Source organism: Mesobacillus subterraneus (assembly GCF_003937825.1).
In the GTDB taxonomy this organism is placed as follows: domain Bacteria; phylum Bacillota; class Bacilli; order Bacillales; family Cytobacillaceae; genus Mesobacillus; species Mesobacillus subterraneus.
Genome location: NZ_RSFW01000037.1, coordinates 1 through 56,166, shown reverse-complemented (window position 1 = coordinate 56,166; position 56,166 = coordinate 1). Strand labels below are relative to the sequence as shown.

General features: G+C 42.0%; 73 protein-coding genes. 7 read left to right on the top strand and 66 right to left on the bottom strand.

From position 1 onward, the window contains the following. Positions 1–23: 23 nt before the first annotated feature. Entirely contained in the window at positions 24–971 is a 948-nt protein-coding gene (locus EJA10_RS22705) for an NAD(P)H-dependent flavin oxidoreductase (protein ID WP_125482287.1), read from the bottom strand. A gap of 73 nt (positions 972–1,044) precedes the next feature. Here EJA10_RS22705 and EJA10_RS22700 point away from each other — a divergent pair, with 73 nt between their 5' ends. Continuing rightward, positions 1,045–1,566 carry a gamma carbonic anhydrase family protein gene (locus tag EJA10_RS22700; RefSeq protein ID WP_125482286.1) on the top strand — a complete coding sequence of 174 codons (522 nt, stop codon included), beginning with the start codon at positions 1,045–1,047 and terminating at the stop codon, positions 1,564–1,566. Between the two features lie 35 nt (positions 1,567–1,601). On the opposite strand, the gene EJA10_RS22695 is transcribed toward EJA10_RS22700, so the two are convergent. The 21 genes from EJA10_RS22695 to EJA10_RS22595 form a co-directional block, all read right to left on the bottom strand. After that, positions 1,602–1,934, bottom strand: coding sequence for a hypothetical protein (locus EJA10_RS22695; protein WP_246017929.1), 333 nt, complete (start codon positions 1,932–1,934; stop codon positions 1,602–1,604). Between the two features lie 84 nt (positions 1,935–2,018). Then, positions 2,019–2,693 carry an NAD(P)H-dependent oxidoreductase gene (locus EJA10_RS22690; RefSeq protein WP_125482285.1) on the bottom strand — a complete coding sequence of 225 codons (675 nt, stop codon included), beginning with the start codon at positions 2,691–2,693 and terminating at the stop codon, positions 2,019–2,021. Positions 2,694–2,739: 46 nt separating this feature from the next. Next, the gene (locus EJA10_RS22685; RefSeq protein ID WP_125482284.1) at positions 2,740–3,789 is read right to left on the bottom strand and encodes a DmpA family aminopeptidase; all 1,050 of its coding nucleotides are present in this window, start codon (positions 3,787–3,789) and stop codon (positions 2,740–2,742) included. A gap of 284 nt (positions 3,790–4,073) precedes the next feature. After that, entirely contained in the window at positions 4,074–4,949 is an 876-nt protein-coding gene (gene paaX, locus EJA10_RS22680; RefSeq protein WP_125482283.1) for a phenylacetic acid degradation operon negative regulatory protein PaaX, read from the bottom strand. Positions 4,950–5,082: 133 nt separating this feature from the next. After that, the gene (locus EJA10_RS22675; protein ID WP_125482282.1) at positions 5,083–5,859 is read right to left on the bottom strand and encodes an enoyl-CoA hydratase-related protein; all 777 of its coding nucleotides are present in this window, start codon (positions 5,857–5,859) and stop codon (positions 5,083–5,085) included. Continuing rightward, entirely contained in the window at positions 5,860–7,068 is a 1,209-nt protein-coding gene (gene pcaF, locus EJA10_RS22670; protein WP_125482281.1) for a 3-oxoadipyl-CoA thiolase, read from the bottom strand. A 12-nt stretch (positions 7,069–7,080) separates the two neighbouring features. Next, positions 7,081–7,944, bottom strand: a complete 864-nt coding sequence (locus EJA10_RS22665; protein ID WP_125482280.1) for a 3-hydroxyacyl-CoA dehydrogenase — start codon at positions 7,942–7,944, stop codon at positions 7,081–7,083. Positions 7,945–8,012: 68 nt separating this feature from the next. Then, a complete protein-coding gene (locus EJA10_RS22660; protein WP_125482279.1) occupies positions 8,013–9,530 on the bottom strand; it encodes an aldehyde dehydrogenase family protein in 1,518 nt (505 codons plus the stop codon). A gap of 36 nt (positions 9,531–9,566) precedes the next feature. Further along, on the bottom strand, positions 9,567–10,340 hold the full coding sequence (locus EJA10_RS22655; RefSeq protein WP_125482278.1) for an enoyl-CoA hydratase-related protein: 774 nt from the start codon (positions 10,338–10,340) through the stop codon (positions 9,567–9,569). A 14-nt stretch (positions 10,341–10,354) separates the two neighbouring features. Next, entirely contained in the window at positions 10,355–11,134 is a 780-nt protein-coding gene (locus tag EJA10_RS22650) for an enoyl-CoA hydratase-related protein (protein ID WP_125482277.1), read from the bottom strand. After that, on the bottom strand, positions 11,127–11,435 hold the full coding sequence (locus EJA10_RS22645) for an EthD family reductase (RefSeq protein ID WP_125482276.1): 309 nt from the start codon (positions 11,433–11,435) through the stop codon (positions 11,127–11,129). The genes EJA10_RS22650 and EJA10_RS22645 overlap by 8 nt, the downstream gene beginning before the upstream one ends. 104 nt (positions 11,436–11,539) lie before the next feature. Then, positions 11,540–12,022, bottom strand: a complete 483-nt coding sequence (gene paaD, locus EJA10_RS22640; protein WP_125482275.1) for a 1,2-phenylacetyl-CoA epoxidase subunit PaaD — start codon at positions 12,020–12,022, stop codon at positions 11,540–11,542. Positions 12,023–12,026: 4 nt separating this feature from the next. Further along, positions 12,027–12,845 carry a 1,2-phenylacetyl-CoA epoxidase subunit PaaC gene (gene paaC, locus EJA10_RS22635; protein WP_125482298.1) on the bottom strand — a complete coding sequence of 273 codons (819 nt, stop codon included), beginning with the start codon at positions 12,843–12,845 and terminating at the stop codon, positions 12,027–12,029. Continuing rightward, positions 12,842–13,189 carry a 1,2-phenylacetyl-CoA epoxidase subunit PaaB gene (gene paaB / locus EJA10_RS22630; protein WP_125482274.1) on the bottom strand — a complete coding sequence of 116 codons (348 nt, stop codon included), beginning with the start codon at positions 13,187–13,189 and terminating at the stop codon, positions 12,842–12,844. The genes paaC and paaB overlap by 4 nt, the downstream gene beginning before the upstream one ends. 52 nt (positions 13,190–13,241) lie before the next feature. Continuing rightward, the gene (paaA, locus tag EJA10_RS22625; RefSeq protein WP_125482273.1) at positions 13,242–14,201 is read right to left on the bottom strand and encodes a 1,2-phenylacetyl-CoA epoxidase subunit PaaA; all 960 of its coding nucleotides are present in this window, start codon (positions 14,199–14,201) and stop codon (positions 13,242–13,244) included. Positions 14,202–14,220: 19 nt separating this feature from the next. After that, a complete protein-coding gene (locus EJA10_RS22620) occupies positions 14,221–15,546 on the bottom strand; it encodes a phenylacetate--CoA ligase family protein (protein ID WP_125482272.1) in 1,326 nt (441 codons plus the stop codon). Positions 15,547–16,512: 966 nt separating this feature from the next. Continuing rightward, entirely contained in the window at positions 16,513–17,943 is a 1,431-nt protein-coding gene (locus tag EJA10_RS22615; protein ID WP_125482271.1) for a fibronectin type III domain-containing protein, read from the bottom strand. Between the two features lie 194 nt (positions 17,944–18,137). After that, entirely contained in the window at positions 18,138–18,335 is a 198-nt protein-coding gene (locus tag EJA10_RS22610) for a hypothetical protein (RefSeq protein WP_125482270.1), read from the bottom strand. A 155-nt stretch (positions 18,336–18,490) separates the two neighbouring features. Continuing rightward, the gene (locus EJA10_RS22605; protein ID WP_125482269.1) at positions 18,491–18,772 is read right to left on the bottom strand and encodes a hypothetical protein; all 282 of its coding nucleotides are present in this window, start codon (positions 18,770–18,772) and stop codon (positions 18,491–18,493) included. A 174-nt stretch (positions 18,773–18,946) separates the two neighbouring features. After that, positions 18,947–19,651 (bottom strand): hypothetical protein, encoded by a 705-nt coding sequence (locus EJA10_RS22600; RefSeq protein WP_125482268.1) that lies wholly within the window; start codon positions 19,649–19,651, stop codon positions 18,947–18,949. A 16-nt stretch (positions 19,652–19,667) separates the two neighbouring features. Next, entirely contained in the window at positions 19,668–20,249 is a 582-nt protein-coding gene (locus EJA10_RS22595; protein ID WP_125482267.1) for a hypothetical protein, read from the bottom strand. Between the two features lie 451 nt (positions 20,250–20,700). On the opposite strand from EJA10_RS22595, the gene EJA10_RS22590 reads away from it, so the two are divergent. After that, complete coding sequence (locus tag EJA10_RS22590; protein WP_125482266.1) at positions 20,701–21,468, top strand: SH3 domain-containing protein; 768 nt, start codon at positions 20,701–20,703, stop codon at positions 21,466–21,468. Between the two features lie 45 nt (positions 21,469–21,513). Here EJA10_RS22590 and EJA10_RS22585 read toward each other — a convergent pair whose 3' ends face one another. The 31 genes from EJA10_RS22585 to EJA10_RS22440 all read right to left on the bottom strand — a co-directional run bounded on the left by EJA10_RS22585 (position 21,514) and on the right by EJA10_RS22440 (position 42,861). Beyond that, a complete protein-coding gene (locus EJA10_RS22585) occupies positions 21,514–22,203 on the bottom strand; it encodes an N-acetylmuramoyl-L-alanine amidase (protein WP_125482265.1) in 690 nt (229 codons plus the stop codon). 126 nt (positions 22,204–22,329) lie between these two features. Beyond that, positions 22,330–22,581: a phage holin gene (locus EJA10_RS22580; RefSeq protein WP_125482264.1), complete on the bottom strand. Its 252-nt coding sequence runs from the start codon at positions 22,579–22,581 to the stop codon at positions 22,330–22,332. Position 22,582: 1 nt separating this feature from the next. Beyond that, on the bottom strand, positions 22,583–22,846 hold the full coding sequence (locus EJA10_RS22575; protein WP_125482263.1) for a hemolysin XhlA family protein: 264 nt from the start codon (positions 22,844–22,846) through the stop codon (positions 22,583–22,585). A gap of 60 nt (positions 22,847–22,906) precedes the next feature. Continuing rightward, entirely contained in the window at positions 22,907–23,053 is a 147-nt protein-coding gene (locus EJA10_RS23615) for a hypothetical protein (protein WP_170169224.1), read from the bottom strand. Positions 23,054–23,066: 13 nt separating this feature from the next. Further along, complete coding sequence (locus EJA10_RS22570; protein ID WP_170169227.1) at positions 23,067–23,333, bottom strand: XkdW family protein; 267 nt, start codon at positions 23,331–23,333, stop codon at positions 23,067–23,069. Positions 23,334–23,350: 17 nt separating this feature from the next. After that, positions 23,351–24,502: a pyocin knob domain-containing protein gene (locus tag EJA10_RS22565; RefSeq protein WP_125482261.1), complete on the bottom strand. Its 1,152-nt coding sequence runs from the start codon at positions 24,500–24,502 to the stop codon at positions 23,351–23,353. Continuing rightward, positions 24,503–25,636, bottom strand: coding sequence for a hypothetical protein (locus tag EJA10_RS22560; protein WP_125482260.1), 1,134 nt, complete (start codon positions 25,634–25,636; stop codon positions 24,503–24,505). 10 nt (positions 25,637–25,646) lie between these two features. Further along, entirely contained in the window at positions 25,647–25,997 is a 351-nt protein-coding gene (locus tag EJA10_RS22555) for a DUF6711 family protein (RefSeq protein WP_125482259.1), read from the bottom strand. Positions 25,998–26,009: 12 nt separating this feature from the next. Then, a complete protein-coding gene (locus tag EJA10_RS22550) occupies positions 26,010–28,028 on the bottom strand; it encodes a phage tail protein (protein ID WP_125482258.1) in 2,019 nt (672 codons plus the stop codon). Positions 28,029–28,265: 237 nt separating this feature from the next. Next, the gene (locus tag EJA10_RS22545) at positions 28,266–29,000 is read right to left on the bottom strand and encodes a GIY-YIG nuclease family protein (RefSeq protein ID WP_125482257.1); all 735 of its coding nucleotides are present in this window, start codon (positions 28,998–29,000) and stop codon (positions 28,266–28,268) included. Positions 29,001–29,103: 103 nt separating this feature from the next. Next, a complete protein-coding gene (locus EJA10_RS22540) occupies positions 29,104–29,610 on the bottom strand; it encodes a hypothetical protein (protein ID WP_125482256.1) in 507 nt (168 codons plus the stop codon). 1 nt (position 29,611) lies between these two features. Beyond that, entirely contained in the window at positions 29,612–29,929 is a 318-nt protein-coding gene (locus tag EJA10_RS22535; protein ID WP_125482255.1) for a hypothetical protein, read from the bottom strand. Between the two features lie 23 nt (positions 29,930–29,952). After that, positions 29,953–30,279, bottom strand: a complete 327-nt coding sequence (locus tag EJA10_RS22530; protein ID WP_125482254.1) for a hypothetical protein — start codon at positions 30,277–30,279, stop codon at positions 29,953–29,955. Positions 30,280–30,333: 54 nt separating this feature from the next. Next, the gene (locus tag EJA10_RS22525) at positions 30,334–30,732 is read right to left on the bottom strand and encodes a phage tail tube protein (RefSeq protein ID WP_125482253.1); all 399 of its coding nucleotides are present in this window, start codon (positions 30,730–30,732) and stop codon (positions 30,334–30,336) included. 12 nt (positions 30,733–30,744) lie between these two features. After that, positions 30,745–31,125, bottom strand: coding sequence for a DUF3168 domain-containing protein (locus EJA10_RS22520; RefSeq protein ID WP_125482252.1), 381 nt, complete (start codon positions 31,123–31,125; stop codon positions 30,745–30,747). Between the two features lie 11 nt (positions 31,126–31,136). Then, a complete protein-coding gene (locus tag EJA10_RS22515) occupies positions 31,137–31,577 on the bottom strand; it encodes an HK97-gp10 family putative phage morphogenesis protein (RefSeq protein ID WP_246017926.1) in 441 nt (146 codons plus the stop codon). Further along, positions 31,577–31,870 (bottom strand): phage head closure protein, encoded by a 294-nt coding sequence (locus EJA10_RS22510; protein ID WP_170169226.1) that lies wholly within the window; start codon positions 31,868–31,870, stop codon positions 31,577–31,579. The genes EJA10_RS22515 and EJA10_RS22510 overlap by 1 nt, the downstream gene beginning before the upstream one ends. Positions 31,871–31,886: 16 nt before the next feature. Then, on the bottom strand, positions 31,887–32,207 hold the full coding sequence (locus tag EJA10_RS22505) for a hypothetical protein (RefSeq protein ID WP_125482250.1): 321 nt from the start codon (positions 32,205–32,207) through the stop codon (positions 31,887–31,889). A gap of 13 nt (positions 32,208–32,220) precedes the next feature. Beyond that, positions 32,221–32,487 carry a head-tail connector protein gene (locus tag EJA10_RS22500; protein WP_125482249.1) on the bottom strand — a complete coding sequence of 89 codons (267 nt, stop codon included), beginning with the start codon at positions 32,485–32,487 and terminating at the stop codon, positions 32,221–32,223. Positions 32,488–32,506: 19 nt separating this feature from the next. Continuing rightward, complete coding sequence (locus EJA10_RS22495) at positions 32,507–33,652, bottom strand: phage major capsid protein (RefSeq protein ID WP_125482248.1); 1,146 nt, start codon at positions 33,650–33,652, stop codon at positions 32,507–32,509. 12 nt (positions 33,653–33,664) lie between these two features. Beyond that, the gene (locus EJA10_RS22490) at positions 33,665–34,390 is read right to left on the bottom strand and encodes an HK97 family phage prohead protease (protein WP_125482247.1); all 726 of its coding nucleotides are present in this window, start codon (positions 34,388–34,390) and stop codon (positions 33,665–33,667) included. Further along, positions 34,365–35,585, bottom strand: coding sequence for a phage portal protein (locus tag EJA10_RS22485; RefSeq protein WP_246017931.1), 1,221 nt, complete (start codon positions 35,583–35,585; stop codon positions 34,365–34,367). The genes EJA10_RS22490 and EJA10_RS22485 overlap by 26 nt, the downstream gene beginning before the upstream one ends. A gap of 2 nt (positions 35,586–35,587) precedes the next feature. Continuing rightward, complete coding sequence (locus EJA10_RS22480; protein WP_125482246.1) at positions 35,588–37,339, bottom strand: terminase large subunit; 1,752 nt, start codon at positions 37,337–37,339, stop codon at positions 35,588–35,590. Next, on the bottom strand, positions 37,314–37,637 hold the full coding sequence (locus tag EJA10_RS22475; protein WP_125482245.1) for a P27 family phage terminase small subunit: 324 nt from the start codon (positions 37,635–37,637) through the stop codon (positions 37,314–37,316). Before EJA10_RS22475 ends, EJA10_RS22480 begins: the two co-directional genes overlap by 26 nt. Before the next feature lie 98 nt (positions 37,638–37,735). Next, positions 37,736–38,077: an HNH endonuclease gene (locus tag EJA10_RS22470; protein WP_125482244.1), complete on the bottom strand. Its 342-nt coding sequence runs from the start codon at positions 38,075–38,077 to the stop codon at positions 37,736–37,738. Between the two features lie 47 nt (positions 38,078–38,124). After that, the gene (locus EJA10_RS22465; protein ID WP_125482243.1) at positions 38,125–38,811 is read right to left on the bottom strand and encodes a hypothetical protein; all 687 of its coding nucleotides are present in this window, start codon (positions 38,809–38,811) and stop codon (positions 38,125–38,127) included. Between the two features lie 63 nt (positions 38,812–38,874). Beyond that, a complete protein-coding gene (locus tag EJA10_RS22460; RefSeq protein WP_125482242.1) occupies positions 38,875–39,285 on the bottom strand; it encodes a hypothetical protein in 411 nt (136 codons plus the stop codon). A 236-nt stretch (positions 39,286–39,521) separates the two neighbouring features. Continuing rightward, complete coding sequence (locus EJA10_RS22455; protein ID WP_125482241.1) at positions 39,522–40,688, bottom strand: DUF3800 domain-containing protein; 1,167 nt, start codon at positions 40,686–40,688, stop codon at positions 39,522–39,524. Between the two features lie 222 nt (positions 40,689–40,910). Beyond that, positions 40,911–41,453, bottom strand: a complete 543-nt coding sequence (locus tag EJA10_RS22450; protein WP_125482240.1) for a site-specific integrase — start codon at positions 41,451–41,453, stop codon at positions 40,911–40,913. Then, positions 41,450–41,902 (bottom strand): ArpU family phage packaging/lysis transcriptional regulator, encoded by a 453-nt coding sequence (locus tag EJA10_RS22445; protein ID WP_125482239.1) that lies wholly within the window; start codon positions 41,900–41,902, stop codon positions 41,450–41,452. The genes EJA10_RS22450 and EJA10_RS22445 overlap by 4 nt, the downstream gene beginning before the upstream one ends. Positions 41,903–42,138: 236 nt before the next feature. Next, positions 42,139–42,861 carry a BRO family protein gene (locus EJA10_RS22440; RefSeq protein WP_125482238.1) on the bottom strand — a complete coding sequence of 241 codons (723 nt, stop codon included), beginning with the start codon at positions 42,859–42,861 and terminating at the stop codon, positions 42,139–42,141. A 568-nt stretch (positions 42,862–43,429) separates the two neighbouring features. Between EJA10_RS22440 and EJA10_RS22435 the strand changes: the two genes are divergently transcribed. After that, positions 43,430–43,597, top strand: coding sequence for a Spo0E family sporulation regulatory protein-aspartic acid phosphatase (locus EJA10_RS22435; protein WP_342773949.1), 168 nt, complete (start codon positions 43,430–43,432; stop codon positions 43,595–43,597). A gap of 192 nt (positions 43,598–43,789) precedes the next feature. Here EJA10_RS22435 and EJA10_RS22430 read toward each other — a convergent pair whose 3' ends face one another. The 8 genes from EJA10_RS22430 to EJA10_RS22400 form a co-directional block, all read right to left on the bottom strand. Then, entirely contained in the window at positions 43,790–43,999 is a 210-nt protein-coding gene (locus EJA10_RS22430) for an XtrA/YqaO family protein (protein WP_125482237.1), read from the bottom strand. Positions 44,000–44,663: 664 nt separating this feature from the next. Continuing rightward, positions 44,664–45,662, bottom strand: a complete 999-nt coding sequence (locus EJA10_RS22425; protein ID WP_125482236.1) for a DnaD domain-containing protein — start codon at positions 45,660–45,662, stop codon at positions 44,664–44,666. 199 nt (positions 45,663–45,861) lie between these two features. Beyond that, positions 45,862–46,032, bottom strand: coding sequence for a hypothetical protein (locus EJA10_RS23610; protein ID WP_170169225.1), 171 nt, complete (start codon positions 46,030–46,032; stop codon positions 45,862–45,864). 25 nt (positions 46,033–46,057) lie between these two features. After that, positions 46,058–46,435, bottom strand: coding sequence for a zinc-finger domain-containing protein (locus EJA10_RS22420; protein WP_125482235.1), 378 nt, complete (start codon positions 46,433–46,435; stop codon positions 46,058–46,060). A gap of 170 nt (positions 46,436–46,605) precedes the next feature. Beyond that, on the bottom strand, positions 46,606–46,830 hold the full coding sequence (locus EJA10_RS23160) for a hypothetical protein (protein WP_142999697.1): 225 nt from the start codon (positions 46,828–46,830) through the stop codon (positions 46,606–46,608). A 241-nt stretch (positions 46,831–47,071) separates the two neighbouring features. Next, a complete protein-coding gene (locus tag EJA10_RS22410; RefSeq protein WP_125482233.1) occupies positions 47,072–47,584 on the bottom strand; it encodes a helix-turn-helix domain-containing protein in 513 nt (170 codons plus the stop codon). A 76-nt stretch (positions 47,585–47,660) separates the two neighbouring features. Continuing rightward, positions 47,661–47,927 carry a group-specific protein gene (locus EJA10_RS22405; protein ID WP_125482232.1) on the bottom strand — a complete coding sequence of 89 codons (267 nt, stop codon included), beginning with the start codon at positions 47,925–47,927 and terminating at the stop codon, positions 47,661–47,663. Between the two features lie 27 nt (positions 47,928–47,954). Further along, entirely contained in the window at positions 47,955–48,197 is a 243-nt protein-coding gene (locus tag EJA10_RS22400) for a helix-turn-helix transcriptional regulator (protein WP_125482231.1), read from the bottom strand. A gap of 163 nt (positions 48,198–48,360) precedes the next feature. On the opposite strand from EJA10_RS22400, the gene EJA10_RS22395 reads away from it, so the two are divergent. From EJA10_RS22395 to EJA10_RS22385, 3 genes are all read left to right on the top strand, one after another. Then, a complete protein-coding gene (locus EJA10_RS22395; RefSeq protein ID WP_125482230.1) occupies positions 48,361–48,762 on the top strand; it encodes a helix-turn-helix domain-containing protein in 402 nt (133 codons plus the stop codon). A 77-nt stretch (positions 48,763–48,839) separates the two neighbouring features. Beyond that, positions 48,840–49,427, top strand: coding sequence for an ImmA/IrrE family metallo-endopeptidase (locus EJA10_RS22390; RefSeq protein WP_125482229.1), 588 nt, complete (start codon positions 48,840–48,842; stop codon positions 49,425–49,427). Continuing rightward, positions 49,428–50,579, top strand: a complete 1,152-nt coding sequence (locus EJA10_RS22385; RefSeq protein WP_125482228.1) for a tyrosine-type recombinase/integrase — start codon at positions 49,428–49,430, stop codon at positions 50,577–50,579. 94 nt (positions 50,580–50,673) lie between these two features. On the opposite strand, the gene glnA is transcribed toward EJA10_RS22385, so the two are convergent. From glnA to hflX, 4 genes are all read right to left on the bottom strand, one after another. Then, the gene (gene glnA / locus EJA10_RS22380) at positions 50,674–52,014 is read right to left on the bottom strand and encodes a type I glutamate--ammonia ligase (protein ID WP_125482227.1); all 1,341 of its coding nucleotides are present in this window, start codon (positions 52,012–52,014) and stop codon (positions 50,674–50,676) included. A gap of 35 nt (positions 52,015–52,049) precedes the next feature. After that, a complete protein-coding gene (locus tag EJA10_RS22375) occupies positions 52,050–52,454 on the bottom strand; it encodes a MerR family transcriptional regulator (RefSeq protein WP_125482226.1) in 405 nt (134 codons plus the stop codon). 143 nt (positions 52,455–52,597) lie between these two features. After that, on the bottom strand, positions 52,598–53,869 hold the full coding sequence (locus EJA10_RS22370) for a methionine gamma-lyase family protein (protein ID WP_125482225.1): 1,272 nt from the start codon (positions 53,867–53,869) through the stop codon (positions 52,598–52,600). Positions 53,870–53,890: 21 nt separating this feature from the next. Continuing rightward, positions 53,891–55,150 (bottom strand): GTPase HflX, encoded by a 1,260-nt coding sequence (gene hflX / locus EJA10_RS22365; protein ID WP_125482224.1) that lies wholly within the window; start codon positions 55,148–55,150, stop codon positions 53,891–53,893. Between the two features lie 181 nt (positions 55,151–55,331). Between hflX and EJA10_RS22360 the strand changes: the two genes are divergently transcribed. Beyond that, complete coding sequence (locus EJA10_RS22360) at positions 55,332–55,937, top strand: trimeric intracellular cation channel family protein (protein ID WP_125482223.1); 606 nt, start codon at positions 55,332–55,334, stop codon at positions 55,935–55,937. Positions 55,938–56,003: 66 nt separating this feature from the next. Here EJA10_RS22360 and EJA10_RS22355 read toward each other — a convergent pair. After that, a partial coding sequence (locus EJA10_RS22355) for an IS3 family transposase (protein ID WP_142999696.1) occupies positions 56,004–56,166 on the bottom strand: 163 nt, incomplete at its 5' end.

The window sequence follows — 56,166 nt, the reverse complement described above, 5'->3', positions numbered from 1 at the left end:
TATTGGAACATGCTCTATCAGAATTATAATAAGGCTGCAGCAGCCTTTAAACGTTCGTTGGCCTCTTTTACCATCCGATCAAGTAATTCCTTTACGGTCGGGATATCTGTAATCAGTCCTGAAACCTGGCCGCCATTCATGAAGCCGTATTCTTCGTTCCCTTCCAGTGCGCCTTTTTTATGTAGATCTTCAGTTGTCAGTTCGGCAAACTCCTCTCTGGTTATGCCCTGTTTTTCCGCCTCCAGCAGCTTGCCGGCATATGGAGTCTTCAGCAGTCTGCGGATTCTGCCGACCGACCTTCCGACAATGACGGTTTCATGATCATTCGCCTGCAGTAATTTTTGCTTATAAACATCATGGAACGGAGCTTCCTTCGTAGCGATAAAGCGTGTCCCCATCTGGACACCGCTCGCGCCAAGTGCCAGCATCGCTGCCAGTCCCTTGCCGTCACCTATTCCTCCTGCTGCGACGACAGGAATTCCGACTTGCGCAACGATTTGCGGAATCAGCGCCAATGTTGTTGTTTCCAAGCTCGAGTTTATACCCGCGGCTTCGTATCCCTCTGCCACTAGAATATCTGCACCGGCTGCTTCAGCTTTCTTCGCCTGTTTTACAGAGGCAACGACCGTAATGACTTTGATCCCGGCTTCTTTTAATTTCGGGATAAAAGGAGCAGGATTGCCCGCCGACAGTGTTACCACTTGAACCTGATGCTTAACCGCGAGACGCAGGATTTCAACTGCATCGGGAGAAACACTCAAAGCAACGTTCACAGAAAAAGGCCTGGTAGTCCTGCCTTTTGTCTCGATGATGATTTGTTCCACTTCTTCCGCTGACATCGTGCCAGCGCCAATCGTCCCGAGACCGCCAGCCTCCGAAACAGCAGCCGTCAATACCGCATTACTGATATTTCCCATTCCACCCTGGATGATAGGATATTGTATGCCCAGAACAGAAGTGATTGCATTCACAAAAATTCCCCCTTCGTTAAATTAATGTTATACTAGTTCTAAAATTATGACAATTAGTAAGGGGGATTTTCTTTTGCTTCTAAGCTATTCTGATAAAAAACCTGTTGTGGATGAAACTGTTTTCCAGGCACCAGGCAGCTATATCATTGGAGATGTGAAAATCGGCAAAAACTCAAGCGTTTGGTTCAATGCCGTGCTTCGCGGTGATGAGGACACTATTACCATCGGAGAAAGCTGCAGCATTCAGGATAATGTCACTTGCCATCTGTTCGAAGGCTCCCCGCTAATGATCGAGGATGAAGTGACTGTTGGCCACAATGCCATCCTTCATGGCTGCACCATCCGTAAACGAACCATTATCGGGATGGGCTCCACTATCCTTGATGGAGCTGAAATCGGAGAAGAATGCATCATTGGTGCGAATACATTGATACCCGCCGGAAAAAAGATTCCGCCACGCTCCCTTGTCGTCGGAGCCCCCGGTAAAGTCATCAGGGAAATCGGCGAAAAAGATCTGGAACTGATCCAGCTTTCAGTTGATACATACGTGCAAAAAGGGAAAGAATACCTAGAGTCCATGCAGGAGATTAAATAGGAGAAAGAGCCTGGCAATTGCCAGGCTCTTTCTTCTTATCCCTCTACTAGTTTTATATAGGGTATTTCATGACCATTTACAATCGCAATATAAAATGGTGCGTTCGTCGCGTAAATCCTTGTTCCGACCGGAAGACTGCTGGCGGTCCAATCCTCGAACTCCCAATGGGTATCAGCCTGTTTGGTAATTTCCCCAACTTGTTCCCCCAGTTCATACTCATATTCATTAACCCAATCCACGTGCGATGCGTTAGAGAATACATACCCTTCGGCCACGAAGAGGTCAGCATCTGCATTAAGGGAAAGCATTTCTTTTACAGTCGGATTGTCAGTCCGGGGAGCATTTATCGAATCTGAGCAGCCTGACAATAGGAATAATAAACTAATGAATATATATTTCAGCGCTATCCCTCCCACTATACAAAAAAAGAGTGGAGAACCCACTCTTTTCAATCAGACCCATTTTACGATGTCATCCAGCGGTCTTCTCGTCTTAGGATTTGGATCCTTTACGCGATAGCCAAAGGCACACATGACTGAAATGCCGAAGTGTCCGTCTTCTAGCAGCCCTTCTTCCTCGAGGAGCTTATTCATTTTTTCAAAATTGAACCCTTCGATCGGACAGGAGTCAATTCCGATTTGCCCAGCAGCGGTCATCATATTGGCAAGGACTATGTATGTTTGCTTGCATGCCCAATCAAATAACGGCCGGTCGCCCTCCAGCAATTTAAAATCTGATTTCTGGAATTCTTCAATTCTTTGAAGGTATTTAGACATGAATTCTTCAGGCATTTTCTTTTTGTTTTTAAAATGGTCCTGAAGGTATTCAGAATCATATTTCGTATCCTTTTTGGTTCTTGCGAGGATCACCACAAAATGGCTCGCTTCAGGCAGCTTCCCAAAAGCCCCCCAAGCCGTGTTCTTGATTTTTTCACGGAGGTCATCACTTTGGACTACCAGGAAGCGCCATGGTTCAAAACCAAATGAGCTTGGCGACAGCTGGCCGGTTTCCAGGATAAAACGGAAGTCCTCATCCGGGATTTTTTTATTCGGATCAAACTCTTTTGTTGCATGCCTAAATTGGAAAGCATCAAGTATTTCCTGCTTTAAGGTTTCTTTGTCTCGCAAGTGAATCTCCCCTTCCAGATTTGTTTTTTTAAACTTATCACATTTTTTAAAAATTTGCCTGCAAAAAGGGATAAGCACCCACCATTCTATTTTTTCTCCCTTTTGTGGTTTCAGCCTGTGATAAGGAATTCAGGATTGCTTCCTCGGCTGCTTCTGCTGATGCAGTGAAGAGCTCGTTCATCAAAGGGTGGTCATCCCTAATGTGGATGGATGACTGAATGATGTCATCAGAATAATGAGTTGTTTGATTGGCAGTCGAAAAAGAAATGACAATATCGCCGCTTCCATGGCTGAAGTGGCTGCCGGTCCTGCCAAGGCCAATTCCGCATCTTTTAGCCAGGCGCAGCAGCTGTCGATCACTTAAAGGTGCATTTGTTGCCAGGATGATGATGATCGAACCGTCTGCCGTCTCGGTTATTCCTGTTTTTATTGATTCAATCCCATATTTCCCTGGCATGAATTCTTCTTTTTTGCCAAAATTGCTTAGGACCAGACAGCCAATCGTATAAGAATCTTCAGTATTCACGATTCTTGATGCTGTGCCTATGCCGCCTTTATGACCGAAACAGACCATACCTTTTCCCGCTCCCACTGCCCCTTCTTCTGCCGGTCGGTCGGAAGCCTTTTGAATTGCTTGTTTAGCATGTTCAGGTTTTACAGGAAAAAGGCGAATCGAGTTCAAAAAGCTGTCATTGCATTCACCGACAACAATATTAATCGTACCCGTCGTCTCGCCGATCTCTTCGTTTTCAGCCAGCATATACTCCAGCGTTCCCTGAGTGACAGCAGGTACACCAAATGTATTGGTCAGCATAATTGGAGCTTCGATCGTTCCGAGTTCATTCACCTGGACGAGGCCAGTCGTTTTTCCAAAACCGTTCAGGACGTAGCTCGCCGCTGTAACTTTCTCTTTAAATACATTCCCGCTATGCGGCAGGATAGCTGTCACTCCCGTACAGGCATACTCATTGCCATCCCTATCAAGTGGAAAATCCAACGTTACATGGCCGACTTTTACACCCGGGACATCGGTTATACAATTATGAGTCCCAGGGAGCAGCCTGCCAACCACAATCCCCATATCGCGTACTTTCATCTTCTCCCTCCCCGTTTTATAACTCGATCAAATCGAACAAGTCATGAATAGATACATAATTTAACTTAACCCGGAGTTGCTTCGGACATTTTCTGCTTCCCTCTCGGCTATTTTGTCCGAACGTGCACCTGCTTCGGACATTTTCAGCACTCGTTACGGCTATTTTGTCCGAACCTGACTCCTGTATAAATTCTCCACCTCCCCTTTGTCCAGCCCCCCTGAGAGTCATAACTTCCCCCGCACGCCGCGATGTAAGAAAGCCATCCCGGGTGGATGGCTTTCTACTATTCCAATATATACGGGTGGTCCATCACGTCGTAGTCAAGGTCTTTGTGCTTGAGTTCATTGCCTTCCTTAAAGACGGACTCGAAGAAGCGGGATGCCGGCTCTGCAAGTTCCTTGTAGTATTCGCTGAACAGGGCAGCTGCGTGGCTGCCGAGCCATTTTTCAGGCAGCAACTCTTCTGGCAGGCCTGGATCATAGAACAGGAACTTCCGGTATTCGTGGACGAGCTTGGTCCGTTCAACGAAGCACTCGGCGTCGGACATGCTTCCTTTTTGGATTTTGTTTTTGTCGATGATGTATTTTTGGCTGTACTCGCTGATGAAGTCCTGGTACTTCGAATTGATTTCCACAAGGTCCCAGCTTTTCTCCACCAGTCGCTGGTTTTCATGCGGACCCTTGTACTCAGCTACAAAGAAATCGACATACTGCTCGATTTCATATTTTTCAATCAGATCCCTGACCTGTCTTTCAAGATTATTGGCGGAGACCCAAAAACTGTTGGACATCGAGCCGAACCCGCTCCAAATCAGTTCCTTGCGCAGTTCGTCACGAACATTGCGAATCTCCTCCGGAATCGTGTACATGAGGATTCTCCATTTGCCGTCCCATTCTTCGGGCTTTAGTTTGAAAATACGCTTCCCTGCTTCGTCAATCCTTTTCTGTCCCCTTGGAGTGAGCGAATAGTAACTCTTATTGCCGATTTTCTCGGCCTGGACCCATCCCTGCTTATTCATCCTCGAAATCGCCGCTCTTACAGACTGGTCATTATGGCCGAATTCATTCAGCAGGCGTATCAGGCTGCCAATCCAAATTTTGCTCCCGTAATGGGAGATATAATCGCCGTATAAGGTAAAAATCATTGATCTTGTATTCAAGCTTCTGTCATCCTCATTCGTTTTTGTCGTTCGTGATAATTTCGTTATAAAACATTTTACAGTATTATCATTATTTTGCAAAAACAATTTGCTCAAAAGGGCAAAAAACCATAGGGATTTCTCCCTATGGAAATTATTGTGCTGTAAATACAGGCTTGCGTTTTTCACTGAAAGCATTCAGTGCTTCCACACGATCCTTTGTTGGAATCGTTACCTCATAAGCTTTAGACTCGATCGCCAATCCTGTCTGGAGGTCGGTGCTGCTGCCATGCTGGATCGCATACTTCGCCTGTCTCACCGCAATTGGGGCATTTTGCAGGATTTCCTCTGCAAGGTCTTTAGCGGCTGCCAAGACATTTTCCAATGGTTCAACTGCTGTCAGGATTCCAAGTTCATAAGCCTTATCAGCGGAAATTTTTCTTGCTGTAAAAATCAGTTCCTTTGCTTTCATTTCGCCGATCAGCCTGGAAAGTCTCTGTGTACCGCCTGCTCCCGGAATGATTCCCCAGCTTACCTCCGTCATTCCCATCACTGCTCTGTCAGCGGCAATTTTAAAATCACAGGCCAGCATTAGTTCAAACCCGCCACCAAAAGCAAAACCATTCACAGCAGCAATTGTCGGCTGCGGCAATTCGGCGATCGCACTGAAGACATCGCGGATTTTCTTGACATTACGGCGCACTTCCGCCTCAGTAAGGTGTTTCCTTTCTTTTAAATCCGCCCCTGCACTGAAGGCTTTATCGCCTGCTCCCGTGAAAATTACCACGCGAACATCGGTATCGGTATAAAGGCTGTCGACCAGATTCCCAAGTTCCTCAAGCGTTTCATAATTGAAGCAGTTCAATGATTCCGGGCGGTCGATCGTCACATATGCGATATTCTGCTCTTTCTGGAATTTGATATTGTTCATTTATCTCTCTCCTATATTCTCGATAATCGTGGCGATTCCCTGGCCGACGCCTATACACATCGTCGCAAGGCCGTATTTGGAATCCCTCTTTTTCATTTCATATAAAAGGGTTGTCAAAATCCTGGCGCCGCTCGCTCCAAGCGGATGGCCGAACGCAATCGCCCCTCCATTGACATTCACTTTCGACTGATCCAGACCCAGCTCCTGGATGCAGCCAAGAGATTGGGCAGCGAACGCTTCATTTAGTTCAATGAGGCCCAGATCTTCAATGGACAAATTGACCCTTTTCAGCGCTTTGTTTACAGCGTATACCGGCCCCATCCCCATGATGGAAGGCTCCAGTCCGGCTGTAGCGGAAACAATATACTTCGCCAGCGGCTTAAGGCCAAGCTCCTCCGCTTTCTCCCTGCTCATCAATAGCAGCGCTGATGCTCCGTCATTCACCCCGGACGCATTGCCTGCTGTTACCGTCCCATCCTTGAACAAAGGCTTCAACTTTGCCAGCTTTTCGACCGTCGTTCCCGGCCGTGGATGTTCATCGCGGTCAATCACTGTTTTGTTCCCTTTTTTATCTTCATATACGACAGGAACGATTTCATTTTCAAAGCGGCCAGACTCCATCGCTCGCTGGGCCCGAAGCTGGCTTTCAGCCGCGAACTCGTCCTGCGCCTCGCGTGTGATGCCGTACTTCTTCGCAACATTTTCGGCAGTCTCTGGCATGCTGTCAGTCCCGTACATTTCTTTCAGCTTGCTGTTAACGAACCGCCAGCCAATCGTTGTATCGAACATTTCCATATTGCCGCGCGGGAATTCAGCATTCGGTTTCGCCATCACGAATGGCGCCCTGGTCATGCTTTCGGTTCCGCCAGCAATGAAGATGTCGCCTTCCCCGGCTAAAATCGCCCTCGCTGCATAATTGACCGCATCAAGTCCGGAGCCGCACAAACGATTGACCGTCGTACCTGCTACCTCAACCGGCAATCCAGCCAAAAGCCCGGACATCCGTGCGACATTCCGATTGTCCTCTCCTGCCTGGTTGGCGTTCCCGAAGACAACTTCCTCAATCTGCTCCGTTGGTAAACCAGGATTGCGCTCGACCAATGCCTTGATGACAACCGCGCCCAGATCATCGGGACGGATATGGCGGAGGCTGCCATTGTATTTTCCTATCGGTGTCCTGACTGCATCGACAATTACAACTTCTTTCATCGCCATCCTCCTTTATTTTGTCGTTACCGACTCTCTGTAATCGTACACACCCCTGCCAGTCTTCCTGCCTAGTCGGCCTGCTTTTACATACTGCTCAAGCAAAGGTGCCGGCCGGTATTTTTCCCCAAGCTTTTCATGCAGGTATTTCAAATTGTTCAAGCGTGTATCAAGGCCAACAAGGTCACCCAGCTCGAATGGTCCCATAGGGTAATTCAGTCCGAGCTTGATGGCCTTGTCGATTTCTTCCGCAGTCCCAACGCCTTCCTGAAGCATGTAAAAGGCCTCATTGCCGACAAGTGCGCTGATCCGGCTCGTGACAAATCCGGGGAATTCGTTTACGATGACGGTTTCCTTGCCCATCTGGATCGCTGCATTCTTGATTACTTCTGCCGTTTCATCGCTCGTTTCAAGCCCGCGGATGATTTCAACGAGCGGCATTTTGTGGACCGGGTTGAAGAAGTGCATCGCAATCACGCTCTCTGGACGCTTTGTAAAAGAGGCGATTTCAGTCGGGCTCATTGTCGAAGTATTGGTCGCAAACAGGCAATGTGCAGGTGCATGCTGGTCCAATACTTCAAAAATCGTTTTCTTGATATCTATTTTTTCCGGGACTGCTTCGATGACCAGGTCTGCATCCTTCACATTATCAGCGAGGAAATTTGAGTATTTCAGCCTTGATTTCGCCAGCTCCGCGTCTTCGGGCATGACTTTCCCCCTGGCAACTCCTTTATCAAAAATGCTGTTGATTTCCCGTTCGGCATTATGAAGCTGCTTTTCGTCAATATCGATCAAAACGGTATCAAATCCGCCCAAACTGCTGACATAGGCTATGCCCCTGCCCATTACACCTGAACCGATGACAACTAGTTTCTTCATTAGATGTTTCCTCCCTTTAAGAAAAATGGAAAGGCGAGCACCCGTGATCTGGAGTGCTCGCCTCTTGATTAAACGTTAAACGGGTTTAGCGGGCGGCTGCCGTAATAAGAGACGATACTCTTTGTTTCTGTATATAAATCGAGAGTTTCGATGCTGAGTTCGCGGCCGAATCCTGATTGTTTGTAGCCCCCGAATGGTGTGCCAGGGAATGCTGAGAATGGGCAGTTGATCATGACGATTCCCGCCTGGATCTGTTTTGATACCCTAGTCGCACGGCCGTAATCCTTCGTCCAGATCGCGGAGCCGAGCCCGTACTCACTGTCATTCGCAAGTTTGACAGCCTCTTTTTCATCCTTGAACTTCATGACCACAACAACCGGGCCGAAGATTTCTTCCTTTACAGCTTTCATGCTGTGGTTTGTTTCAGCAATGATGGTTGGCTCATACCAGTAGCCATTTTCATAGCCTTCCAGATTTGCAGCCTTTCCGCCCGTAAGGACCTGCGCTCCGTCTTCTACAGCGGATTTTACATAACCGTCGATGACTTCCATTTGATCCTGGCTGATAATAGCGCCGACATGTGTTTCCTTATCAAACGGATTTCCGAGCTTCAGCTTTTTTGTTTTCTCAACGAATTTTTCAACGAACTCATCGTATACATCTTCATGGACATACAAGCGTGATCGCGCTTCGCATGATTGGCCAGTATTATAGAAGATACCGAATAGCGATCCGTCTACGGCGGCATCTATATCAGCATCATTGAAAATAATGCTCGGTGACTTACCGCCAAGTTCAAGTGTCACACGCTTTAGTGTTTGGGAAGCTCTCGCCATGATATCCTTGCCGATCGGTGTTGAGCCGGTAAAGGCAACTTTGTCTACTTTTTCATGCTCAACAAGGTAATTGCCCACGACAGAACCGGATCCAGGAATGACGTTGACGACGCCTTCCGGAACGCCTGCTTCGATGCAGATTTCACCGAGGACAATCGCTGTCAAAGGTGTAAGCGATGCTGGTTTTACGACAACCGAGCAGCCAACTGCGATAGCCGGAGCAATCTTCCAGGCTGCCATCATCATTGGATAGTTCCATGGAATGATTTGTGCACAGACACCGACTGGCTCTTTCTCGGTAATGTTCTGGAATGCACCCGGCATGCTGTTGACAGCTCCGCGGTGGCTGACGATCGCGCCAGCGTAAAATTCGAAATCCTCGATTGCCTGCATCACCTGTCCCTGTGCAGCCGCAAGGGATTTCCCGGTATCCAGAATCTCCAATTCTACCAGTTCATTGAAACGTGAGCGCATGATGGACGCGATTTTATTCAGCGTACGGGAGCGTTTGTTAACAGGGAAATGGCGCCACTTCCCGAAATCGAACGCATTCCTTGCCGCTTGCACCGCAAGCTCAGCGTCTTCTTTAGAAGCCTTTGCAACTGTGGCTACTTCCTCGCCTGTTGCCGGGTTATAGACTTTGTACGTTTCACCATTGACACTGTCTTGGCGAACTCCATTGATAATCAATTGATATGTCTCGCGTTTTACTGCCATTGCTTCGAATTTTTGCTCTTTAACTGTTGTCACGCGTAACATCTCCTTTTAGTAGATTGATGGTTTCTTTTATTCACCCTTGAAAACTGGTTTTCTTTTTTCCATGAATGCTGTGACGCCTTCCTTATGGTCGGCTGTCTGGCCGGCAATCCTCTGGCTCTGGGCGTCCCTTTCGAGATACTCCTCAAAGCTTGAGTGCCAGCTTGCCTTCAGGTTCCTTTTGATCAGGCCAATTGCCTTTGTCGGCATATTTGCGAGCCTTTCGGCAAATGCTGCAACATTCTCATTCCAGTGATCCAAAGAGTACACTTCTGTTACAAGACCGAGTTCCTTTGCCTTTTCCGCAGGGACTTTTTCTCCAAAAACGGCGAGCTCCATTGCCTTTGCATGGCCAATGATCCGCGGCAGGAAGTATAAATTCCCTGCATCAGGGACAAGACCCACGTGGATGAAGGCTTCCACAAAGCTGGCTTTTTCGGAGGCAATGCGGAAATCGCAGGCAAGAGCCAGGCTCATGCCGGCACCGGCCGCAACTCCATTGACAGCGGCAATCACCGGTTTTTCACAGGAGTCCAATTCAAGAAGCATTGGGTTATATCTTTTTCGGAGGACTTCCCCGTGGTCCATGTCCTCAGACACGCCAGCCAGATCTTCTCCCGAGCAGAATGCCCGACCGGCACCTGTGATGACCAGCGCCCTGACGCCTTTGTCTATGGAAGCGGTCTTGATAGCAACCTGGATTTCCTTGTTCAATTGTTCGGTGAAGGCATTCAATTTATCAGGACGGTTCAGGGTGATGTAGGCTACCTGATTCCGCACTTCATACAAAACGGTTTCAAACACAGCTATGTACCCCCTTATCTCCCCTTGAATTCCGGCTTTCGCTTTTCCTTGAAAGCCCGCATGCCTTCTTTCTGGTCTTCTGTCGCAAAAAGCATATAGAAATTCTTGCGCTCATACTGCATTCCTTCATATAAAGGATAGTCTACCGCTTTCAAAACCGATTCCTTGATCAGCCTTACCGCGATTGGTGCCTGATTTGCGATTGTATCCGCGAATTTCAGGGTTTCTTCCATCAAAACTTCCTCGGCGAAGGTTGAATTAATGATTCCATGGTGGAGGGCCTCTTGAGCAGAAATGCGCTTGCCGCTCAGGATCCATTCCATTGCCTTCGTCTTGCCGACAAGCTTCGTCAACCTCTGGGTTCCCCCGGCTCCTGGCATGACGCCCAGATTTACTTCCGGGAAACCAAACTCTGCATTTTCAGCGGCAAACAGCATATCGCAGCATAGGGCCAGTTCAAATGCACCGCCCAGAGCAAATCCGTGCACTGCCCCGATAACCGGCTTCTTGATCCAGGCAAGCCGGTCCCAGTCGGTGAACTGGTTCAACGTTTCCATGCTGACGGCATCGGCGTCCATCATTTCATCGATATCAGCACCTGCAGCAAATGCCCGGCCCTTGCCTGCGAGGAGAATCACTTTAATGTTTTCGTCCTTGTCATATGCCTCCATCGCGGAAAGTACCTCAGAAACCATTTGCCGGTTCAGGGCATTGAGGACCTTCGGGCGATTGAGTTCAATCAGGCCGACTTGCCCTTTGACAGACGTTTCAATAAGTTCATAGTTATTAGTCATTCACTTCTTCACCGATCATCATCGTGACCAGATCACCTGCAAAGCTCATTACATCCTTTCCAGAAGCTCTTCCTTCTGCTGATTTCATGCCAGCCTTCAGCGCTTCATGGTCATCATAGTACATCTCGCACATTAAATAATACTTGCCTTCTCCACCCATTGGGCTGCCGACAATACGAGTCACTTCCATTTTGCGAAGACCCGGGATTTTAGCTGTAAGTGGTGCATGTGTTTCGAAATAGTGCTTGTCAAATGCCTCTTTGTCCTGAGGATGCTTGTAAATCGCGATTAGTTTTACCATGAAAAATCTCTCCCTTAATCTCTAAATTTGTACACCAGGATGAATATATGCTTCTGCTAAATCTATTATTCTCTCGATATGACATGTTACAGCGATGCTGGCTGTCACATCAAAGTAGAAACAGGTTTCATTGCTTCGAATGGATTCTTGCACGACTTGCAGTACAAAATACTCCGACATGCCGTCGGCCCGAAGAGATTCTCCATCGTTGTATACGTCGAGCCACAGTATGGGCAATCAGCCTGCCATTCGCCGGTTTCTTCAATATGTCTTGGCGGAGGGGCAATGCCGAATTCCTTCAGCTTTTCCCTGCCTGCTTCTGACACCCTGTCAGACGTCCATGGCGGATGGAAGATGAACTGCACATCGACTTCTCCGGCCTCTTCGATTGAAGAAACTGCCTTGATGACATTGCTTTTGATAATATCAAGCGCTGGACAGCCCATGAAGGTCGGCAATAGCTTGATCACAATTTTGTTTGTTGTGATTTCAAGCTCTTCCAGCATGCCAAGCTCAATAATCGAGACGCTGTCGATTTCTGGATCCTTCACAGACTGGAGAGCTTCAATGACCTTTCCCTTCAACATCAGATCACCAGCTCGCTGCCGGGTCAAAAAGATAAACTTCTCCGAGAGTATCAAGGGCGGTTTGCAGGTCTTCTGTGTGTTCCCCATTGCGTCCATTGCCGCTCTTCATTGCGAACTTTTCTGGCATTTTTAAATCTAGGGATTCAAAGACCGGAGACATCAGCTGCAGCCACCTTGCCTTTAGCGCATCCTCTGAATCTATCAACTTATGTTTCGTGAACTCTTCACCCTGTGCACCGTAGGAGAACAGGCCATCCAGCTCTTCAAAGACTTTCTCCATCGCGGCTGCCATCCTTGTCTTCGCTTCACCGCCAGCACTCAACAGCTGAGTGAACCAGGTTTTCCAGTGAAGCAGATGGTAATAGAGTTCCATATTCACTTTTACAGCCGCCTCTGCCAGTGGCTGGTAGGAGGAATTCTTAAGTGCTTCAATTCTTACCTTTTTTGCCTGAGCGTAAAAATAGTTCCTGACCACAGCGAATGCCCAGTCATAGTGCGGCTCTGTCAAATATGTCCCCGGGCCATTCACTAGCTCCAGTAAAACCGCATTCTTCCTTTCAGCTGCCGGCCTGGCGTGGGCAAGATGGTCTGGGTCGCCGGCACCCAGTCCGTGAAGCAATTGATAGAACATCGCTGCATGGCCCATCGTGTCCTGGCTGATCGAAGAGAATGCAACATCTTCTTCAATGTGTGGAGCAAGCCCAAGCCATTCGGACCCTCTGTACGCAAGGATGAAATCATCATCAGCAAGCTGGAACAGGAGTTCAGTCGCTGCATCACGGTATGCTCCATTTTTCAAGGCATCTTCAAGTGCGTATCTCATTTCTCCTGCTTCCCTCCCCATGACAAGATCTCTTTTTCATCAAGCATTTCCTGCTCATAATGCCGCCACTTCTTTTTCAAATAGCCATAGCCTTTCGTGTTGCGGTAATCCTTATTGTCCAGCCTTTGCAGCGTCTGGCGTTCTTCCATCGTCATCTTGCGCACATCGTCACGCTTGACGACCCAGATGTCTGCTACCGGCTCCCGTCGCATGAAGTTTTCCTGTGCCATCACCAGTGCAAGTTCATGGTTCGGTGCCAGCAGTGAGAACTGATATTGCATAGGTGAAGTATCCGTACGCTTGCTGAACACTTCAAATTCCTGGTAAAACCCCTTACCCGACATTCTTCCATCTCCTTTCCCGGAGTTGCTGGGCAGTTATGACCTGCCCAATCCCCTATGCTTTAGCACTCAGTGCATCAATGACCCATTTATTGTTGCTGTATGAAATTTCCCTCAGCCGCAAACGGTCCTTTGATTTAGGTCCATTGTTCTTGATGATTTGCTTGAACTTGCTCCAGTCAGGCTGCTGGTACACCCACATCCCTGATTCCTGGTCGAAGTGCATCGTCTCATCCGGCAATTTCAGGCCAAGAGACAGAACACGCGGAATGTATTTTGTGAAAAAGTCCTGACGCAGCTCCTCATTTGTCTTTGTTCTGATTCCGTATTTGATCGTGGTATCCTGCTTGGAAGTTCCAGTCGTCGAGGCATCCCCCGGTCCGAAGAACATCAGGAGCGCTTCCCACCAGCGATCGATCGAATCCTGAATCATCGCTTTTTGTTCGTCCGTTCCTTCTGCAAGCGCCATAATGATGGCCTCGCCATGCTGGGCGTGGAACACTTCCTCCGCACAAATGCGCTTTAACGCTCTAGCGTACGGACCGTAAGAAGCATCAAGCATATTCGTCTGTGTGATGATTGCAGCTCCATCAACAAGCCAGCCAATCAATCCGGCGTCTCCCCACGTTTTCGCTTCCATATGGAATACATTGTGGAATTTCAAGTCGCCGGAAAGAAGATCCTGGATAATGTTCTCCCTTGATTTGCCGAGAGGTTTCATTAAATCCTCTGCTACCCTTAGCAGCAGCTGACCATGACCCATTTCGTCCTGCACCTTTGCCATGATCCCAAGCTTCCTTTTCAGGGAAGGAGCCTTCGGAACCCATTCCTTCTCAGGCAGCGCGCCCATGATTTCACTGATGCCGTGCATCGAAATCAGCTTGATCAGCGTCATCCGGTAATCATCCGGCATCCAGTCATCTGCCTCTATCTTTTCACCAGCTTCGATCCGTTTCATGAAATGCTCGTATTTTTGCTCTTCGGTCAGCTGGTCGAAAGACAATGTATTTTCCATGCTGTTGACCTCCTTCTGTTTAACTTCCAATTACTTCCTTGGTTTTATCGATAATTCGGACTGCCTTCCCTTCAGAACGCGGAATCGTCTTCGGACGATGCACACGAACCTCCATCGAAATCAGGCACTGGCTCTTGAGCAAGGATTGAATCTGCTGTTCAAGCTGATAGACTGAATCCGATATCGGATCCTCCCCAATCATGGTGAAATACTCCTCATTCATCTCAACATGCAGTTCAAGAACTTTTAACGTCCTTCTTTGTAAAATCTGAATCTGGTAATGTGGTGCAAGCTCAGGAACCGTAAGCAGACAATGCTCAATCTGTGAAGGGAATACGTTAACACCATTAATGATCAGCATGTCATCGATTCTTCCTTTCACTCTGGACATCCGCACTGTCGTCCGTCCGCAGCTGCATTTCTCCCTCGTCAACGAAGCAATATCTCCTGTCCTGTACCGGATTACTGGGAATGCTTCCTTCGTCAAGCTCGTAAAAACAAGCTCGCCTTCTTCCCCGTCAGCCATAGGCTTGAGTGTTTCAGGGTCGATCACTTCGACGTAAAAATGATCCTCCGCAACGTGCAATCCTGCCTGGGCTTCATGGCATTCATTTGCGACACCTGGCCCAATGACCTCACTTAGCCCGTATATATCACAAGCCTTAATATAAAATTTCTCCTCGAGCGTCTTCCTCATTTCTTCCGACCATGGTTCCGCCCCGAAAATTCCATACTTCAATGAAGTCTTCCGAGGGTCCTTGCCCATTTCCTCCATCGTTTCGGCAATATTCAAGATGTATGAAGGCGTTCCGCAAATGACTTCAGGTTTGAAGTCTTCGATCAGCATGATCTGTCTTTGCGTGTTACCTCCTGATACCGGTACGGTCACCATCCCCAGCTTCTCGCTTCCAAAATGAATCCCGAGCCCTCCTGTAAAAAGACCGTAACCATAGGCATTATGGAGGAACTTCCCTGGTTCGCCTCCTGCCAGAGCGATTGCTCTCGCTACAATTTCTCCCCACATCTCGATATCCTTCTGCGTGTAGCCCACTACAGTTGGCTTTCCGGATGTACCCGATGAAGCATGAACACGGACCAGCTCGTGTTGCGGAACAGCAAACAAACCAAATGGATAATTGTCACGCAAATCCTGTTTTTCGGTAAAAGGAAGCGCTTCCAAATCCTGCAGACTGTTTAGCATTTCTGGCGAAAAATTCGCTTTCTCGAATTTCTCTCGGTAAAACGGTACCTTGTGGACGACTTTTTCAACAACTGCCTTCAGTCTTTGAAGCTGGATTTCCTCGATGAACTCGCGACTCTTCGTTTCGATTTCATGTAAAATCAAGATTCCGCCCTCCGCATTACATTAAATTTTATTTATATAACGTTATATTACCGTAACACCATAAATGTGTTATATATTTTAAAACAAAGATACCGTGTATATAGGAAAAAGTCAATTATTTTTCTGAAAATTTTAATATTTGGCGATTAGTTTTATGGGTGGAGATGGTTAAAGTAGTGATAGTTGCGGATTTCGTAGTGAAAGTTGGGAAAATCGTAGTGATAATGGAACATTCCGTAGTGATAATGCTTAAAAGCGTAGTGATGAAGGATAATTTCGTAGTGATAGTCTGAAAAATGCCAGGAATGATTGATGAATTCCTATTGTTTTTAGCGAAGAAGGTTACTGGTAGTGATGATTTCTTAATGATCTTACTGAAAAATGAAGTGGTGGTTAAAACTTTCGCCACGCAAAAAATTCGGCACTAGTCGCTATACCTGCCTCAATCGCTAACCAACCTCTCTATCAGCAGGCACTTCTACATAAAAAAGCCTCTTGAGCGAATCAAGAGGCCTTTTTTCTTCTATTAATACATGCTCATGTACTGCTCGCGCTCCCATGGATGCACTTGCGTACGGATTATGCTCTATACCTATTTATAAGTTCTTGGAGTACCTTATACTCTTATAAATAGGAAGGATTTCAATAATCCTTTCTCCTGCTTGCATATTTTTTCTTGAAATCAGGGGCAATTTTGGGGCAGTTTTGGGGCAAAATTTTATTTTTTTGCCAGGTGGGAAAAACCACTTGGCTTTTTTTAGCCAATTTTTATTTTCACTTCACTATTTATTTTCTTATTTTCTTCCACTCCTTTAGGATCTAGTCTCAGTCTACACAATCAAACATAGTATTGGTGAATATTTCATTTGAATTGCTGTTCCTAAAACGCTAACACCCACGTTTTGTCAAACGAAAAAGTAAAACGCCTGGTTTTTGGCAGCCAGGCGTTTTACTTTTTTTATTCATTTACGGCCTTGCGCTTGAAACCGTTGTCCAGCCACTGTACACCTTTACAGAGCCAACCTTCCTATAGGCTCTTACCTTATAATAATAGGTACTTCCTGTCTTCAAACCTGTATTAGTGTAATACTTAGAAGTTGTTCTTTTGACTAAGCTGTATTTTCCGGTTTTTGTTTTAGCCCGATACACTTCATATCCACTTGCCCCGTTTACTGCACTCCAGGTTGTTTTAATACTTGTTGAACTAGATTTAGATGCCTTAAAATTAGTTGGAACTGATAGGATTGGTTTTGCTGAGATAATTCTAGTATAACCGCTGTATACCTTTGTTTTCCCGACCATTCGGTATGCCCTTATTTTGTAATAATACACCTTATTAGTAGAAAGCCCTGTGTTAGTAAAACTTGTTGTGGTAGTGGTTTTTGCGACTAAGGAATACTTTCCTGTTTTAGAAGTTGCACGGTACACTTCATACCCATTTGCTCCCTTGATTGCTTTCCAGCTTGTTTTAATACTATTATAAGAAGTTGGCGCGGCCTTAGGATATGCGGGAACAGAAAGTACTGGCTTTGCAGAAACTACCGGGCTAAAAGAACCATAAATTTTTGTTCCATCTTCCAATGTATAAAAAGTCTTAATTTTATAGTAATAGATTGTCCCGGTATTCAAGCCTGTATTTAAAAAATTTGTATTAGGCAGACCAACACTGGAAACTTTCGTGAAGGAGCCAGTGGGAGATGTTGACCTGTATATGTCATACCCAGATATACCTGTGGCTGGGGTCCATGTCAGTTTTATGCTATTATACGAACTCGCTGTAGCATTCGATGCAACCACAGGTTCTATGTAGTAAGGATCGGTTGCGAACCACTTATAATTAGTTGAACCTGTAGTCTGGTTTACCCCAGTACCAATTCTAATAAGGGGGAGGCCGGCTGTCTTTTTGACAAGAATACCATACCATACTTTGGACGATGCACCGGGGTATAGACTTACATCGAATTCACCAAGCCCTTTTAATTGTTGGGAAAACACTGCGGTATCAATCGGAGTTATTTTCTGTCCGCTCGTTGTATAAAAGTTATTGCTGCTATATATCAGATCAGAGGCATTTAGGGGTTCTTCAGGTCCTGAAATGTAAGATATATCAAAACCCATTAATATCCAATGTTCATCCGGTTTAGGTACTCCGTTGAAATAATTTTCATTTCGAACAATTTCGTTGGCTTCTTCGCCAACATACATGTCAAATTGCTGCAAATCCACCAATTTAGGTGTTTCGAAACTATATTCTTGGAAATTGAATTTGTGATAATCCCACGTGCTGTAAGGTGTTATTCTGTCCCCAGCAGCTCCAAAAGCTTTTCCTGGGAAAAAGGATACAGTGAGCAACAAGCAAAAGAAAAATAGAAAAATAGCACCATTTTTAATTCTCATGGTTTCCCCCTAGATAGGATAAATTCAATAGATTTACCTATTCTTCTATCACTTTATAGGTAAATCTATCCAATATTTATTTTATAAGAATTTAGTAAATCCGACAATACATTTACTGTAATTTTTTACTGTAGAAATAAATATATTAACTTACCCAATAACTGTCCAATGGTTGAAACTACTTGGCTCTTTCTTTATCCAATTTTTATTTTCACCCCATTACCGAATTTCAGCTTCTCTTCTGCCCCTATCAGCGAGTTTACAAACCCGGAAAAGCTTTGAGTCTGAAACATCTTAAAAGGATAATCTCCGTCAATCGCATAACGCTGATCAGATAGAATCAGGACATGTGGAAATGGTTTTGCTACTATATCGCCATGGTATAAATCCACATACCGCTCCATCTTTTCGCCCATAAGCTTATCAGAGTAAATCGTCCTCTGAACTTCGATGAAGAACCCTGTACCTCGATATACACAATAATATTTTTATTTTAGCACCATTCCACGAATTTCCTTATAAAGGACTAGTCTCGCAAAAATATAGATTAATATTTTTCAAAAAATATTCTATATAAACCAACAATAAGGCACACAATAGTAACAACAAAAGCTAAACCACTTGCAAAAAATAGGACAGTTGCAAAAAATGGTGGAGAATCGGAAAATGAATCACCACTTGCACCGAGGAATAGTGCCCCTCCACGTAAAATAATGCCTAAAATAAGAGAAAACGTACCAATTCTTGCGTTGAGTGACCAATTTTGAATGTTCCCACTACGACTTAAATAAATTAATAAAATAAGGGCAAATACAGCTAATAATGGCATAACTTTAACTCCTTAAATTTATGTTTTAGAACAAATACCATATTTATATCGTCTTTTCGATTGTTAGTTTTAATCTTTTAATAGATTTCTATCTGACTCAATTAAACAGAATGGATAAAAGCCCCACTCGATTGAGCGAGGCTTCTTTTATGGAACTAATTAAAACTTTTTGTATTAGAATTGCAAAGCTGATTCCTTGCCAGTTAACACATTTTTAAATGTTTTTTTACCCATAGCATCTTTTTCAATATCAAAGATTCCATAGCCACTTCCCATAATTGTATAAATATCCTCTGTTTGCTTCACCAAAAATACCGTATATTCTTTACCAATTTTCATCTTATAATCATTATCTGAAGTATAGGATATATACATGTTATCCCTATCTTTTTCTGACAATTTATCAAAGCCCATTTTATTACTTTTTTCTTTATCTATAAATTTCATAAGCTTCGATATTTTAATGTCTCCACCATCAATATATATTGTTTTATTACCCGATAAAGGATTTCCGGAAATTGTGTCTAATATTTCAACTTCAATTGGTGTATAAGGATCTTGAGTGATAAATTCTTCTGTTTGGGGAAGAATTTCAGCCTCTCCCATTGAAAGTACCTTTAATTGAACGACAGAAGTTGCTTCTGGAGTGAATAAGTTTTCAGGTATAGTTGGATTAATTGCCCAACTAAACTCTCTTTCATATTTCCCAAAGATTTCTTTGTGGGCAATGTCTGCCACTTTCTTCTCGTTTTGCTTTGTAACATTATTTTGATTTTCAGATTCAACAAGGGCAACCGTATCGTCCTTTAGGATGTTCAGGGTAACTAAGGCAGCACAAGCTACACTTAGCAACACTACAATAGTTTTATTTTTATTCATATATAAACTCCTCTTGTTAATATTTTGCTTTGAGAACATTATTTGCATCACTTGTTAAAGTGGTAGCTGTACCGTCACTGTAACCATACATAATTGAACTTCTATTTTCATATAAATATAAATCCTTCAGCCCATATACATGGAGCATTTCATGAATAATTACCTTTTCTCTCGGAGTGCTAGTTAGTTGCCCCATCTTATAATCATTTATTTTTATTTCACCGTAAACCCAATCATATGTATCCTTTTCTGATACTGGCATTTGATAGTAAACTCCTGATGAATTTTTCCTAAAAACAGAGGTTGATGCATAAATACCATTATTTACATAGTTTTGGTAAAAATCCATTTTAGAGCTGCTTTTTACCGTGGTTTTACTAATTATAAGTGGATTAGTCATACCAGAGGGATTCATTAATTTATTCACAGCATTAGGAATCGATACTGTGTATTCACATCCAGAATCAATCCAATAAGCGATATTAGTTCCCGATGTAAGTCTTTTGTTCCAATCAATGTCCTCCGCCGATGCAGCAGTTACCAAGCCAGTCCATAACATTACTGCTAAAGTAATAATAAATGAAACTTTTTTCATCATAACTTTTCCCCCAATTTTCCTTTTTTTAACTCGTACCGTAAAATTATAGAATTATAGTATATTAATGTCAAATAAACATTATAAAATACCTAGGAGAAAAGTTGATAAAAAGCCTATTTATATCTGATTTTATTTTAGACTCTTTACCAAAATATGTCGATATCTTTTTTATAGCATAATTACCTATTAAAGACTGTAGGACTCAATGGAGGTAAAGGTTACACTATAATCTATTTAAATATACTGTTGAGATTAAGAAAAACAGGGGGTATATTATTTGATTCTTGGGGGTAGTTGCAGTTTTGGCAGTAATTGAAAGAGAAGGTCCTGAAATCCTCAAATATCAATACATAGTGGTTAAAGCCCCCTCTCGAATGAGACGGGTTTTTTAAATTGTTAAAATTTACATTTCTTTGCCGATAATATATATAAATTAAAAGCTTTACAGAAAGTGAGTGTACTGTATGATGAAATTTTTAAAGGGACTCTTGGTAGCAGTATTGGCATTCGGAGTTCTCTTACCAAACACGTGGAATTTGCCTCAGCAAACGAAGTAGCTCCTGTCAATTGCTCTATTACTATAGAGTCAGATAAGCACCAAAAACAAAATTTTGCGGAGGCAACTGGAGATTGCAAGGGGCAGGTTTACGGTTACTATTCACCAGCAGTAAATACTTTTCATATCATGGGTGCAGCATCATATGTCGTAAAGGATGGACAAACCTTAGAACTTGAGTTGTCGAGGCGTTCAGCAATATTAACCGTTAAAACTGTGCTTAAGTCACCAAAGCCAGCTCCAAAACCAGCTATTCAGGCTCCAAAAGTGTTATATAAAGGAACTGTGACTTCTAAAACACTTAACATAAGGGAGAAAGCTTCCAGTAAAGCGAAGAAAATTGGAACCTTGAAGAAAAATGTCACAGTTGAGGTTGTAGCAAGCAGCAACGGATGGTCTAAGATCAAGCACGGAAAAGGTTATGGGTGGGTTTCAACAAAGTATGTAAAGAAAATAAAAACAGAAAAAGTTCTGTTCAAATCTAAAGTAAAATCTCAAACTTTAAATGTTAGAAAATCTCCTTCCATCAAAGCTACCAAACTAGGAAAATTGAAGAAGGACCAAAAAATTGAAGTCGTTGAGTCTAGTGAAGGCTGGTATAAAATCAAGTATGGCAAGTCCTATGGTTATGTTTCAAGTAAATATACGACCAAAATTAAATAAGATTAAAGTAAACAAGCCCTTCGTTTTAAGAAGGGCTTGTCTAATTTATTTAACTCGAAGCACTTGTCCTACATAAATAGTGTAATTGTCATCAAGGTTGTTCCAATCCTTGATTTGTTGAGTAGTACTTCCATAAGTCTTGCTTAAAGAATATACCGTATCTCCAGCGACAACTGTGTGATAAACAGCTGTGGCCTTCTTAGGAAGATTGAAGCTTTTAACAATACCATTCACATGGCCACGAGCAATGTTTTCAATGAATGTGCTGGATTTTAGTTTGGCTGCATCGTTAGCATTATCAATGAATCCATTCTCGGTAAGAAGCGCTGGCATACGTGACTCCCGGAGCATGTGGAAATTCGCTGTTTTCTTCCCACGATCATAAAAGTCAACAAGGGCAATGATAGCTGCATGAATATTACTTTGGTACGTAGTTGTCGGTGCCCCTACACCAGGGTAAATGAAATCCTCGTACCCTGTTCCTCCACCAGCATTAATATGAACAGACAGAAGGAAATCAGCACCCCAGGAGTTTGCTGCATTTGTCCTTTCCGTAAGGGAAACTGTTTGATCACCAGTACGACTCATTAAAACAGAGACATTGTCATATTCCTGTGTAAGAATGTTTTTGATACGAGTTCCGATTTGGAGTGTTAAATCCTTCTCCCTAAGCCCGTTACCAACTGCGCCTGGATCTGTACCGCCGTGACCTGGATCAATAAATACTTTTACCATGTTTAATCACCTCTAATAATATTTGTTTTCCTCTTTATATTCCTTGCTTGTACACCTGTCCCAGGTCCTTACATGACAATCACCCCCTTTCTGGGAAAAATAAGAAAAGCCACCCTGGAGGGTAGCCTATTTTCGAATCAATCCCTGTGCTTGCAGTGCCTTCTTTTGTAGTTTTGCTTTATGTGAAACGTAGGTGTTCTTCCATACAGACCAGGCATTTACGGCCATGAATATACTCAAGATAATGAAGTTAGCAATATCCGAGGCGAACGGCGTGATGTCCACACCAAATATCCCTTTCAACCCTAGTGCCAATAAAGAAAGCCACCCTGACAAAAGGATGGCCCAGTCTTTCCACGTTTTCGGTTGTTCGTACATTTTAAACCCCTCCTTGCGATTTTAAAGCAGCATAAAAAATAGCCACAGCTCCAGTAATCAATGCAACAATCAGGGCATTGGTGATGGATCTTCGTAGCCATTTAGTGTCTTCTTTGATTTCCTTAAGCGTTTCTTTGATATCGTGGATATCACGATCATGGAAAGCGACGGTTTGTTTGAGTTTATCTATTTCCTCTTTAAGGTCCTTGTCACATTTTTTTAGTTCAGCGATGTCATTCTGAACAGTCTGTTTAAATAAATCCACCGTTGTCTCCTCCAATGCTCACTTCCCCCCTAACGATTATCTCTTTCTGTCCCCAAAAGCCTATTGGTCATCCTGTGGCGTTGCTAAAATCTGCTGGGCTTCCTGCTCAGTGATAAATCCTTTGGTTGTGTAATTATTAACCTGTGTTTCTGTTACTTTGCCAAATACCCACATATTAAGAACGAATTGATACATATTGTTTTCCATCTCCTTCTCCTTTTTACATAAAATCCATAAGTGTAATTGTAGCCAACTCCAGTGCTTCCAGTCTTGCTTTTATCTGTTCTTCAAGACTCTTGGGTTTTACAGGAGGGTTCGCCTGCAAATCGTCCCAGGCTGCCTGTAGCTGGGAATCAGTCGGCTTCGGTTTATCATATTTCCATGTGTGGATGGTCGTTTCCAAGGTTTCCGGGTCAGCCGTAATAATGAAATCCACGTTTGGTACAGCTTCCGGGTATATTTTCAAGATTGCTTTTTCCTTATTCACTTCAGAACCTCTCCTTTCTATCCAATTCTGGTGGCTTTAAAGAAGTTCATCATCGTATTTAATGCGCCGGTAAAATCGTGATATACACGAAAGTCGATTCTTTGGCCTGCTGTTAGCTGCAAAATAGCATTACCTAAAAATAGACTGTCCGACCCTCCTGATGTCATCCTCATGGTCAGACGGGTTTCATCATATAGACTGTTTCCCACAAAAACAGCTGTGAATACTCTAATGCCTGCAACAATACTAGCCAGTTGTACGCCGGCATGAACTTGATAAATCCCTGTCTCTGGTACTATCCATTGGCTACTAGACCAGGTACCCCCACCGACGTTGTCGTTTACAGTAGGGTAGGTCATCATAGTCCAAGCACCTGCAGCACAAGACTGGGCAGCTGAAGCCGATCTGCTTGCGTGGGTGTAGATTTCTCCCGCCGTCACTCGATGCCAGGTAGACCAAGAACCGCTAAAAAACTGGCGTATCTCCATCCTAACTCGTCCATTATAGGAAATTGCAATTTGTACACGGTTTCCAGTTTTCGACGAATAGAAGAGGGTGAAAATATGCCAATAAGCGCTGCCACCAGGACTGTTTGCATGATTCGTGAGAATATACGACTCTTGTGTAGTGTTAGGATCTGCAGTTGACCCAGTGGATATTGAATTCATTGCATACGCTTTAGCCTGATTTACTGCATTATTTACTGCATAGGCCTCAGCTAGGTCCGCTTTTGCTTGGGCGCCATCAGTGGTTTCTAATCTGGTCCAAGCCTGCCAGACCCCATTTTCTTTGTTTCTGGTCCAAGTCACTCCTAACCTTTGAACAACCTGGGTTGCATAGTTTGGGCTGTTTTGACTATGAAAACCAAAATAATTTGATGACCCATTTGGTCCACCAGTTATTCCCGAATAAAATCCTGATTCGCTTACGGTATTCCAGTCTACGGTTTTTGTGTTCGAACCAAGTCCAAACTCTTTGGCCCATGCTATTGCTTCATCATACTGTTTTTCTAAATTGTTCATTAGAAGGGCAGTGAGTGCCGTTCCCGGGTCAATGATCTGCCCTTCAGCAGGGGCTAAGGTCACACTGCCATCCGCGTTATTTTGCATCGTGAAAGTAAGGGGCCGTTCCACAACCCTATCCTTCCAGGCTGTCTTGTTATAGACCATTTAAATACCACCTTTGCTTTCTGTTACGCCTTTCAGATATCCTTCATATTGATATTCCTGCCTGAAAATCCTTGTCTGCTTCATGGCTTGGAAACTATCCTCAACCAGGACCATATCCGCGCACTCCAGGGCAGGATTTTGCCTCCATACCGTTTTATAGATGGCATTGTAGTTACTTTCCTTGATGATCCAATCCGCCACTTTAATCGCCATCTCATCCGTGTTAATGAGAGGGTTATCTATTTTAAAAGAAGAACCGTTTTGTCCGTTGATACTAGTATTAATACGGATAATTTCTCTTGGATCTCCTGGTCCATAAACATTCACTACTACTTCATAGATGGACTTATCCAGGGATATTTCTGGCTCCTCGAAAACATTATCGTATCCGATGTTTTTCATCCCGGAACCGTTGGTAGTCAATGGATAAACGGCGCCGAAGTAATGTAACGGCTGGCCCGCATAGGAAAGGTAGTTGCTGCTGGCGTCCATGGCTGTGAAGGGTTTTATGATGACCTTGCCGTATCTATCCTGGAAAACTGCACTTCTTGAAGCTATCCCGATATGCTGAAGGGCTGTCCTGCTGTCGAGCCTTTCTAAAAAACCATTCGTGTTAATACTTTTCAAACTGTTATCAATTGTAAAATCTACAATGCCAGCCTTTTGTAAGATGTCTGCTGCCAGATTATATAAGTTGTTCCCCGCCGTGTTGTTATAAGAAATTTGGGAAAGCATGTCGAAGTTATCTCGTCCGATCAGTGAAATACTCATGGCTGCAACTTCATTTTTCCACTCAACCAAAAAATAGGTACCCATCGGCACCCACTCGATACTTTCATCTTCATAAACAAGACCGAATTCCATTTGAATCTTAGGCCTGCTTGCAATGATTTCCTGCATCCTTTGCAGATTTAAAATGTTGAATTCTCCATTGGTATTTTCCAATGTGACAATCGCTTCGTTCGATGGCAAGGTTTCATTGATGGTGTTCATTTCTTCCAGGATACTTGCCCGAATGATGAAATCATCATCATAGGTTTTGGTGCTGCCATTCAATGTGAAATGGATCCTTGCTGTGATTTTACGGATAGGTGCATATACTGCCTCTTTAAAAGCATTACTGACGTTCAGCATTATTTGTCACCTATCTTTCAATCAAATCGAATTTAATATCTTTATAACGGGGAACTCCGTCTTTGAAATCCAGCATACCCGCATTTCTGTCACCGCAATAAAAACTTCCGGTACGATATTGGTCTGTTTGTGGATCCAGATATCTTACATTAAAGAAAACAGGTGAGACCGCACTTAATACCTGACTTAATTCTGTCCTGGACAGGTATGAATAAGAGATGTCCAGTTTCCTCTTCGTCGCGATTCTTTCAATGATCATGGTTCCACGTGCATTACGTTCTGCCTTACTCAAGTCCATAATGCCTACCTGGAAGTCTGAAGGGGTGGGCAAATCCACCCCATTGATTTCTATAAGCGCCATTTACCCACCGCCTTAAATGGAATTCATTTTTACATTCGTTCCTATCCTCTTGTTCTCTTTATCCAAGTATGGTTTAACGATCCTCGCAAAAGTTCTGCCATCGATATTTAATATTGTGTCTCCCCCTCCAGCATTACCTGCTGAAGAATTGAATTGCATAGCTGCCATCACTGCATTTCCAACTGTAGCAGCCATCATATCCTGCAATTTATTCAGTGGAGATACTACCTCTTTACCGCCCGGGTTATCACCGATTAATGCTAGGGTTGGACCGGTGGTGATACCGCCTTTTGCAAGGCGAGGGATTGTGTCTAATCCACTGAATGGCCTTTTCCCCATTACGGTAAAATTCTTTAAGGTTAGAATTGGAGCATTGATACCGTCAATTAATTTATTGAGCAGTGTCCTTACACCGTTAGCAAGTCCATTTGTAAAGGAAGTTCTGATTTTATTAAAAGCCGAGGATATCTTGTCTGTTACATTCCTCTTGAACCAACCATAAACATCAGTGAATTTCCCTTTGATTGCTGCCCAAATGTTGCCTGCCGAACTAGCAATTGAGCTTTTCATATTATTTAGGGCTTCCCACGGTTTTCTCGCTACATTGTCCCTAAACCAGGCATAAGCACCCGTGAACTTCCCCTTGATTGCATTCCAGATTTCCAATCCCTTATTTGCAATGATACTTTTCCAGTTGACTAGTGCTTCATAAAACTTGTAGACAACGGTGTCTTTAAACCAACTATATGCCCCTGTAAAGCTTCCTTTGATAGAAGACCAGATAGAAGATGCTTTAGACGCAATATCCCCTTTCCAGTTAACTAGGACTTCGCTGAATTTCTTGACCACATTATCCTTGAACCAATTGTATACATCTTTAAATGGCGCCTTCATGCCTTCATACATTTTGGTGCCGATCCCATTGAACCATTCACCTATTTTTGAAAATGGTTCCTTTACCTTGGCAGCAATCTTGGCAAAATCATCTGTAAAAGTTTTCACTAGTGATACTAGTCCCTTTTTCAGACCGCCAATAAGCGTTAAATTAAAGAAATTCCATATGGCCTGAAAGGCTCCCACAACCATATCCTTTATTCCGGAGAAGGCTGTTTTCCAATCGCCAGTAAATGCCCCAGAAATGAATTTAATGAGCCCTTTGAAGAATGTGATGACTCCATCGATTAAACCCTTAGTGGAATCCCATATGAATTTTACTAACCATGTTACGATGGGCTTTATCCCTTTCCAAATATTTTTCATAGCCTGGATAAACTGCCCGCCGTACTGATTCCAAAACTTCACCAAATCCTTCACTTTTTCCATAAAGTATGAAGATACTTCAGACCAAACCTTTTTAAAGAACTTTACGACAGGAGCAAAGAATTTCTTTACCTTGTTAGCAAAATCTTGAACTTTTTTACTTATTTTTGAAAGTACCCCTTCGGTATGCCCTGTGTCCACCGATGGCATTTCTACTGATCCACCAGTTCCTCCTGCTCCAGCTGAACCAGCTCCTGCACCGGCACCTGCTCCGCTAGAAGGATCCGCCAATTGATTGATTTGGTCAAAACCAGCTATGCCCCGGCTTGCTTTCTTTGCTTCCTTTGCAGCCTTTTTCGCCTTTTTGCCTGCGTTCTCATGTGCTGCACCTAAATTATTTACCGCAGCTGTCTGATTGCTTATGGCAGTTGTCTGCTGGGGGATGTCCCCTTTCTTACCGACTAATGCTCTGACAAACTGAGCCACAATTCCCATAACAGAAGCAATTTTATTAGCTAAAACACTGAGCACTGGTAAGGCGACGTTCAGGATAGGTAAAAAAGCTTGTCCAAGCGCTAGCTTCATATTGTTTAAGGCTTGAACGAAGGTGGCAAGTCGAACGGAAGTGGAATCAGAGATGGTGGTTCCGTATTTTTGGGTAGCCTGCTCCAAAATGGCCATATAACGGATTTGCTGTTGAACCTGGAAACTTAATTGATCCCATGAAGCTCCGTTGGCGAACTGCTTAAATGCATTTGTAGACTCGATCATTGCTACGTTTACGTTAATACCTAAATCTTCTCACTTTGTTATCGTAAAGGCTTTTTATCCTCTACTTCTTACAGTTTCCTGTAAGGTCAGCATACATTTTCACCTTCAACTTAATGGTCAGGTGTCGAGCACTCGTGGGTGCATTATATTCTGTGCAATAAAAAAGCACAGGTTCAGCACCTATGCGTTACGGTGAGCCACACCTTTTAAAGTGTGCTTTACCTCGGTATTAGCCTATTATATTTCTTTGAAAGTATATCCGTTGTACTGTTTAAAAGTACCATTCAAAACCTTATTTATATAAGACCTGGAAGGGAATCCGTTTTTTGCAGCTTCACACTTTGACCCAAAAATAATCTCTTCTTTAGTTTCTAGATTAATCGCCAAAAGTTTCTTTTTTGGTTTTCCTCCACCAGTCCCGCCCCTGTTAGCTTTACTAATTTTTTCTTTAACTTCGGGGCTGTGGGTTCTACCGTAGAAAGGATTCGAATCTCCTGTTCTTTTTTTAGCGATCTCACTCATCCTTTCTATAAATTCAGGCGAGCGTTTCTTGCCAGTATTAGAAGAGCTTCTTTTGATTATTGACTCGGGAGAGTTAACAAACACGTGTGTTTTTTTATAATTCAGCTTGTTTTTTCTGCCGATTTTATCTTTGGTTTCTTGGGCCAATTGTTTTAATAAATTTCCGCCGCTTTCTAGATTAAATCCCTTCAATTTGTTAGTAGAGTCATAAAATACTATCCAAAACTTTTCTCTCTCATCCGCTTGTTCTTTGCTACAAGTCTCTACAACCTCGTGCAAGAAAGATTCTTCCCCATGCTTATTGAAAGCTCTTTGCATATGGGTAGAATGATGGATGTTTCGCCTTAGATGATACTTATGCTCGTCCCAACGCTTCCTTATATTTTTGGTTTGTCCTATATATACTTTTCCGTTAATGGTACAAGTGATTTTATAAATGTAGAAAATCATGGTAATCCCTCCACATATATACTATCACATTGATACCAAGATTATTAGAAATATAACTTAGCCTTCACCGATTTTGCTCGATTTTTAATAACCCATTTCTGAGTTATGCGACAGATAAGATTATCGCTTCCGTGTTTCCAAGTAAACCGCTTCGAATTCTTTCAAAGGTATCGTCCATTGTTCTTCCTGTAGCTGCACTCACAACTGCAGTGGCTTTCATCAATTCTTCCGTCTTCTTCCGTGTATCATCTGCACCTGAAGAAAATGTGCTTAACAGGTTTCCATATGTTGCTCCTGCTTTAGCTGCCTGCAATTTTGAATATCCAAAAGCTGCACCTGTTTCCTCTGCCCATTTGGTAAACTCACCGGCGCTCTGTCCCATAATACGTCTCACTTGATTCATGGAAGTTTCAAAATCCATTGCATCTTTGATTGCAGCTCCAATTGCAATGGTAGCTCCGACTCCAGCTAAAACGGCGTTTAATCTACCTACTGATCGAGTAACCTGTTGGCTAAAGTTCCTAATCTGACCCTGGGCTTGTCTCATACCTCTTTGCAATCCACTAAAGTCCGCCCCAGCACGGACCATCAGGTTTCTTACAATCGCCAAGTTATTCACCCCCTTTTTGTATAGTTCCGCCCAACATTGCGTTTAGCGCCTTAACCCAATTAAACATTTCCTTATCTGTCATCTTCTTTTTAACTGGCTCTTGTCCCAAAACCTGTTTTAGGCTTGGTAGTTTTTCTACCCTGTGCCAGTAGGCGTTCATATAGGCGATTGTCAGCTTATCTTCAGATTGAATTTTTTGATCTTCATTGAAAGCATGAATGCAAAGATTCAACTCATGAGGAGTCATCTCGTTGTACTCAGCTGGTCTGATTCCAATTCGGATAGCAGATTTAAGGGATACATCCCAATCCCATTTCACATTTTCAGGGCTGCTATCCGCTGTTAGTTTTTTTCAACATCCTCCGGAATGCTTCCAAACGCGCTCTCCAATGCTTCCTGAAGCTTTTCCATGGTGTATTTAAAGGATCTTGAGTAATCAAGAAGATCCTCCATTTCTTCCAATTTCAAAGTTTCGTTGTTTTCCTTAGCATCGAACATCAGAGCACAGTACATTACTTTTTCAAGTTCCTCTAAGTTGTTTCCGTCCATTTCAAATTCTTCTAGGCTTTTGCCAGTAAGAGCACTCAACTTTTTTAATGCCTTATGTCCAAAGCGCAACTCACGTGGTCGATCCAACTCAATAATGACTACATCATTTTTATCTGGCATGGTAATATCCTCCGATTAGATTCAAATAAAAAAGAACTAGAGAAATCCCTAGTCCTAAACAGCAGGTGGTACAGTCAATGTTGGTTTTCCAGAAACCTTTATGGTTGCTTCAAACGATATGTTATCTTCCATTTCCGCACTTGTGTTGTAACCGGTCACGATGCCATCAAAACTCCATTTTGCTCCCATTGGAAATTCGATGGTATACGGGCTTTTTGTGCCAGCTACAAAATCAGTGTAGAGGCCCTGATGAGATGTTGGATCGAAGTAACCACTGAGTGAAATATCACCACCGTCCTTAAGACCTCCGGTGTAGGTACGGAACCCGTCTTGTGAATCAAGGGTTGTGGTTTCAATGGTATCAGCTGACAAATCCAAGCCCCCGATACTCGTTAAATCGGCAATAGCTGTCGTGCCTTTTTTCAATTTGGTACCCATAGACGCATATGGCATTTTTCTTTCCCCCTAAAATTTAAATTTCACATCAATCACTGATCGATATTGTTTAATTTCCTTTTCATACAGCTCGAAAGGTTTTTCATAAGATAGGTTCTGGATCCGTGGTCCACCTTCACCAATTGTTCTGCCCTGGAAAGAGAGGATTTTCCCGAGGACGACTTTTGTTAGATCCTTCATTTCTCGGTATGTGGAATGGAGGATATTAATCTCACACTCTACTTCTTTAAATAACAAGTAACCATCAAAAGTCTTATCCTGGAGTCCTTCAGAAGATAGATAAACAATGTAAGGTGGGAGAGTCCCTTCTTTTGCATTAAGGGGAAACACCTTATTGGCCAATCCCTCTATCATTGTTAATTCCGCCGTCAATGCTTCTTCAAAGTCCAAACATCCTCACCTCACCGTAACTTATCTATTTCCGAAGCCAGAACATCCACAGTTGTTCTTTCAATCTCCGATTTGTGCTCATCAATGGATTTCCGTAAAAAACGATAACCCGGCGTGTAACCTCCACCCCGGGTCATAAAACCATATTCCTGACTAGCAGGATAGTAATATCGTTTGCTTCCATCCTTGGACAGCTTTACAAACAAATGATTCATATTTTTGTTGAAAGTAACCTGGAACACTTTCTTTCCGCGAATGCGGGACCGCTCGCCTGTCAGCTTTAATCCCTTTTTCAAGTCCCCGGTATCCACAGGTGCGTCTTTCCTGGCTGCCTTCAGGGCGACGTTAGCGCCTTTTCTGGCTGCCTTGGTGACACACTTCTGTGGAAGACTCTCCAGGCGTCGAATGGTCCGTATGAGCTCTCTCATTCCCTCAATTCGAGTACTGGCCACTAAATCACTTCCTTACAGGTCAATTCAAGGTAGCGATTCTGTTCATTTACATTGATAGGTGGAGAAACAATATCCAGAGTACGATTGAGATATCTGACCCGCATATTGGGCTCTACATCTTTCCGGTACCTTATTAGAATTTTCGCAGTGACTTCATTATGGACCTGACTGGCCTGGAATAGTTCCCGTCCCTGTAAGAACTTCACATCAGCCCATACAGTGACATGATTGACCCAGGTATTATCACTCTCTTCTACTTCACCATAACTATTGGGCTGATGGAGCTGTTGCATTAGAGTGATTCGTTGTTTAAGCCTTGCCGGATTCATCTGAATCACCATCAGCTGCAATCAGACGTTCCAATTCGGCGATGACTGTTTTCCTTTTCTTACCGGCCTTTTCTTCCTCAAGGAGCTGTTCATATTCTTCTTTGCTTAACCCTTCCAGAGAGGAAAAGACTTCCTCCACAGTACCGCTAAGAAGAGAATTGCTTTCGGCCTGGTCTTTAATATAACCGGCTTTCTGCAGTTCCTTAGCACGGTCCTGGCTATCCGTCTCATAGACGGCAGACGTGTCATAAAACACCTTGGTATTTTTATCGATAAAAGGTTTCTCAACTGCATATTTCATTCGTGAATCCCTCCTATGTTTTTAGTTTTAAGATGAGATTTTGATAGGCATAATTCAGCTTATCCATTTTGAAACTAGGATCTCGATTCTCATAATGCAGAGCCACATTTAACATCACCAATAATTCATAACGTTCATCAGGAGTATCAACAGGAGGCTCGCTCACACCGGAATCCTTAAGGTCCTTTTTTGCTGCACCAACAAGAAGAGTGAGGATTTCATCGTCCTCACTCCCATCAATTCTTAGATAATTTTTCAGCTTGGTTAAGTCTTCAGGCATTATTTATGCCCCCATTCCATTACACTGGTGGAGCTACTTTTGCGATACGGAAAGCTGAGTTCAGGGAACGCTTCTGATCATACCAAGCAGTAAGTACAAACAGGTACTCGCCCTTGTCCACATCCTTGTCAGTATCGTATACCAGCTCTCCGTCGTAATTGATCCGGAAGTAATTGAAATCACCAACGATCGGGAACGCAGCTGCATCCATGAATTCGACCGGCTTTCCAAGCACCTGTTCTGCAGGAGTGTTGTGGAAATTCGTCGTTCCATTTGAGAGCGTCTTAAGGATTTTCAGGTAGTCAGAGCGCTTCATCATGATTTTCGCATTCTCAGCGAACTCTTCTGGCAGGTCAGCGATAGCTTCCGTAATTGAAGTATACAAATCTTCACCTGTAACCACTTTGATTTGGTCAGCAGTGTAGAAGGACATGTGCTCTAAACCTGCTGTAGGTGCTGTAGCCAAAGCATCTTTCTTTTCTTTCGCAGCCAGACCAGAACGAAGGGCATTTTCCACATAATTAACCAGGTCAAGGTCTGATCCGTGAAGGACTGTATCAGAAATACGTGCCTTAACCTTGAATTTGTTACGTCCAAAGCTTACCTTGTCACCAGTAAAAGCAATTTCTTTAGCCGTTTGCTCGTCAGTAATGAAGGCATCGTCATCAAGAGTGAAGGAGATCTTAGGGATTTCCAGACCCTTGATATTTGAAACATTCGCAACCTCACGAAGTTGGTTTTTGGCAAATGGTTCGTGTACCAGCTCATTCGTCATGTTAGTCGGAAGGAATTTCTCTCCACCAGAAGCATGGTTTGCCGGAATGGCAGCCAATAGATTACGAGTTTCTTCAGATGGCTGACGGCCGAAGATTGCAGAACGGATCATGTCTGCTTTTGCCGCAATCATGCGCTTTTCATCTGAATCGATTCCTGTAAGTGGGTTTTGCTGTTTAAGCTTTTTAGCCTCAGCCTCTTCCATGGCACGAAGCTCTTCCTTCAGCATATTGAAACGTTCTTCAGTATCGCTCTTTTTCTGTTTCAATGAGCGTACTTCTTCAATACCAACTGCTGGATCTGCAGCTTTAGCACGGATGTCTTCAGAAATACTCCTTAACTCAGCTCCAACTTCACTTACATGCTGCTTCATTTGAAAAATAGTTTTCATTAATGGTTCCCCCTAGGAAAATTGTTTTAAAGTGTTTTCGGCTTCTTCAAGAAGAGCTTTTCGCTCTTCGTCTTCAGCACTGGTTTGCAAATCATCTTTTTCGAGATCTGTTTCTTGTCCAGTAACTGAGCGTTTTTCATTGTTTTTCGTGTCAATTTCTCGTAAATCCACTGAAATAGAGGTCTGTGCATACGCTGGAATAGGAGTGAACGTGATTTCATACAAATCCACTTTCCTGATGATCCGGAAATAATCTCCGTCCTTCTCTTCCCAATCCTGGTCCAAAACTCTAAAACCAATTGAGCAGCCGCCAATAGTTCCGCCGCGTACCAGGTCCATGATCCTGCGATCAAACTCGAAGTTCTTTGGAATCAGTTCAAAATAGAGCCCTTCATCCCGTTTTTCGAGTGTCAGATTATCCACCGTGGCGCCCATAAGGTCTCTCCAGCTGTGGTTAAACAATGCGTAGATTACATGGCCATCAGACAGTGTTTCGTCCATTGAGTCACTGGTGAACTTCTCATGGAAGGTGTCACCCCACCAATCCGCCAACTCAGTGAATTGTTCAAACACGGCTGCATAACCGGTTAACACCTCCACCTGTTTCCCATTGGCTTCACGTTTTTCAACTAAAACATCCTTGGTTTTCAAGGTAAAAGTGCGTTTTTCATATAATTCAACTGAATCCTGCTCAATCACCTGACCGCGCTTTTTATGATGCTGTTGGTTCTTTTTCATTCCCTGCCCTCACCTCCTTTCCAGCCTGTTCAATAGGATACAGGTCACCACTTACAAAGAGTTGATCGCCACCATCCACAGGAGGCAGCTCCTCAAATGCCCTTACCTCATTCGGTTTGAACCATCCGGAACGGATTCCTTTGAAATAGAACTCTCCACGGGTGGTTGTGTCGGCACGCAAAAGAGCGTTCACATTGAACTTGAAATAAAGTCCACGCAAACGCTCTTCTCGAGTAAGTAATTTTCTATTCATTTCCTGTTCGTACTGCCTCACTATCGGCAGCATGGTGTTCTGAGCAAACTCCAAGGACATTTGTTCCATGCTGGAGAAGCTCTGACCCTCAGTTTCCCCTAACATATGCACCGGCATATTGTAGACGTTGGCCACACGGGACCTAGTCACTTTTTCGGCCTGAAAAACCTTTGTGTCGATGAATTGGCTCTGAAGCTTATCGATTTCCACTCCAGCTTCTTGAATGAGCACTCCACCATTTTCAGAATAAAATTGCCGAAAGTTATCAATTATCTCTTTTTTCTTATCCGGACTTAAATTAGAGGCATATTTTAGGATGAAAGAATACTTTGCTCCATCCATCTGATCCAAGCTGAATGTTCGCACCTCCTGATCAAACTCCAATGTGTTCTTTAGAACATCGATTGGACTTAAGCCTTTATATCCGGTGGTGTGGATATGCTTAACATGGATCATATCATGGTTATGAACAAGAGTTTTCCCTTTGTCCCCATCGATTTCATACCATAGCTCCCGCGAATTAGCTTCAATCATTGGCCTTACTTTCAAAGGGTCCAGGATCCACAGGGATTCGACCTGTTCAAATTCATCGTACAATTTCAATGCGTATCCATTTCCCTCTGTATTCCTATGGACTTCCAAAGTCCTGAAAAAGTCGAAGGAAGTCATATTAGGATTAGGAGAATTCATCAGTATGTCCGATGATCCATTCATTACAGGGTTAAATTCCTTGTACAGCTTAAGTGGCAAAGTGGCCATTGAATTAGATAATTTAGATACAGCTGAAAAGATCGTTTCATTGGTTGCCAATTTATTCGCTGGATTTGTCAGGTTAATGATTCTTGGGCTAAACCATCTGGTGAAGTTATACCCACTGCCCTCATAGCTACGTGTCTGGACTCTGAAGATACGTCTTGCCGTGGTCTTTATTGCGCTGAATATATTCAATTAATCACCCCCCTTAACAGCTGGTTAATGGATACAAAGCTAATGTCGCCATTGCCGGCCGGCTGCACAAACTTTTTCATCACTTCTGTATGAGCATTCAGGAAAGCAGCAAAGCCATCGATTTTTCTATATCGACCTTGCTTTGTAGGCAGCTTATTTCGATTTCGGTCTTCAACCATCTTGACGTTGTTGACGTACCATCGAAAAAGCCTGTTATTATTAAAAATAATATTCCCATCTAAGAATCTGTCTTTAACATCATCCACTGCTGGCCCCAATGTTAAATGGCCTTGGCGAACTATTTGGGTTTGGAACCCATAATTCTTAAGTGCTTCATTCAACCCGAACGCTTTTGCCGGGTCATAGGTGATGAGCTCAATTTGGAATAGTTGAGACTTTTCAACAAACCAATCATAAATGAGTTCCTTATTGATGTATTCACTTTTCACAATCGTAAGCAGACCGTCCTTTTCCATTCCTCGGTAATCGATTTTTTCATTTTCCAGAAGCACCTTCTTTTCTGGTACCCAAGAGTGAGAGATAACAAATACTTCACCTGTCTCAAGGATTGGGAACTCCAAGCAAGCACTGGTAAAGTCCTCTGAATCGGATAGATCATAACCTCCTATACAAGGCACCTTAAAGAAGTCCTCTTCATGTCTCTCTTTGTTATTCTTTTTGATGGTATTAAAGTCCAGGAATGCCTGCTCTGAACTGTTGACGAAAAGATTGAATCGCTTGGTGATAAAGTCATTGCGCTCCTGTGGAGTCCGTTTCGCCTTATCCCAATCCTCTATCATATCTGCCAGCTTGATAGAGACACCCATATTAGGGTTTGCTTTAACCCACATTTCCGGTTGATCGAATTCCTTCTCATCGTCCAATTCAGCCAGGTAATAAAAGGTGCGTTCGTCAATAATTAATCCATTAAGCGTGTCATGCCCCTGTTCATAGTAGTTTACGAGTGGACCATCCAGTTGATAGCCGGCCGTAGTAATGTAAATAAGCAGAGGTTGATCACGTGATTGGCGCGAATTTTTTATGACGTTAATGAGCTTATAATCTTTGTACTCATGAATTTCATCAAATACCCCGATATGAGTATTTAATCCATCCAGTTTCTCTGAATCGGATGCCTGAGGCTCGATTTTGGAGAATGTTTTATCAAAATGAATCGCATCCCTTAATGGTCTGAATCGCTTTCTCAACTTTGGTGAGGATTTGATCATTGCCTTGGCTTCATCAAAAAGGATTCTTGCCTGCTTCATTGAGTTGGCCAGTAAAGGAATATCAGCTCCGTTTTCTCCGTCCTTGCTCACCCCATAAAGAGAAACCCCGGAGATAAGAGTGGTTTTTCCGTTTTTTCGACCAACAAAAATAAGGCCCTCTTTGAAGCGCCTTAGACCTGAGTCTTTATGGATCCATCCAAAAAGACTCCCTAATATGAAATGTTGCCACGCTTGTAGGATCAGCTGCTTAAAGTTCCCTTTTGAAGGTTTGCAGTATTTTTCGATGAATTGTATAGGTCGATGGCCTAATTCTTCATCAAAAATGAATGGAAATTCTTCAGTTCCAGCCTTTTCTAAGTCATTTAAGTGGCGTTTACAAGCTAAAATAACCTTTTCACTTGCTATTATATTCCCTTTAACTACTTGCTCAGCGTACCAGGTTGTTAGTAGTTTGGTAGAAGGTTTTGCTAAGACATTTATAATGCCGGTTTTATTAGAAGTCGTCGAAATCGTCTTCATCCGGCTCATCACCATTCTTTAATTTCTTACGCTGCGCAGGAGTTAAGCCTAGGGATTTTAAAAGGTTATTTAGTGTTTGAACAGTCTTAGTCAATTCAATAGAAAGGGGGTTCTTAACCAAGTTTTTCGCCCCTGCCTTATTTGTATATTCGTACATTAAATCCGCGTCTTTTATTTCCTTCTGGAGTCTCCTATAAAACTGATGAGTTTCTAAATACAGCTTTATTAGTTCTTCATCCGATTCTTTATAAGAATCCCCAAGATATTCTCTTATCTTTTTTGCAGTTGGAACAGCCAAGTGTTTACCCCCCTTTCATGAAAACTTTATCCGCGTTGCAAAAGAAGGGGCACAGTCGGTCCCACCAATATCGAAAAATTCACTTCAAGGCAGGGGGGCTATGTCACTTCCGGATTCGGTTTCGATTTGATTACTCTAATCTTATTACTGATTCGCTTTACATTCTTCTTTGCTCGATCAGGATGTCGTTTGTTATGGCATGGATGGCATAGGCTGACTAGGTTATCGAGGTCCAGCGCTTTCTCTGGATGGTCTGCCAGTGCCTCGATATGATGGACCATTTCTGCAGAAGTAATAATATTTTTATTGAAACAATCTTGGCATAAATAATTGTCGCGAGTTAGTGCAAGTTGCCTGCACTTCTCCCATGCTGTGCTCTTATAGAAAGCACGGGACTCTCTATTGCGTTTGTGTTTATCATAAGCGTAATGACTTTTCATAATTTCACTTCCCTCAAAAATAGAAAAAGCACCTTTTTTGAAGGCACTTAAGATGATTTGTCTGTATCTTTTTTTTCATAATTCATAGATTTGAGTATGGCTTCCTTTATAGATGATATTCTCCCAATCGATACTTCTATATCAAATTCTTCGTTTAGTATATACTGTATCTCTCTATTGGAATAACTAGGGTCCCTCTGTAATATTTTTTTGATTGTATAATGTAATTTATACGCTCCCATCAAACCACTACTTGGTCGTGAAATGGACTTTTTATTATTTTGATCTAATTCTATATTCACTTCTTTAGTTATTTGAGTGCTTAAGGAACTTAACATCTCTTTTACTTCATCTTTAGTGTAACTTTCCTTTTTTCCTTCTGCTGTTATCTCCTCAATTGCTTCTTCAGTAACATTTTGAATAAACTTTTCATCTATTCTCCTTAAATTTTCATCAACAGTATTGAGTTTCAACTCTATACTGCTTAATATCCTTGATGTTAAATAATTTACTCTTCTACTTTCACCATCTTGTTTTAATGCTATAAATATAGCTACTAATGCTAGTGCGATTGATACAGAACTCGAGATAAATGAGAATAAATTAATTACATTATGATTATCTCCTAACCTAATAGTAAGTATTAATATGATTATTGAAATCAATACACCTATAACCCATTTCCAATCCCTATCATTCCATTTTAATTTACTATCCTGTTCATTATAATCCATTCTAATCTCCCCCAAAAATAGTCAAGGTCCCACTACTATAAAAAAGCATCCCGAAAGGATGCCCTAATCTAATTGTTCAATTAAGCTCTCTAGGATTCGGCCCTTAACATTTTTATCTGTCTTTGCCGCTTCGATCTCTTCTTCAATACGGTCTAATTTTTGCTCTAATGGCTCGAGGAATAATTCATTAATTTTATTTTTGTAATGACCCTTGTGATATCTATTGTGCACCTGAGCAGCTATTTGGTACTTATATTCCAGTACCTCTTTTTCATTTTCTAGATTTAATAACCTTAACCTTAAATTATCCTGTTCTTGTTTTAATTCTTTTCTCCATTGTTCCTTTGCAATTAGAATATTGCTTTCCATATTATCATCTCCTTTCGCACTACCAATTCGACAAAAGGTAGCAATTTCCTGCAAGAATTTTATAAGGACATTCACTAAAACAGTTCGCAAACCATCCTGATCCATTCGCTAATCAGCTGTGTTACTTTTTCCTAAACGATGCATTTTAAGAAGCCGGGTATGAATTCAAATCTTCGCAAAAATGCTTCATTTTGAACAAAAGTGAAATTTGTTAACCCTAAAAAAAAGCTTCCTTCACTTTTAGGAAGCTTGCTTTATTATCTCAATACCATAATAACATGCGGAAAACGAAATCCTTTGCACTTTTTCTGCCACTATACTGACAAGTTTCTGCCATTTTTTTATTCATTAAAGACGAATAACTTAGACATGTCAGATGTAATTTCCTCATGTAAATTATCCATTTCTAATTTTTCTATATCTACATGAATTTCTTCTAGACCCATAGAATCTAAGACGATTTGCGCAAAATCGTCTTTAGCATTTTTTTGAGCTTCAGGATTTTTCCTCTGATGATTAATTATTCTGTTTAAGCTACCTGTAAAAAGATCAGCAATTTGAATCAGTTTCACATGCTTTGAATCAACAGGAACAAATTTATTCAACTTAATGTTATCTCCGTAATGGATTTTTAATTTATCAACAATTGTGTCCTGGATTCCTTTAATCCTATAAGGACTTTCTCCTTTTTCTTCATCTTTTAAGTAACTTAATTGTTTAGGAAAAGAAATTCTATTGTTCTTTTTTTCATGCTCAATTCCTATTCTAACTATCTGGTAAAATAAATCAGATATTAAATCGTCAATATGTTTTTTAATATTCTTTTTATTAACTGCAATAGCAGTAAAACTAATAACATCTGAAGCGATGGACATAAAATAACTAAAAAACTCTTTGTATATATCAATATTGTTACCGTTGTTCTTAATATCAACAAAGTGAAATTCACCAGGAACCTGAACTCCAGCAGTTTTTTTTCCTTTAACCCAAGTTTCTAATGACCTTACTATTTGTCCATTTCTTTTTTCATCTAAAATCCATAAGCTTCCTACCACGACGAAATCGTCGTTCTTACCTGTTTCGTCAGCGTATATATAGATAATGGGCATTTCAGGTTTTGATTCTATTTGAAATTCCTTTTCCTTTTCCTCTTTGCTCCTTCTAAACTTCCTAACTTTTTCATCAGCTGGAAACAGACCATATTCATTTTGAATCTTTGCTCTTGCCCTAGCTACAGAAGTTAACCTTTCAAAAAAATACATATCTTTTTTCTCAATGCTATCACTTTTATGTCCTTCGAAAACCTCCCAAAACTTCAACATTAATGATACATCTGAATTTCTCGTGTGAGGATATTTATTTAGAATCAATCCTACTTTGTTAAGAATAGTGTTGTTTTTTTCCTGTTCAATTTCATTTATTAATTTATTTGCAAGAACTCGACGTTTTAATTCTCTTTCTAGTTTTTTTCTTTGTTGTTCATCTCCAGAAGGTGTGTTGTTTTGCATTTTTAATTCCCCCTTTTAGATAAACAGGTATTTCGACATTCTTTTTAAAATCCCTTCTTTTAATTATCCTTATCTTATATTTTGTTGAATTCGCCTAAAGGCCGGAAGCCTTGGTATATATATCATTTTACAACTTCCTAAAAATGAATTATACAATTAATTTTTTTGAGTAATTTTTATATGCAAAAAAAAAAATGCCCATTTGCCTCTCAGCAAATGAGCCTATATTTTAAACCTATTCATAGCCTTATCCATACTATCTTGGTTGACGCCAATATATCGCAAAGTAATCTGAGGTGAGCTGTGATTAAATATCTCCTGCAGCATAGCGATATCCTTGGTTTGATTATAGAAATGATAACCGAAGGTTTTTCTAAGTGTATGGGTTCCTATTTCATCCAAGCCAAATTGTTCAGCTGCAATTCTTAATATCTTATACGCCATGTCTCTGCCAATTGGCTTATTCTTGCCTTCTCTGCTCCTGAAAAGGTAATCCTCATCGTCTTTACCTTCAATATAGTATTTCAGCTCTCTCTTCAAGGCTGGTGTGATTTGAATACGCTTCTGTTTACCGGTCTTGGTTTCTCGCAAGCTGAAGTGACTTTTCTTAGCGTCCTTCACCTTCAACGGCAAAATATCCGAAATGCGCAACCCAGAGTTAATGCCGGTAACAAAAAGCATGTAGTTGCGCTCATTTTCCTCTTTCAAATGCTTCTTAATCTCTGCTATGATTTCCGGATCCCTAATTGGCTGCACAAAGTTCATGCTGTCACTTCCTTCTCTTCATAGACTTCAATCTTCAGTGAAAATGCAAGCTTGTAAAAAGCTCTTCCCTTTACTCTGTAATATTTCCGTTCACTCATGCCAATTTCATTATAGATTTCGTAATCAAATACATCTTCTTGATCCATGTATCTCTTTATAATAATGGCTCTCTCCCACTGAGTGAGACCATTTACAGCCTTAATCATACGAGTTAGATAAAGTTGCATTTCCCTCTCTAAATCAGCGTTCATGATAGCTACATCTTCTGTAGTTGAGTGAAATTGATTTGTGTTAGATGGTGGAATAATGGAATATGACTGAGTAATTTTAGGTTTGTTATCAAATTGCCTCAACAAAAGTATTCTGTATTTCTCCAATGCTGATTCTACAGCTTTCCTGGTGGCATTCCGATTAATGGACGGTAAGTTGAAATCCGAAAGATTCCCCATTTTATCTACCCCAATCTTTTTATTTTTGTGTAAGGGCCCCACTACTATCCTCGCGCTTTTGTTCTGCCTCTTTCTTTTTCTTAATAGGCATTTTATTTTTAGCTGCCCATTTCGAAAGTTCTCCCTGGATTGTTCCCATATTAGACCTCCTTCCCAAAGAAATAAGGACACCGATAAAACCAGGTAACTCTGGCAATCAGTGTCCTCACGTTTTATTCTCGATCTCGGACTTTATATTAAGCTGATTTTTCCATCAATAGCCTAAAGGTTTCTTTCCCTTTTGGTGTAATTAATGGCTGGACTCCTGCTTTGCCGTTCCTTTCAAAGTCTTTTAACTTAAACAGTTCTGGCACGTACTTTCCATATGGTTTCAACTTTCCAGTTTGATCACGATAAACGTATCCTTTTTCCAGCAACCAGTTGATGAAAGACCTTTGGCCAATTTCTAATTCCTTTGCAGTATCTCTGAAATTTGTTAACAAGTTTCTATCCACCAATGCATCAAAGTATTCGGCTTTCGGTTGCATGATCGCAAGCTGCTCATTCTGTTTCCGCACCGTTTCCAGGGTAGCCCTGAACATGATTTTTGTCTGATTGTCGGCATGTACCAAGTAAGTATTGATGAACATGTCTTCATTTGATACATAACCACCAGTTTTTCTAATAGTCGGAATAACTTCATGAGTCACCCAACGTTTGAATTGTTTTGCTTCGGGTTTACGACTTCCAAAAATCAAGGTGTAAAGACCAGGCTCGTTAACGATATTTACTACTCCTCTAAAACCCTCAGTTGAAATGAGGTCTTTTTCATCTTCATCCAATCGCTTTAAAGCTTCAGTTGGATTTCCGATTTCCAAGACATCACATACATCCTTTGCAACAAACCAGACCTCTTCACCTTTTGTAATTGTCCTTACTTCATTTCGTTCGTAATTGAAAACCTTCTGTAGTTGGCACAACTCTTACCCCTCCTTCAAAAAAAGAGGACACCAATTAATAGCAACCACATTGCCAATTAATCAGTGCCCTCACGTTTTATTCTCGATCTCGGACTTATTCAATTCCTTATAAGTCCATTATAGAGAGTTTATGATTAATTAGGAAAGACACATTATTTCTTTTACTATTTACACCAGTAAATCTACGGATTGTTCAGTAACTTGGTGTGACTATTACGCAAGGGATTGCTGTGCATCTAATTGTTCACTGCCAATCCTCCTAAACTGGTTTCAAAATTGTCACATTTATCCTCTTATAATTTAATTAACTAATTGGTAAAATTATACTTACGTACGTCTTATTTTTTCTAAATAATGAAGGATGTTGGTAATGTCTGTTTCGAAAAATTTTATTGAAATACAGTTAGAGCTCTTTAGAGAAAGATTGATTGAAATCACACAGACTTATGGTGTTGATAGCATAGAAACGAAACGATTTACCCTTAGATATAATGAACTATTGCGCAGACACCAAAAGTTAAATAATTAATTCCACTATTTTATAAAGAAAAAGTATAGAGGTATTGATATGGAATGTATGAAAATAAAGAAAGAAATTCTTTTATTCAAAATAGAATATTCTAAGAAAGAACTAGTAAACATTGTTCATTTAAAAGGATTTAATGATCCAGAAACCATAAGATTAAGCCAAAATTTAGATGAATTAATAGTTAAGTACCAAAAGTTATTAAATTAATATCTTCCAAGGGAATTCCCCTTGAGTCCTCCAATGGATTGCTTTATTTGACAAGCAAGGTAGCCATTAAGATATGGGTCCCCATGCTTCATGGCTTTTTGGGTTTCAGTTATAGAGATATATGTACCAAAGGAGCAATTCCTTTGGTACGGTTTGTTAAGTTATTATTGGGTATAGATTATTGATTGTTCTTTAACAGAGTTCACTTTCCTCAAACGTAACTCTTTTGGATTTACCGCTTGTTGTTTCAACAATGGTTAGACCATGTAAGACCGCCTCACATTTGAATGCCTTTCCTTTGTTGCCATCCAAAACTAGGACAAGGACCCTGCCTGGTTCTATTTTTTGGCTGATGGACATATCTTGATTATTGATCTCTATTTCCGTTAATCTTTTTTGCATTCTGACACCCCTGCCCTATGGTATAATTAAGGTGTCGATAACTTTTGATTGCCAGACCGCCCGTCTGGCAGTTTTTTTATTTCAGGGAACTTTTCTTCCCACCTTCGCTCCCATTCTATTGATGCTGACTTATTACCAGCAAGACACTCTTTGTTTAGAAGAAACAGTGATATAGTCTGATAGTTTTCTGTCTTCATTCGCGCTCCTTTCTTTTTGGTTTTCATATAAATCATGCTCCATCTCACATAATTTAGAACAAAACATGAATTGCTTTGATTGGACAGTAAAAGTAGCACCACAATTCGAACACTGGCTGTATAACCTGCATTATCCTACTCTCCTTTTCTGACAATCTCTCCTTCACCGACATCCCGTATTAGAACATCTTGGCAGCATGATGGACACTGAATTAGATGCTGTTCTTCAAAAGCTTGCTCGACTGCAAAAGTGACAACACAGCCACCACATTCGTATATATGGACTAATATATTCATGATTAGACACTCCTTGCTAGCTGGCACCTATGGCTTATGTATAGACGCTCCAGTTCGGATAAAGGCAGTTGATTAAGATTTTCTTTATACAGGTCAGATTTCCAGAGTTGATACTCAAGAAACATTCTCCTCTTTTGCACTGCTTCTAGCAGGATCCCCATCTCCATCCCTCACTTTTTAAATTTTTTTAATTCTTGTTCCAGAGCTATTTTCTCTGCTTCAAAGTCAATTTCTTCTGATTGAACTGGTTCAGATTGTTTGGCAGCTGTTTGTTGTTGATGGGCTGCGAACCATTCAGGGGGTTGTTCTCTTCTCAGGGGCTTTCTACTGCCCTTTGGCCTATCTCGTTGCCTTGACTTATGCTCTCTGAATGCTTGTTGTACTGCTTTGGCATCATCAGCAGTTTTAACCTTCTTATCTGCCCAGGACCTTAAAATGCTTTCAACGTAGCTCCACTTTTTAGATCCGTTCTCTACAGCAAGCTTCAAGGCCTCCATGACAACCTCGTCTGTAAGGTCATCACACCATCCGGTTATTTTCTGAGACATATAGCCTCCAATGGTTCCGAAACCATTTTCCTCAAAAAATCGAAACGGATTTTCCTTTTGCACCAGCGCATCTTCTTCAACTTCTTTTAAAATCTCTGAAGTACTCTCTGTAGTAATCTCTGGTATTGGTCTGTTCAAATTGAACACATGGTCTGTCCATTTTGAACAGATGATGTGCTCATTTTGAACAGATGCACTGTTATGCATTTCATCATTTTGAACAAAAGCGCCATCTTGCAAATTATCATCTTGAACAACCGCGTCACTATGCATTTGTTCATTTTGAGCAGATGGTGTGTTCAACCCCTCTAATTCTTCGTAGTTGATTGTGTACCACTTTGTCCTGTCAAAGTTCTTTTTGTTGAAATTTCCACTAATCAATAAGCCGATGCTTTCCAATTTTGAAATGGTTCTCCTAATCGTGCTAATGGACCAGAAAGGGAATTGCTCCTGCCAATCCTCTTGGGTGTTATAGACCCACTTCTTTTCCTCATAGCAATGCTTACTTTCTTGTAGCCAATAATTTAATTGCTGCAGGAATATCGCCTCGTTGAGTCCTACTTTTTCTGCAAGAGAAGGCAGCACAATGATGGGTTTGTCATCCAGTAAAAGTTTGCTCAAGCATTTCTCCTCCTCTTTTTCGTTTTGATTTCTACTAAAACTAAACAAACAGCGAAATGATTTTGACCAGTTCCAGCCTATATTCTGGATATCGAGTTTTCCTAACAAGGATTAAAAAATTTTGCTCCGATAAATCATCGTTCTGGATTAACAACCATTCTGAGAGCAATACATTCGTTGTCTTGGAGGTAAGCAAGGCTTATGCCTCTATGAAAATATGAACATGGTTATTTTGATTGACCGGCAGTTGCTCTCTAACTTCTTCTGCCTGGTCATGGCACTCCAACACACTTTCAGCATCAATAAAAGCCTTGTGGACAGTCTGGAAGCAGTTATTAATTTTGACTGCAAAATCAACCTCAAATAACATAAGTTGTCCTCCTTTTGAATAAAATTTACTGTACCTTTTCTTTCTTCTGTTCTCTGATCAGCGTCTTATATCTTTGATTCACAGCAACTGGGGTACGGTCGAGTTTTTTCGCTAAGTGATCACAAGTAACCAGATGGAAATGGTTTAGCAGATAAAAATCTTCTTCCACGGTCCAAGGCTTTCTAGTAAGACCTTCAAGTGTTATTGATTCATTAAATATTGACGGTTGCTTTTCAATGTTCTGGAAGAGTACTTTAGATAAAGACCGCAACCTTTCCCCAACTGGACATTGAGTGTTGCAAATGCCATTTTGGTTTTTACCATTGAATTCACAGCCCTTGCATTCAATGTCTAAAAGATTGTGTATCTTTTGCCTTATCCTTCGCTTTTCAGTGCGATCCATGTTATCCCTCCTCTCTCTTTCAACGCGCACCGTAATGAGCAGGAGAATGTAAAGGGGGAACACCTAAAATGCCAGATAGATGCACTCCTGGCCATTACGGCAAGAATTGAAGCTTCTTGCCCTAGAATGGGTTCTAGTGGTATAGTGAATTTGGATTCTTGAACATATATTCAAGCAGTGAGTGTTGGAGCACTTGCTGCTTGCTTTTTTATGTGTACCTTTGGCCCGTTTGTCTGTTGGAAATAGATACGGATCTGCTCAATCTCCATAGCAAGTATTCTATAATGCTGTGATTCTACAATTTTATCCGCGTTGCTCAACTTCTTGGCATATGAATTAAGAGACTGTGAGATGTAGATCATCTCCATTCCGTCGAGCTCGACTACACGATTCATCCCCCCAACCTTAATGAGTGCAATGTCAAAAAGTTGTTGCCCAATCCCTACCAAGGTTTTACTGTGATTCCTCATAGCATTCTTTACCATTTCTCTTTGGACTGTTAATAGATATAATCTCTGTTTCACGCTATATCTCCTTTTTCTTCTGAATTTAAATTTATGCCTTCCCCTACTAATAGGTGGCTTTGGTCAACTTTTTTGCACATTAGGTATCTTTTTTACGACTTCTATTTACCACTTATTTATTTAATTTCCTTACCTTCAGACTAAGCTTCCAAGCTTTAAAAACGTCCTTCATAGAAAATCGGTATTCCCGGCAAAGCACCCCTACCAAGTTGATAATGCTTGAAGCTGCATCCAGCAACTCTCCTACAACTCGTTTGATGTCCTCCCTTTCTGCATCTGTTCTCGTATGTATTGGTTTCGACCATGAAACCATGTCTAGTTGTTGTAGTGCTTCAATAGTTTCTTTTTTAACCAAAAAAACCATACTTGCAGGATGCTGATCCACATATTCACCATTAAAATAAGGAATGGCTACTTCACCTGCAGCATCCTGCCAAGTGTTGAAATAAAATTCCACATCATCCAAAGCTTCTGCAATTGGGCGTCTCATATCATTCGGCAGCCGCCTTGATCCTGTTTCATACTTTGCTAAGCTCTCCCGCGATATTGGAAGGTCCATTGATAGTTCTTCTTGTGAGTACCCTTGCCTTTTCCTCGCACTGGCCAGCATCTCCCCGATGGCCATTTAACCGATTCCCCCTTTTGTACCAAAAGTATTGTGTATTTGTGACCGAGAGTTGTTTTATACTGTGGGTAAGCTATTATTGAGGATGTCTCCTAACCCAATTCAGTAAGAAATCTTTACATTCATTCGCTGGAAAGACCCATTTCTTCCCTACTTTGTATTTAGGAAATTCCGGATCAAAGAAAAATTCTTTTTGAATGAAATTCCAACTCATGCACGTTCTTCTCATTAACTCTTTTGAATCCCAAAAAACCAGCTCTGATTCAATCTCCTTTAATTTTTCCTGGAGTTTTTCAAGGTAGAGTTGCTTTACTTCCTGTTCATCAATTTTGATGTCTAACACTTGTATTTCTCCTTTCAATAGGACATTCTAAGGTTTACTATTAACCCTGTTATTTATCTGAGTTTCTTGGACTTTCTCAGCAAAGAATAAAATATTTATATTGGTTTCAAGTATTTCGGATACAACATATGCAACATCTAAAGTAGGTTTAGAATAACCATTCTCCCAGTTACTAATTGTAGTTTTCTGGCACTGAATTTTTTCTGCAAGTTGTTCTTGAGTTAAGTTTTTCGCTTTCCTAGCATTAATTAAATTAATGTTTTTATTCAACCTTATCACCACCTATATCCAAGTAACTTGAACTTTATAACACGATTATAAGTCCAAGAATATTGGATGTCAACAATAAGTATGATTTTTTTGGACTTTTATTTATTTTTATCAATAATAAAGTACAATATATTTGAACTTTATATAATAAGGGGAAATTGCCATGCTTTCAAAAAGATTAAGAATGGCAAGGAAAGCAAAGGATTATACTCAAGAAAAACTTGCTTCTCTTGTTAGTACGAAGAAAACTACAATTTCAAATTACGAAACAGGGTATAGCTCTCCATCTAACGAAATGTTAAATGATTTAGCTGATGTTTTAGAGGTATCAACAGACTACCTACTAGGACGTACTGATGAACCAACAAAAGTTATTGTTCAGAAAGAAGTAGAGAAGCAAGATGAAGAAGACGAGTTAGAAAAGCTACTTAATGACCCTGATGTGGAATTGTGGGCAAAGGAATGGTCGGAATCGACAGAAGAAAACCGCAAGATTGCACTGGATTTGTTAAGGAAATTAAATGAAGTTGAAAAGGGACGCAAACCTGGTGATCGCCAAAAATAATTAATTAAATATAGGCCGTTTTCGGCTTATTATTTTACTCTCCAAACCGAACACACGTTCCTTATAGGAGGACAATCATGGAATACCAACTCACACCATTAGAACAGGAAATTAAAGAGCTTTATCATTCTTACAGCATTTACCGCCCGGATCAAATAGATATGCAAGATCTAGCTTACAAAATGGATGTATGGCTTCACCTTCTCCCTATTAGCAGCAAAGCAATCAGTCGGAGAGGATTGAAAAGTATCATAATCGACAGCCGAAAAACTGAACCTGAACAATGGGAAGATTTCGGGCATGAAGTGAGTCACCTTAAGTACCATGTTGGAAATCAGCTTTGGATTCGTAACGATCTTGTTGAGTATCAGGAAACCAAAGCAAACAATTTCGCCCGTCATTTTTGTGTCCCAACTTTTATGTTGCTAGATTCTGGCCTGCCTGCTACATGGGCAGAAGCGATGTTGTTCGTAATGGAAACATTCAATGTAACTGAAATTTTCGCAAAGAAAAGGCTCGAGCATTTCAACAACCAAGTGATTGGTTTTGAATTCCACGAGGCGTTAAGGCATGAATGGAGGGCGATTAATAAAATGGAATCAGTTTACTGCACCAAAATGAATCAAGAAGTTTTATCATTAATTTTACGAAAGGAGGTGAAATAGATGGCCGACATTTATAAATACAAAAGGAAAGACGGCAAAACGTATTACGAATATCGAATACGATATAAGGATCCTATTACGAAGAAACCGAAGGAAAAGTCAAAAAAAGGGTTCAGGTCCAAACCTGAAGCGAGCCTGGCAGCTGCAGAAATGGAAAAGCAATTACTCGAGGGAATGGAAGTTGGAGATGTATCTCTTAAGATCTTCATGTACTTCTGGTTGGATGAATACAAAAAGGAAAACATTCGTAAAAACACATATGAATTGCATGAGCAGAATATCCGCTTGCATATTCTTCCCTTCTTCCAGAATGCGAATCTTAAGGATGTCAAACCAATGATGTATCAAAGATTTATTAATCATTTGGATGAAAAAGGATACAGCAGACGAACTATAACGATAATTCATGGCACCATGTATTCAGCATATGAAAAAGCTATGATTATCGGGAAAACAGATAAAAACCCCTGTCATGGAGTTACACTTAAAGGATATGTCAAAGAGAAGGAAATGCAGTTCATTGATTCAGAAGACATTCCACTATTTCTGAATACAGCATACAAATACGGTTACATCCACTGGATCTTCTACAAAGTCCTATTGGAGACCGGCTTACGTAAAGGGGAAGCTGCCGCACTTCAATGGACGGATGTAGATTTGAAGGAAAAGGTCATTCACATATCCAAAACATTGGACTTTAAGGAAGCGAGCAAGAATCCTGATAAGATGTTTGGAGATACCAAAACGTATAATTCGAATCGATCATTTAGAATTAGTCAAAGCCTGGCGAATGATCTTCATTTCCATATGAAATGGCAAAACCAAAACAAATTGAACCTGAATGGATTCTATAAACATGACTACAATCTCGTGTTATGCAGAGAGAATGGAGACTACATGCCAAAATCCAGTCTGTATAATTCTTTCTCCAGAATACTGAAGCGTGCTGGCATTGCTTCTATGCCAATCCATTCTACAAGACACACACATGCAGTTCTTTGCCTTGAGGCCGGCATAAGCATGAAGGAGTTGCAGGAACGACTAGGTCATGGAAGTGAACGGATAACTTCGGATGTCTACGCTCACGTTTCGAAGAAGATGGAACAGGCAGCCATCGAAAAGTATGAAGAGCGAACGAAAAATCTTTTTTAAATTCCGGGGCAATTCTGGGGCAGTTTGTAGATCGATAGAAAATCGCCCCAATAAGAAAAACCCTCAATACCAATGGTATCAAGGGTTACACTTCTTAATACATGCTCATATACTGTTCGCGCTCCCAAGGGTGAACCTGCGTACGGAACATATCCCATTCGATTTCTTTTGCTTCGATGAAGTGTTCGAGGATGTGGTCGCCAAGTGCCGCGCTGATGATTTCGTCTTTCTTCAGCTGGTCAAGCGCTGCTGCCAGTGTTGGCGGCAGATCATCGATTCCTTCCTCGACGCGCTCTTCTTTGTTCATTACGTAGATGTTGCGGTCTACTGATGCTGGAGGAGTCATTTTCTTCTTGATTCCGTCCAATCCTGCTGCCAGCAATACTGCCATTGCAAGATATGGGTTTGCTGCAGGGTCAACACTGCGGACTTCAACACGTGTACTCATTCCGCGTGACGCCGGGATACGGATCAATGGTGAGCGGTTCTTTGCGGACCATGCCACATAGCAAGGTGCTTCATAACCAGGAACCAGACGCTTATAAGAGTTTACAGTCGGGTTCGTAACTGCTGTGAAGCCAGCTGCATGCTTCAATGTTCCAGCGATGAACTGGTACGCTGTTTCACTTAGTTCAAGCCTCTCATCAGACGGGTCGTAGAAAGAGTTCTCGCCGTTGCGGAACAATGACATGTTGCAGTGCATTCCGGAACCGTTCACTCCGAATAATGGCTTCGGCATGAATGTAGCGTGAAGACCATGCTTACGTGCGATTGTTTTTACGACAAGCTTGAAAGTTTGGATCTGGTCACATGCTGTCAATGCATCGGCGTATTTGAAGTCGATTTCGTGCTGTCCTGGAGCAACCTCGTGGTGGGATGCTTCAATTTCAAAGCCCATTTCTTCAAGTTCAAGGACGATATCACGACGGCAGTTTTCACCCAGGTCTGTTGGCGCAAGGTCAAAGTAACCGCCGTTGTCGTTTAGTTCAAGTGTAGGTTCGCCATTCGCATCAAGCTTGAACAGGAAGAATTCTGGTTCTGGTCCAAGATTGAAGTTGGTGAAGCCAAGCTCTTCCATTTCCTTGAGGATACGCTTAAGGTTTCCGCGCGGGTCACCAGCAAATGGAGTGCCGTCTGCATTTTTGATATCACAGATCAAGCGTGCAACCTTTCCTTTTTCAGCTGTCCAAGGGAAAATGACCCATGTATCCAGGTCAGGAATCAGATACATATCAGACTCCTCGATTCGAACGAAACCTTCAATAGAAGAACCGTCGAACATCATTTTGTTATCAAGCGCCTTTTCAAGCTGACTGATTGGAATTTCCACGTTTTTAATCGTTCCAAGAATATCTGTGAACTGCAAACGAATGAATTTAACATTCTCTTCTTTTGATAAGCGGATAATATCTTCTCTTGTGAATTTCTTAGCCATTCTTCGTTTCCTCCTACATTTTACTTAGATAATTTTTAATGGAAAAATCTCGACATGTCTCCGCGGTCTGTTGAACGGTTGAACCGGCCAGCCTGCAGGAGTTCTTTGCGAAGCAGTTTGCGCAATTCGGAATCCGAAAGTTCACGCCTTGTCTTTTCGGCTTGCTTCTTCTCTTCAGCACTAATGACTGATTCTTGCTTCACATTAAATATCTTCTTGATGCCTGCCATGTTGACCCCCTGGTCAATCAAATCTTTGATTTCAAGGAGTTTATCGATATCGTTCAGGGAAAAGAGCCGTTTATTGCCTTCCGTTCTTGCCGGAGAAATCAATTCATGCTCCTCATAATAGCGGATTTGCCTGGCCGACAAGTCTGTCAGCTGCATAACAATTCCGATGCTGAAGAGCGGCATGTTCCGGCGAATTTCACTTCCGCCCATTTGATTTCTCCTCCTTCCCTCTTAAGATATTTTCATTATATTCAATGTAAGATATGTTGTCAAACATATGTTAGATTATCTCACATGAAAATTCATAAAAAAAGAACAGGACCGACTTAGCAAGCGTCCTGTTGTATATTAACCTATTTTAAAATAATTAAACCTTTTTCTATTAAAGAATCAAGAGCAATACAGATTGCTATTTTCACATGGGAATAGGTTAAGCCCCCCTGTATATAAGCGACATATGGCGGCCTGATCGGTCCGTCTGCCGTCAATTCAATGCTTGCACCCTGGATGAATGTACCAGCTGCCATGATGACATCGTCCTCATATCCTGGCATGTACGCCGGATGAGCCGTCACATGTGAATTGATTGGTGATGCATATTGTATTGCCTGGCAGAAGGCGACCATTTTATCACGGTCATCAAATTGGACAGATTGAATCAGGTCGGTCCGCGCTGCATCCCATTTCGGCGAGGAATTCATTCCGAGGCGTTCCAGCATTGCCGAAGTAAACACAGCCCCCTTCAGTGCCTGGGCGACAATATGCGGGGCCATGAAAAAGCCCTGGTACATCTCCTGAAGTGCATATAAGGAAGCACCGGCTTCTGCTCCAATCCCTGGGGACGTCATCCTGTATGAACAAGACTCGACATACTCTTCCCTGCCGACGATATATCCGCCCGTCTTGGCAATCCCGCCGCCTGGATTCTTGATGAGTGAACCTGCCATCAGGTCCGCTCCGACATGACACGGCTCCTGCTCCTCGACAAACTCTCCATAACAGTTATCAACGAACACGACAACATCTGACTTGATTTCTTTTACGAATTTCACCATTTCACCAATTTCATTTACTGTAAAAGAAGGCCTGGTCGCATACCCTTTCGAGCGCTGGATGCCAATCATCTTCGTTTCGGGCTTGATTGCCTTTTGGACGGCATCCCAATCGACTTCTCCTCTTTCCGTGAGGTTCACAGTATTATAGGAGATTCCAAATTCCTTCAGCGAGCCATTGCCAGTACCGCGGATGCCAACGATTTCTTCAAGTGTGTCATAAGGTTTCCCCGTAATATACAGGAGCTCATCACCCGGGCGGAGGATTCCGAACAGCGCGATTGAAATGGCGTGGGTTCCGGAGATGATTTGCGGACGGACAAGGCCCGCTTCTGCACCGAAGACCTCTGCGTATATTTTCTCAAGCGTCTCCCTTCCGGCATCATCATATCCATAACCGGTTGTCGGGATAAAATGCGAATCGCTGACACGGTGTTTCTGAAAACTTTGCAATACCCTGAATTGATTGGAATCAATCCGTTCATCTATCTTCTTGTGTATATCGGCAATTTGCTGCTCAATCTCGCTGACAAGCGGCTTCAGCTTCTCGCCATTTTTCAATTGTGTAAACATGCTGCTCTCCTATCTTACTATTTATATCTTGAATCGCTTCAGCTGGCCGGTAATTTGGTGGTCAGCTAAAGAGAACCCTCTGCAAACATAACCTTGCTTATCTTCATCAAAAGCCAGCTCACGCAGTATCGTTTCATTTTTCAGCTGAGCCAGCAATTTGCCTTCATCCGAAGGGACGAGGACATGGAACGGCTCCATCATCCCAATGATGGACTGTTCAATTTTTAACAAAAGGTTTTTCCTGTCGTCTTCGCTGAATGCACTGATAAAAGCTGTCTCATTCTTCGCATTCGGCACAAAATCCTGATGGGCAATATCCCGTTTATTATAGACAGTGATTTGCGGAATCTGGTGAACTTCAAGATCTTCCAGCAATTTATTGACTGTCTGTTCATGGGAAAAATAATCCTGGTTCGACATGTCTACTACATGGAGGAGCAAATCGGCTTCCCGGACCTCTTCAAGCGTCGAACGGAATGCAGCGATCAATGTCGTCGGCAAGTCCTGGATGAAACCGACCGTATCCGTCAGCAACGCAGTGAAGCCGCTTGGCAAAATCGCTTTCCTTGTCATTGGGTCTAGCGTCGCGAATAGCTGGTTTTCTTCAAAGGATTCCGCTTCTGTCAGGCGGTTGAACAAAGTAGATTTTCCGGCATTTGTATAGCCGACCAGAGCTATCTGAAACGCCTTGTTTTTCTTCCTTCGCTCTCTGTAACGGTCACGATGCTGAACAATGACCGACAGCTGGATTTTGATATCATCGATTCGCTTGCGAATATGGCGGCGGTCAGATTCCAGCTTTGTTTCACCTGGACCTCTTGTTCCAATTCCGGCACCAAGACGGGACATTTCAATCCCTTTTCCTCCCAGTCGTGGAAGCAGGTATTGAAGCTGGGCAAGCTCAACCTGCAGCTTCCCCTCCTTAGAACGCGCTCTTTGTGCAAAAATATCAAGAATAAGCTGGGTGCGGTCAATTACCCTCGCCTTCAGTCCGGCCGAGAGGTTCCGATTTTGGCTTGGGGACAGCTCATCATTGAAAATGATCAAGTCAGGTTCAAGCTCTTCCTCCAACGCCTGAAGCTCTTCAACCTTCCCTTTTCCTATGTATGTTGCCGGATGGACCCTGGGCCTTTTTTGCACAACCTGAACCAGGACCTTCCCTTTTGCTGTTTCTGTTAGAGAGGCAAGCTCTTCCATCGAATATTGAAAACGAAGATCATCTTCTTCCGTCGTCTGGCAGCCTACAAGGATCACTTTTTCAAGCAAGTTTTCTTGTTCCAAATAGCACCCTTCTTTCCTTATATATCGCTACACCCATCATACCAAAATACTGCAGCAAACAAAAATTTTCAAAGACAGACTTAAAGTGGTTGTAAATTGGAATAAACATGTTAAAATCAATATGTTTTCAATTTCCTATTTTAGTATTCAGGCATTATTTTAACAAGAGGAGCAAAGCGAAATGACATGGGAAGTACTCAGCATGATTGGAACAATCGCATTCGCGATTAGTGGGGCGATCGTCGCCATGGAAGAAGAGTATGACATCTTCGGAGTTTATATATTGGGAATCGTGACAGCGTTTGGCGGCGGAGCCATCCGAAACCTTCTCATTGGAGTTCCGGTATCGGCCATTTGGGATCAAGGCATGTTCTTTAATTTGGCCCTGCTGTCGATCACGATTGTTTTCTTGTTCCCTGGCAATCTCTTAAAGCACTGGCAGCGTTGGGGTAATTTCTTCGATGCCATTGGGCTGGCTGCCTTCGCGATTCAGGGAGCGATGTACGCTTCAAATATGGGTCATCCATTAAGCGCAGTCATAGTAGCCGCTGTATTGACCGGAAGCGGCGGAGGCATCATCCGCGACCTACTTGCCGGCAGAAAGCCGCTTGTATTGAAGGCTGAAATTTATGCTGTCTGGGCCGTTCTCGCCGGACTTGTAATCGGCCTTGGAATGGCTGACAAAGCGGTCGAGCTTTACAGTTTATTTATCATCATCACAGCTCTTCGGGTGTTGTCATACACATACAAGTGGCACCTGCCCGTCCGAAAGCTTGGCGTTCACTAGAAACTAATATGAAAGCAAAAAAAGCAGAGACATTTGAACCGAACCCAAAAAGTTAGACACAAAATATTAGGCAGCCTGAGGGGCAAGAGTTCGGTATTGTACCGGACTCTTGCCTTTTAATTTTGCCTTAATACGATCGTGGTTGTAATAATAGATATACTTCTCCAATTCCTGTATAAAGTGCTCCATACTCTCAAATTCTTCTAAATAAAGTAGCTCACTCTTTAAT

Bases quoted from the DNA above. Each gene is read 5' to 3' on its own strand.
- paaD (WP_125482275.1), bottom strand. From the start codon at position 12,022: ATGTTGAAGGGAAAGGTCATTGAAGCTCTCCAGTCTGTGAAGGATCCA.
- EJA10_RS22560 (WP_125482260.1), bottom strand. From the start codon at position 25,636: ATGCTGAACGTCAGTAATGCTTTTAAAGAGGCAGTATATGCACCTATC.
- paaA (WP_125482273.1), bottom strand. From the start codon at position 14,201: ATGGAAAATACATTGTCTTTCGACCAGCTGACCGAAGAGCAAAAATAC.
- EJA10_RS22370 (WP_125482225.1), bottom strand. From the start codon at position 53,869: ATGTTTACACAATTGAAAAATGGCGAGAAGCTGAAGCCGCTTGTCAGC.
- EJA10_RS22360 (WP_125482223.1), top strand. From the start codon at position 55,332: ATGACATGGGAAGTACTCAGCATGATTGGAACAATCGCATTCGCGATT.
- EJA10_RS22675 (WP_125482282.1), bottom strand. From the start codon at position 5,859: ATGAACAATATCAAATTCCAGAAAGAGCAGAATATCGCATATGTGACG.
- EJA10_RS22445 (WP_125482239.1), bottom strand. From the start codon at position 41,902: ATGGGGAATCTTTCGGATTTCAACTTACCGTCCATTAATCGGAATGCC.
- EJA10_RS22585 (WP_125482265.1), bottom strand. From the start codon at position 22,203: ATGGTAAAAGTATTTATTGATCCAGGTCACGGCGGTACAGATCCAGGC.
- EJA10_RS22565 (WP_125482261.1), bottom strand. From the start codon at position 24,502: ATGGTCTATAACAAGACAGCCTGGAAGGATAGGGTTGTGGAACGGCCC.
- EJA10_RS22450 (WP_125482240.1), bottom strand. From the start codon at position 41,453: ATGAACTTTGTGCAGCCAATTAGGGATCCGGAAATCATAGCAGAGATT.
- EJA10_RS22525 (WP_125482253.1), bottom strand. From the start codon at position 30,732: ATGCCATATGCGTCTATGGGTACCAAATTGAAAAAAGGCACGACAGCT.
- EJA10_RS22545 (WP_125482257.1), bottom strand. From the start codon at position 29,000: ATGATTTTCTACATTTATAAAATCACTTGTACCATTAACGGAAAAGTA.
- EJA10_RS22555 (WP_125482259.1), bottom strand. From the start codon at position 25,997: ATGGCGCTTATAGAAATCAATGGGGTGGATTTGCCCACCCCTTCAGAC.
- pcaF (WP_125482281.1), bottom strand. From the start codon at position 7,068: ATGAAAGAAGTTGTAATTGTCGATGCAGTCAGGACACCGATAGGAAAA.
- EJA10_RS22510 (WP_170169226.1), bottom strand. From the start codon at position 31,870: ATGCAACAGCTCCATCAGCCCAATAGTTATGGTGAAGTAGAAGAGAGT.
- EJA10_RS22460 (WP_125482242.1), bottom strand. From the start codon at position 39,285: ATGGATCAGGATGGTTTGCGAACTGTTTTAGTGAATGTCCTTATAAAA.
- EJA10_RS22395 (WP_125482230.1), top strand. From the start codon at position 48,361: ATGCTTTCAAAAAGATTAAGAATGGCAAGGAAAGCAAAGGATTATACT.
- EJA10_RS22645 (WP_125482276.1), bottom strand. From the start codon at position 11,435: ATGGTAAAACTAATCGCGATTTACAAGCATCCTCAGGACAAAGAGGCA.
- EJA10_RS22495 (WP_125482248.1), bottom strand. From the start codon at position 33,652: ATGAAAACTATTTTTCAAATGAAGCAGCATGTAAGTGAAGTTGGAGCT.
- EJA10_RS22650 (WP_125482277.1), bottom strand. From the start codon at position 11,134: ATGACTAATAACTATGAACTTATTGAAACGTCTGTCAAAGGGCAAGTC.
- EJA10_RS22435 (WP_342773949.1), top strand. From the start codon at position 43,430: ATGGAATGTATGAAAATAAAGAAAGAAATTCTTTTATTCAAAATAGAA.
- EJA10_RS22430 (WP_125482237.1), bottom strand. From the start codon at position 43,999: ATGCAAAAAAGATTAACGGAAATAGAGATCAATAATCAAGATATGTCC.
- EJA10_RS22505 (WP_125482250.1), bottom strand. From the start codon at position 32,207: ATGAAATATGCAGTTGAGAAACCTTTTATCGATAAAAATACCAAGGTG.
- EJA10_RS23615 (WP_170169224.1), bottom strand. From the start codon at position 23,053: ATGGAAAACAATATGTATCAATTCGTTCTTAATATGTGGGTATTTGGC.
- EJA10_RS22480 (WP_125482246.1), bottom strand. From the start codon at position 37,339: ATGAAGACGATTTCGACGACTTCTAATAAAACCGGCATTATAAATGTC.
- EJA10_RS22615 (WP_125482271.1), bottom strand. From the start codon at position 17,943: ATGAGAATTAAAAATGGTGCTATTTTTCTATTTTTCTTTTGCTTGTTG.
- EJA10_RS22420 (WP_125482235.1), bottom strand. From the start codon at position 46,435: ATGGATCGCACTGAAAAGCGAAGGATAAGGCAAAAGATACACAATCTT.
- EJA10_RS22580 (WP_125482264.1), bottom strand. From the start codon at position 22,581: ATGTACGAACAACCGAAAACGTGGAAAGACTGGGCCATCCTTTTGTCA.
- EJA10_RS22375 (WP_125482226.1), bottom strand. From the start codon at position 52,454: ATGGGCGGAAGTGAAATTCGCCGGAACATGCCGCTCTTCAGCATCGGA.
- EJA10_RS22385 (WP_125482228.1), top strand. From the start codon at position 49,428: ATGGCCGACATTTATAAATACAAAAGGAAAGACGGCAAAACGTATTAC.
- paaC (WP_125482298.1), bottom strand. From the start codon at position 12,845: ATGAGATACGCACTTGAAGATGCCTTGAAAAATGGAGCATACCGTGAT.
- EJA10_RS22490 (WP_125482247.1), bottom strand. From the start codon at position 34,390: ATGAAAAAGAACCAACAGCATCATAAAAAGCGCGGTCAGGTGATTGAG.
- glnA (WP_125482227.1), bottom strand. From the start codon at position 52,014: ATGGCTAAGAAATTCACAAGAGAAGATATTATCCGCTTATCAAAAGAA.
- EJA10_RS22665 (WP_125482280.1), bottom strand. From the start codon at position 7,944: ATGAAGAAACTAGTTGTCATCGGTTCAGGTGTAATGGGCAGGGGCATA.
- EJA10_RS22550 (WP_125482258.1), bottom strand. From the start codon at position 28,028: ATGATCGAGTCTACAAATGCATTTAAGCAGTTCGCCAACGGAGCTTCA.
- EJA10_RS22600 (WP_125482268.1), bottom strand. From the start codon at position 19,651: ATGAATAAAAATAAAACTATTGTAGTGTTGCTAAGTGTAGCTTGTGCT.
- EJA10_RS22595 (WP_125482267.1), bottom strand. From the start codon at position 20,249: ATGATGAAAAAAGTTTCATTTATTATTACTTTAGCAGTAATGTTATGG.
- EJA10_RS22500 (WP_125482249.1), bottom strand. From the start codon at position 32,487: ATGCCTGAAGACTTAACCAAGCTGAAAAATTATCTAAGAATTGATGGG.
- EJA10_RS22530 (WP_125482254.1), bottom strand. From the start codon at position 30,279: ATGCCAGATAAAAATGATGTAGTCATTATTGAGTTGGATCGACCACGT.
- EJA10_RS22410 (WP_125482233.1), bottom strand. From the start codon at position 47,584: ATGGCCATCGGGGAGATGCTGGCCAGTGCGAGGAAAAGGCAAGGGTAC.
- EJA10_RS22465 (WP_125482243.1), bottom strand. From the start codon at position 38,811: ATGGATTATAATGAACAGGATAGTAAATTAAAATGGAATGATAGGGAT.
- paaB (WP_125482274.1), bottom strand. From the start codon at position 13,189: ATGTCGGGTAAGGGGTTTTACCAGGAATTTGAAGTGTTCAGCAAGCGT.
- EJA10_RS22470 (WP_125482244.1), bottom strand. From the start codon at position 38,077: ATGAAAAGTCATTACGCTTATGATAAACACAAACGCAATAGAGAGTCC.
- EJA10_RS23160 (WP_142999697.1), bottom strand. From the start codon at position 46,830: ATGAATCGTGTAGTCGAGCTCGACGGAATGGAGATGATCTACATCTCA.
- EJA10_RS22390 (WP_125482229.1), top strand. From the start codon at position 48,840: ATGGAATACCAACTCACACCATTAGAACAGGAAATTAAAGAGCTTTAT.
- EJA10_RS23610 (WP_170169225.1), bottom strand. From the start codon at position 46,032: ATGTTATTTGAGGTTGATTTTGCAGTCAAAATTAATAACTGCTTCCAG.
- EJA10_RS22455 (WP_125482241.1), bottom strand. From the start codon at position 40,688: ATGCAAAACAACACACCTTCTGGAGATGAACAACAAAGAAAAAAACTA.
- EJA10_RS22685 (WP_125482284.1), bottom strand. From the start codon at position 3,789: ATGAAAGTACGCGATATGGGGATTGTGGTTGGCAGGCTGCTCCCTGGG.
- EJA10_RS22605 (WP_125482269.1), bottom strand. From the start codon at position 18,772: ATGCCATTATTAGCTGTATTTGCCCTTATTTTATTAATTTATTTAAGT.